This window comes from Pseudomonas spartinae (assembly GCF_965197125.1).
GTDB classification, from domain to species: domain Bacteria; phylum Pseudomonadota; class Gammaproteobacteria; order Pseudomonadales; family Pseudomonadaceae; genus Aquipseudomonas; species Aquipseudomonas composti_A.
Map to the genome: position 1 here is coordinate 1 of NZ_CBDAMB010000014.1, position 57388 is coordinate 57388.

Consider the following 57388-nt stretch of genomic DNA (forward strand, 5'->3'; position numbering starts at 1 on the left):
TTGGGGTAAGAGCTTCGTTGGCGCATGGGAATCCCGGCGATAAGGGCTATCGCGTCCGCTTAAAAATACGCGGACACCATCGCCCTTAATGCTGGAGTTCGGAAGGTGACTTGGCTGGACGCTTACGCCCGGTAGCCCACCGATACTGGAGAGCCTAAATTCCTTACCGGCTCTCTGCATCAGGGTTGACCGTTGCACCTTTTCACCTGTGGGGGGGGAAACTATGGGATTGCCTGAAACTCGCCTGTGGCAAACCAGTTACTCTCCTTGATTCTAGCTAGTGCCGCCGCAGGGTCGGACGACCAGAGCACAAGGGCAAGTGACTCCTGGGCGCGGCTGCAGGTTACGTAAAGCAGCCGCAAGGTGCGGTCGATAGTCGTCTCTTTGCCCTGCTCTACGTTCTCTTTGTCCCGCTTGCTAAGCTCCACACCACCAAAAATCTTGTCGTAGGAAATAAGAAAACCACCAGCAAGGGCGTCATCCATCACAACCATGACGTGCATAAACTCGGAACCCTTGACCACCTGATGCGTTGCGAGAACTGAATTCCCAGCGAGGTAAGTTCGGTACAGTCTGAGTTGACTCCAGGGTGCGGCGAACAGCGCACACCACCCGCGACGCACCCTGGCCTGTTTGGACTCCTCCTCCCCTCGACCCGGTGCCGGAAGAGGTGGCGACTTGTCGGCATATGCTTCCGAGAGGCGATAATCGATTTCAAATAAGTTTGCGCTCAAGACCGGTGCGAGCACTTCCGCAATAGACGACTTCGGATTGCTGCAGGCGGTGGCAAATGCTGTGATGGCATTCAGCATCTCCTCCACGCGACTCGCTCGCGCGGCACATTCCTCCGGCATGTTGTCGAGGCTTCCATACCGACGAAACACCTCTGTGACCTTTAACTCGTTTACGACACCGTTAATACCTACGCACGCTTCTAATTGAGCAAGCTCGTTTAGGAGAACCTGCACGGCAGAAGGCCCCTTGTTATCACCACTGCCAGAAGGCGCTGCAGCGTCAGGATCTAGCAGGACCATTGCCTCATATACATCGAGAAACGAGCCACGAGTGGCGACGAGCTTGTGCTCCAGTGCGAGCAATTGGTACTGACCTTGATTCCAGGCGGCGGCCCCAGTGACTTCGTGCATCCGATCTGAGCACCAACGCTCGCCGAGCACTTTGTCCTTCGGAGAACGCGAAGTATCCCCCACAAAGATCCGAACCACGCCTCCGGCCTTTTCAGTTCTAGGATGCTGCTCCACACCGTTTGTAGGCTGCGTCCGACCGTCAAGCTCAGCCTCCCAAACTTTGTTAATGAGCGTGACGATTCGGCGCTGGCTGCGATGGTTCATCTGCAGCTCTGGCGTTGCCCAGTTCTGCGGGACAAGACTTGGAAGATCGGCGTGTCCGTGAGCATAAATGCGTTGTCGATGGTCACCGAGCAGTCCAAGAGTCAAGTCGCCCCCCTCCTGCTCAGCAAGCCCCATCAAGGCCTCTAGCACGCCTTTCATTGTGTCCTGCGACTCATCAATAAGAACTATGGGGTGACGATCTTTGAGAATGGTTTGGAGCGTAGGTTTATTTCGGAGTAGCCACGCTGTAGCGTCGAGGACATAGCTGTGCGCAAGCGCGCCGGGGCCGTACGTGTTGCGATCGGGATGGTAGATGAACACATCGGTCGCTCTAAAGGCCTCGATATCATCCTTGATTTCGTCAAGATCTCTCTGTTTAGCTGGCGTAATGCCTTTCGGCTTCGCTTGCGCCTCGGCAGTCTCTTTCGCGAGTTGAGCCTCTTTGACGGCAATAAGGGCTTCTCGAATATCATCGTTGAACCCGCTGATGAGCTCCCAACAAAACGAGTGGATCGTCGATACGCAGACTAAGTCGTTGTCACCGAGGCGTGCGTTGATGACCGAGACGGCATTCTTGGTGTATGTCACTACCCTAATCGAGCGCCCGTACATTCGCAGACGTCGTGCCAGCTGCTCGCCTTTATCGTGTTCGATGACGCCGGTAAGCCGCCGAAGAACTTCAACCAGAGTACGCGTTTTACCGGAACCGGCACCCGCAAAAAGGAAATAACTGCGCGGTGGCTCTTCAGTGAGGTAGCCGCAGATTTCCTCAACTACGCCGGCATCGCGGTCGTTGTCGCCAAGGGTCGGAACCACGGTCATGACATCAATTCCGAGTTGGGGTCCAGCTGTGTTTGAAGCCATTCCAAGGCATCCGCAATGTACTTAGGGCATGCAATTGGTTCGGCCGTCGCGACCATCTCAAAGATGCTTGCGGCGAAGTCTCCTTTATTGAATGAGCCATGCATGAGTTTGTGCAGAGCTGCGACCAAGTCTGAAATATTTTCATGGTCGGCAACCCGTCGAGCTACGGAGCCAAGCGCGCCTTTTGGCGGCTTAATTTTATTGCCATCGCCGTCGACCTTCTCATCCATAAGGCCTTTGAACCAAGGAATGTTCTTGAGAATAAGAGAGTCTTCAAAGGTGCTAGGCCAATGGTCGCCCGCTTCAGCCACGGGCAGTTGCCAGGCGAAACGCACTAAGCATTCAGCGACTTCGTTCCAAACAAGTTGTACCTCTGCTGGGCTCTTGAAATCTTCGAGCTGCTGCAGTTTAGGGTGCCATCCGCGCAGTGTCGGGTTCCCGCATTGCAGCCCGGCTTGGCCAGTATTAGCCACTGCAACTAGAGTCGTGGTCGGCTCACCATCCTTAGTTGGCTTGCCAGCTCTCTCTTCAACGGGGTCGACGTCGGTGATGATGACCGTAGGAATACGAAGCTTTTCCACAAGCGGCTTAAGCCGATGGGCGTGACTACCACCAATGTCCAGGAAGGACAGATAGCGGCTGTTGAGCACTTTGAAATCTCGTTCGATGAAAAGCGGTACCAGCATACGCTCAGCAACGCCTTCAACGAAAATTGCAGCGTTGGCAAACAAAAGATCAGTATGCTGAACGCGGAAATATCGCTCTGCGAATTGACGAGTCTTTTTGTCATCACCGAAAACTTGCCCAAGATTAACTACCTCGGTGGTCGGCATGAGATTTTCTGCGCTTTTCGCTATGCGGCGGACGTATCGTAATCGGTCAAAACACTCCGCATGCGCGAGATGGCTGGAGTGAGTACTGATAATTAACTGGCTTTTAAGTCCTGAAGCATCTTTCTCGTTCGGGCTGATCAGCTTGTGGGCCTTATCTGGAAAGATGCGCTGCACTTGAACATGGAGATGCGCCTCAGGCTCCTCAACCAATACCAGATGAACGGGTACCGGAGCGCCCTTTTCAGGCTTGAGTCGGGCAGTTTTGAAAGAAACCAGTTGATAGCTGAGCGATTGGAGATTTTGGTATCCGAGTCCTATGGAGTATTCGGGAAGAAGCTCTTCCAGTGAGTCCTTCTGCATGCTGTATTGAACAGCGGTCCCATGGTCGAGCAAATCAGCTGTCTGTATGCGCGTGCGGAAGCGAATCTCTTGGGGATCGTGCAACCCTGGATACCCGAGCTCTTTAACCTCCTCCACCGACGGAGCAATCGCCTCCTGAATCTTCTTGTCCAGCTCCTGCTGCGCCTCAGCGACCGCCTTAAGAAGATCTGCGCGATGTCCATGACCTGTTGTAGCAACATTAAGGTGTTGTCGAGCAAACTTGAGAAGTTGATTGGAGAACATGCCAACACGGTGAGGACCAGAAGCAGACCGAGAATCAGCTTCCTCACTGCCAAGACCCCGCTGCGCTGCTACGAAGTCAACATGTATCAGTTTCTGTAGATTTTTGCGCTCAATTGGACTGGCGTCTGCTGGCAGAGTCTGAGTCGCATAGGTTTCTAGCCCTTCCAGGGGGTTGTTGTCGGCATCTAGTTTGTATGCTCGGACTTGACCCAACTTGTGTGGCTCGCGTAACCAAAAGTCGAGGAGGTCAATGGGCCAGGCAAGCGAATCCGCCCCCATATCCTTCACTGGCAGTCGCGCCGTGTGGTATGCCCAAGCCAGCTGTTTCAACTCGTCAACGCTTGCAGCGGGCTCCAGACGCAACCGTACCCCAACGGCTCCGCCTTTCCAGCTGAATTTGGAGAGAAACGGGGCGACGTAGTGGAACATGCCAGCCTCCGCATCGAACCAGAGGTCCAACGTCGGCATGGCCGAGTGGATGATTCCGAGCTGCTCGATCCATTGCTCTTCGGACCCGGTCACTGTCGACGGATCTTCCTCTAGCACCTCCCAAGCTGTACCAAGCGCTCGCAACTTCGGCCACTGCGAGAGACTGATATCAAAAGCACCAAAGGGAGAGCCATCTGAAAGGAAGTGGCGTAGCGCTGCAAGAACCGATGTTTTGCCGCTATTGTTGGCGCCGACAAGAATAGTAGTCTTCTTGTCGACATCGAGCTGGACCTTACCAAGTCGCCGGAACTGACAAAGTTCTAGGAATCGAAGTGTGATGTTTCCGGCTACCGGCGTGGTGACAACTGCTTCTGGCATTGTGGTTCCTCTCAATCCATGGGGGGGCGCCAACTCAAAACAATATATCTGGCCGTCAGCTCCTGGCCGTTCTCTGCCGGTTGTGACCGACAGAGATTGTTCTTAGCAGACGTTCAACGCGTCACGGACGCTGAAGACTAATCGTTGTGTACTGCGCGAACGCCGATTACTCCTAACTACAAGACCATTCTCTTCTGTGCATTTGCTACAAGCTGAATAGCTTTCTGGGCCGAAAACTCTAACTCCGTGCAATCTTTGTCATCAAATTGCACAACAAATCCTATGGTAGTCCCTCCGACGGCACCTTGCCCTCGACGTATGTAGCGCGAGAAAAAGGCTATTGGCTTGCCGGGAATTTTCCAGTTGTCATACTCACAATATTTAGTGTAAAGCTCTTTGAGGAACTCAAAATCCTCAGGATCTGTAATGCCTTCTTCCTTGTGGGCATACTTGTCGCGCAAAGAATATACATATTCTTTCGCTTCTGCTTGCGAGGAGAATGCATGAGATCTGATAGCTATTGAATTTGGCATATTTGACCTCCAAGAAAATTTAAAAGCTAGGGAGCGTAATAATGCCTTAACTTAACTAATTAAAATTCTCATAGCGGGACTCTGCCTGATGAAAAGAAGGAGATATCGCCTCCATCAGGAGGTTTACCTAGAGAAGAATTCCTCTCCACTGAGAGGCGACCAGACAGCGGAACGGGCAGGTCTGGCTGGGCGTGCTTGCCGTGCGCTGCGAGCTGGTCTCGCGTGTCGTGCGCCCCGCGCAGGGCGAGCATGTCTTGCTGGTTTAGCGGGCCCGCCTGATGCATCTGGTGTGAAGAGCGCACCGCGACCATGTGAATCACGAATCCAGCCGTCTATGAACCAGCCCAGGTGCGCCCCAGAAAAGGCGTAGATGGATTCGTCCGAGATCCATGCGATTGGCCTGCCGTCATAGAGATAGATGGTGGGCTGGTCATTTTCATTATCGAACCAAGCAACTGCCCTTCCAGTCCGATCATAGAACGTCACATAGTCCATCGTGTCTGGCCTCCAGCCAATCGGAACTCAGATCATATCAGGTAGCCACCAGCATGGTTAGCGAAGATCCGTTTCTGGCCGACTTCTGCCGTATGCGAGGTGATTCCAGCATTTGTTACAGGCAGCATAGCGACTATTTGCGGGCGTTCCAGCAGCGTTAATATCGTGGCACTCGATTGTTAGTTCATCCTGATGTTGAAGCGCAGGCAGTAGCAATAGTCGTATCGACTGTAATCGACCCCACTAACGCAGCACTAGGTAAGGCGCGCCGTGCAAGGCGCCCAGCTAGTTCGCTGGAGCGTGTCGGCCAGGTATTCACATGCAGAGTCATAGGTAGATGCGGAATGGGGGTGGGATTCCAGATACCCCGCCGGTACACCAAGCGACCATCGACAAACCACCTGATTTCAGATGGATCCCACTCGATTGCATAGGTGTGAAGTGCGTCTGCTGCATCGAAGCCGAGGGGAATAAGGCTTGGCGTTCCTCGGTATCCGTAATCGAACTTTGCCCCGTCTCCGCCGGGATTGTAGAAAACGTTCACCAGCAGATGATCCGAACGATTCCCCACGATCTCGATATCAATCTCCTGTCGGGGCGTGTCACGGTGCAGAAAGAACCCTGTAACCAGGCCAGGAACTCTGGTTGCCTGCATCGAAACCTCAAACCTACCGAAAAGATACTTCTGGCAGCTCGAAATAGCTGCGGCGCTGAAGTCCCGGACGCCGAGTGCCTCCTCCTTAACAGTTAGGGTTATGCCTGAACCTGGTCGCACTGCGATGTTCTCGGGACGAAACAGGGCAAGGTTACCCGGAAACGTGTCGTCTCGGAGTAGCCAGCGCTCGGTATCAATGCATTCCAGTGAATCGTTAAACACAGCTCGATCTTTATCGCTACCAGCATGAGAAGCCGTTTTCCTAGAACGGATTCCCGGCCAACTTGGACGAGACTCCACCACCCAGGGCAAGGCGTCGTGCTTGAGATTCTTCCAGACGCTCAAGGTCGGGATATCTGGATCCTGATCCAAAAGTTCTTGCTGTCCAAAATCTTGAATTACGGGGTACGAGCAAACGGGTGGTGCACACATCAGATGCTCGCAAACGACACGCCATTTGCGCTTTTCATCCGAATGCAGCACCACCACGTCTGCGCCTTCAAGGCTGTCGAGCAAAGAGCGTACATATGCTTCATTGCATGCAAGTTCATTCGTGGTCACGATGAACTTGGCGTGAGTGTATTTAGTCCGCAGGGTGCTGATATGTTGAGCTAGGCAGCCAACATTGACGTATGCGTTGAATGTTCGGTTTACGGAGCCAGCCAACAAGCTTTCAAGTTCATAAATTGGTAACTTATCAAGGTCGCTGCAGCAGCGATATCCAAGCATCGACAGTGCCATGGCCAGAGAGGACGCTCCTGAACCTGCTGAGCCAAATGCAAAAACTGGCTGGGCTTTGGGGCGCTCGTGAAAGAGGGCTGCTCCCTCACTGTCGATGACCCCAATTTTGGTAAGGGACGGGAGAATAGAGTAGGAATTCGAGGAGTTGAGATCGCGCCGTTGGCCAATAATAGATTTGCGAACAGCCCTGACATCGAGCTTATTGAATTGATGATTAATCCATAAATCGATGGGGCCGCGACAGGGCAGCAACTCAAGCAGCTTGCGTGCCCCTTTTTTTGAGAGCACGTAACCAGAGAAGTACCAGAGTCCGCGCTCAGGTCTAAAAACGTTGCTAGATAGGAACTCCTTTCTGGCGCCGTTCTTCACTTCCTTATAGGACAAATAAAGAATATCGAACTGCGGTTCCTTTTGATCTGCGCCCGACATTTCCTTCCACGCTGTGTCGAGCAGCGAGCCAAAGCCGCGCTCAAAGTAAACATCGTCCTCAAGAACTAAGGCATACGCATGGGGGCCTTCGGCAATGAGTTGGCAAACCCGTATATGTGATTGAGCAACAGCAATCTCTGGGGGGCTCATTCGAATTGGGCGGTCAAGTTCAAACTCGTCCGGCAGAGCATTGGGCTGGGGCTCTACATACAACTGGTCGGCCAGGGTATAGAAGGGGTGTACATATTCATTGTCAATACTCCCCTCTGGCATTTCTCTAGCATCGATAGCTGAGAAACGCGTTGATTGCTCCGTAAGTTTTACGCCAGAGTCATCTACGATATGGTTTAATTCGCACATAACGTCAGACCATCTTACTGTCTCTCGGTCCAAGTTTATGACGTAGACCTGTCCGATACGCGCTTCAGTTCGGAAGGAAGAGGTGAATGTGCGAGAGCGCTGTGGTGGCAGGAGAAAGCGACTGCGCAGGAGCACAGAGTAAAACAGGCTTGCTACCGTCCGAAGAGGTCTGGCTAAGTTCATTTCTATCCTTTCCTTTCATCCTTGATTTTGCTTCTGATTTGACAGTCGCCAATTTCTTGAGTCATTCCTGTAGCTCAGATGCCACTTCGTAGATGCAGTTCTCTCCCAGTTGGAGAGTACGTAAAGACTTGATTCGATTTCGATATTTTCGGTATCTAATTCGAAAATCGATTTCGAAAGATTTCCAGGGCCAGTTGTCGACTGAATCTCCGGAAACTCGCCAACTGAATGCTCCAGAAGATGGGTTGATTGGGCTAGGGCTCTATCAATCACCGCGTGGCGGGGAGGTGCAATTAATGGGTTATTATTGAAATAGAAAATCCAGCTTGGGGAGTATGCCCCTTCGCTGGTGAATACCGCGGACTCCACCATCAATCCTGTCGTTACGTCATAGCACAGGGGCTGAATTTTCAATCGACCATCAATGAATAGTCTATCGATTGGAGATCCAATATACACGTCATCTGCATCCACATAGAAACCGCCTTCTACCGATATATAGCACAGGCGAAAGTAGTCCGACTGCATGGCGGGGTGATAGCACTTTTCGAACGCACTAACATGGCGCTCACCGAGCCGCTCACGTATGAATTGCTTCGCGTCTTCTTGATCGAAAAAAAGATAATTAAACCCTTGCGCTTCTAGCGCTTTCCAAGACTTCATGCAGTCGCATACATCGCTGGGTAACTGAGCCCGTTTGTGCCAGAACTGGACGATAGTTTTTGGAACGCCGCGGGAGTATTCGGGAGGCAATGGCTTGTCTCGGAAGGGGCTTTGGACCAGTTTTTTTATAAAGTCAGAGCGTCGGCGATGATCTTCTGGAGTGCCTGCCTTCTGGTCCATCGATGACTAAGTCCTTATTGTCGTGATGTTGAGATTTGAGTTTCTTAGCTATTTGGATAACTCAAAAGCGACTACGAAGTCTACTGCTCACATCGTCTGCAGGTGTAAGGCTAGATCATAAATGCATGCCAGCAACTCCTCCGAGGGCACAAACGGCTTTCAGCCTCGCTTGCAAATAGCCGGGCTCGCCAGTAGCACATAGAGAGGCGTTGGCTGGGCGTCTGCTCTTGGCCCAGGCTGTGTAAAAACGCAGTCGCTGCTCTGAGGTCTGCGTTGCTACGTGAAATCTGCAAACACTTGGTTAGTCAGCAGACCCAGATTTTGCAGGGGAGCGCCTATTTCCTTCCGTTGAAGGCCGCAAACTCGGTCCAGAAGCGTTTTTACACAGCCTCGGCCGCGTCCGGCCAGTTGCCAACTGACGAAACACGTTGCTGTCACCACCCGTGGTGACGCTCTCCCCTTCCCAAAGCAGGGGTTCTTGCCCCCTCAAAATCAAGAAAAATAGACGGTTTCCACCCGGCCGCTGCGCTGGGTGGAGCCTCCGCGATTTTTCCTGATTTTTTCACGACCGCCTTAGTCGCCCTAGTCGGCAGGGGTTCATGCGCAGCGCAAGCGCAGAACCCTGAAGACGAAGGAGCGAAAGCCATGAGCGAAGAAATCAGGATCTACGTTGCCGACCTGGCCGCCTACAACGCCGGTCATCTGCATGGCGTCTGGATCGACGCCACCCAGGAGCTGGACGATATCCAGGAACAGGTCGACGCCATGCTGGCGGCCTCGCCGGTCGAGGGGGCGGAGGAATACGCCATTCACGACTTCGAGGGCTTCGACGCCTACCGCCTCGGTGAGTACGAGGGCCTCGAAAGCGCCCACCAGATTGCGTGTTTCATCGAGGAGTACCCCGCGTTCGGCAGCGCCCTGCTCGCTCACTTCAACGACCTGGAGCAAGCGCGCAAGGCGGCTGAGGAAGATTACTGCGGCTGCTACAGCTCGCTGGCCGACTACGCCCAGGAGCTGACCGAGGAAACCAGCAGTATTCCGCCGCACCTGGTCATGTACATCGACTACCGCGCCATGGCCCGCGATATGGAATACAGCGGCGACGTGTTCACCCTGGAGACCGGCTTCAAGCAGGTGCATGTGTTCTGGAGTCGATAGACCAGCGAAAGGCACCGGGGAGACCCGGTGTCTTGTTTTTTGCGCCCCTGTCCTGCCGGCCACCCGCGCGCCCCACCCGCAAGGCTGATGCACCGGCAGGTGCCCCCGGCGATCAGCCTAAAGCAACCTCGTTGTACCGCCTGCCGATCGAGACCGTTACAGTCTTACCCAAATCCAGCGATCCGTATCCACGGTTTTACGGATTGGTGGGGAAGCGGGTCTGTACTTTTACGGATTTACGGAAAACCACCGATGCGGTTGTCCGGTTTTGCAGAAAGCCGTAGAACCGCACCTTCGGAGATTGCAGCCACACACGCCAAATGCCGCCCGTTGGGCGAGACTGCAAGACGCGAGCTCGCACACGAACAGGCCAGGGCCTACCAGTTAGGCCCACCTGTTTACCCTTGAGCCACGCTCAACGACAGCGGCCAGAAACGCCTCCAGAGCCCCTTATAACGCTCCAGCCGCGTTACCCCATCTTCCGCACCTCCCCAAGTCATCTGAAGCGTTTCAACGCGCTCCTGGACCGTTTCCGGCAAACGCACACTGGCCCCGAGGGTGATCATCGGCTCTAACTCCAGCACGAGGACGATGCGCCGCAGATTGTGACGCCTCTCCTGAGCGCAGTTATCTCGAACCTGCACTTACCCAGCTCCGGGATCGGCGCCTACCCTGGCCCAGGAAGCCGCTGAAACATCGCGGCGCTTGTACCCCAGACGACCTTGTCTCCGTCGCGTGCCGTCAACGGCACGGGGATATCTTCTGGAAAAGCTGTGAATTCAGTCGTGCTATCAGGCGCACGCCGGCACGTGCTATCAGGCGCATCACCCTCGTGCTATCAGGCGCACGAACTCCTCTGCAGGCCACGACTGGCCTGGCCTGTAGCCTCCCTTAACTTAACTAACTTAAAAGCTCTAACTTGTTATTGGGGCAGCACCCGTTTGTGGACAGCTGCTGATTTGGGCGGTTTGGCCGGGGAAATCCGGCCATGATCGTCGCCCTGCTCAACCAGAAAGGCGGGTGAGCAAGACCACCCTGGCCACCCATATCGCTGGCGAACTGGCCCTGAGCGGACAGAACGTCATCCTGCTCGATGCCGACCCGCAGGGCTCGGCACTAGACTGGACGCAACTGCGCAGCCAGCAGGGCTTATCCAGGCTGTTCAGCGCCGTCGGCCTGACGCGTGAGACGCTGCACCAGGAAGCCCCGGAGCTGGCTCGTCGATGATCACGTGATCATCGACGAGCCACCGCGCATCGCCGCCCTCGCCCGCTCAGCGTTGCTGGCGGCAGATCGCGTGTTGATGCCGGTGCAGCCAAGCCCCTACCACCTGTGGGCCAGCGCGGAGATGGTCAACCTGATCCGCGAGGCGCAGGTCTTCAGGCCCACGCTGCGCGCGGCGTTCGCCATCAACCGCCGCGTCAGCACCACAGCGATCGGCCGCGAAGTGCGCGGTGCCTTGGCCGACCAACCACTACCAGCGCTGCAGGCCGAGGTACGCCAGCGCATCGTATTCGCAGACAGCGTGGCATTCGGTCGCCTGGCATGTGAACTGGCAGCGGACAGCACCGCCGCGCGTGGGGTCATCAGTCTGGTAGACGAGCTACTGAGGTGGTTGCCATGAGCGCAAGCGCATCGGTATCGGTGAACGCCCATTGGCCGATCCGCAGGCCGAAGCCTGGATACGCCGGGGCGCCGCCGTCGACAGCGGCAAGGCCGAGCGCTACAGCGCCCGGCTGACGCTGGACGTGACGCCCGCACTGCGCACGCGGATCAAGCTGGCGGCCTTCGACCGTGGCGTGACGATAGCGGAAATGCTGCGCGAGGTGCTGAAGCAGCAGACCACATCATGACGCAGGGGACTCACCAGGCATGGCAACCGCTGACACTACTCGCAGGCAGTACACTCACCCTGGGTTGGGCAGCGCTCGCAACGTCGCCACCACGACTGATCTACAGCGTCCCTGCCGGCAGGTATCGCAATTCGCCGATCAACTCACTGTCGCCTGGCGATCTGATGCTGGTTCACCTAATGCAATGGCTGCGCAGCACGACTACCTGCTGGCGAACGCACCGCTGTTGAAGGCCGTGGTGACGATGGTACCGCAGCACATGTGCATGCAAGAGAGTCAGGTACGGTGCGCATCAATGGCGTCCTTGCTGGCAGGCTCTTGCGCAGAGATCGACAGGGTCGCGCGCTGCCAGCATGACACACCTACCGGCGCGCCTGGCTGCCGATGAACTGCTCCTGCTCAGCAGCACCAACCCGAAGTCATTCGACAGTCGCCACATCGGTCCGCTGTCTGTCAGCACGATGATCGTTCGGGTGCAGCTCTTGTGATCGAACTCATGTCGATGAGCTGTCGATTATCGCGTCGATCTAGATGTCGATAGCGCGTGCTCAGCCTGCGCATTCAAGCACTGCGGACCTGCGGATACCTCTGCCCTCGGCTACCGCCCAGCGACTGCGAAATCCTTAGTATCCCTTAGCCTGATTACCCTGCTCTGGCGCACAAAGGCACGGAAAAAGCGGAGGGCAAGATAAAAGGGGGCGGCACTTCGTTGGCCCGAAAAGCAGTCTGCACGAGGGTTGGAGACGGCACTCAATGCATGCAAAGGCGTGCCGTGCACAGCGCAAACGCCCGCCAGTGCTGGCTTTGGCGCGTGCCTAGCACTCCTCATTGCGATCAGCTTAGAACATACACACCCGACAACTTGGCTCTGGCGAGAGCCAAGTTGTCTGTCCCGGGCCACTGAGTGGCTCAATGCCATAGTCAAACTTTGCTCATGTTGGTTAAGCTGGCTTTGCTTACGCGCTACAAAGCCAAATATGGCTTACTCAGTGGACAGCGCTCACTGGTTGGAAAGGTCCGTGGAGTGACACGAAAGACATCAATTTCGCATATGTGAGAAGGCTGCCTGTTGCATTGCCGTCATATGACGAACAAACCGAAATAGTCCTCTGCGCCGATCAACTGAAAGCCAAGGTCGCCTCGACCAAAAACCGTATCGACCAACTGGGCCAAAGCATCCTGGCCAAGGACTTCCGAGATGAACTGCTTCCGCAAGATCCGGAATGACGAGCCAGCCAGCGTTTTGTTGGATCGAATCAAAGCCCAACGCGATGCAGCCCCCAAGACCAAGCGCGGGCAAAGGCGTCGGCCTGAGCGAAGGAGTAGCCATGCTCAATGCAGTTTTTTCAGGGAAGAAACGCGGTACCGGCCTACAGAATCAACAGACTGCACTGGAGCTGGCGGAGGGTGCAGAGGATGTGCTTACCGCCAGCGTCTTTGAGCGCCTGGCCTATCTGCCTGATGAGCTGTCGGCGGCGGTGCTGTCGGAGCTGCTCGGAACCCCCTTCGGTCCGCTACAGGCTATCGAGTACTGGCCGTCGTGGTATCTGCAGAATGGCACCCGCGTCGAGCCCGATGTGCTACTGCAGGACGCCCAGCACTGCGTGCTGATTGAGGCCAAGCGGCACGACTATGTGCGCCAGCAGAATGCCAGGCAACTGGCCAATCAGTTGCTAGCAGGTTGGCACGGGAATTACCTGGGCGATAGCTGCATTCTCATGACGTTGGGCGGCCTGGAGGATACGGGCGTAGCTGGCCGCCAGCGACTGCTTAGCGAGGTGCTGAACTTTCTGCCATCAGGCTGCCCAACTCGCTTCTCGCTGGTATGCCGCAGTTGGCAACAGCTGTATCAGGCGCTGGAAAGTCAGGTCGATCCGGACTCGCCAGCGGGCCTCCATCGCCTACTTGATGACATCGCCAAATGCTATGCCTGGCATGGTTTGAGAACTCATCCGATGCGCGAGTTGGTTGACCTACGCCCGCCAAGGCTCGACGTTCACCCTGGAGTATTCGCAGCATGGAGCCGCAAATGAGCACGAACCTGCAAGACGCCCTACTGGATGTACGCAAAGCCTATCGCCTGCTCGCCGACTACCAGCAACGCATGTTCGAGTTGCTGGGTTTTATCCGTGAGCGGCTGGGGGCAGAGGACTATTACCACAAGTACCTTTATCCACTGCCGCAAGGGCTGGCAGGGCTGGATAAACGTGACAACAGCGGCCTGCGCTACCTGCCCTTCTATGATCTGTCGGCGATCTGGCTGAAGAACCAGGGCCAGGACGCCCCCTGGGACAACCACATGCCAGGCGACTTGATGTTCGGTGCCTGGGTCCGTAGCGACACTGACTTCAACAAGTACTCGGGCAAGTTCAGGGGTTTACCTGCCGAGCAGAGCCGCAGTGTTCTGGTGTTGTCAGTCGTAGTCTGCGAAAAGCCCATGGCCAAGCCATGCAACTGGTACGGAAAAATCTGGGACTACATGGGCTACCCAGAGGACGACGAAGTTAATGACACCGATGTCTATGGCTACCGCTGCTACGCCAAATCGATTGATCTAGAACAACTATCAGATCGCGACGCAATTGAAACAGCCATCGCTGACTGGTGCACCCGCGCCAGCCAGAAGCTGAATACGCCTATTGCCTCCTGAACAATTGGAGGAGTGAACCGACGCCGCTCTTTACTGTATCCAAGAGGCGAAAAATACAATGCCGACCAGAAAAATTGAGTGCGATAACGAACTGTTTCTCAGCTTGCGCAAGGCCTCCCCGGAGGAAGTTGACATGCTGGTGGACGTCATTACCGATTTCGCTAGAGGCCGCGCCGGCCTGAGTGCGGAGCACAAGAAAACACTCGTGAAGGCCAAGCACGCATCCAGACCCAATGGATACTCCGAAGACCAGCTCATTTTGCTGGGACATGAATTGCAGCAGTTCGGCGGCCATTCGGCATTCAACCTTGCACGCCGCCTGCTCCAAAAACCTGCAATTGAATACACGGAAGTAGTCAACGACGTTTACCGGAAGCTAAACGGAGATCAGGCGAATCACAAGACGTTGGCGGACAAGGAGCGTGAGATAGCCCTGGCTCTGTTCGGGGAAAATTGGCGCGAACTGCCTCCAAGAGAGCGGTTCGAAAGAAGTACCAGCGTCAAGGTGCTTTCAGGCTTATTCAAGTTGAAAGACGCTCTGCCTCTCGGCGGGGCGGGTGTGCTAGTCGGTCTCTCGGCTGCAAACAGTGCAGCCTTGTTCAAAGTGGCCTCCACAGGAATGAGACTGAACCCTGTCGGTCTGGCGGCCACAGCGGGCATTGGCCTCAACAGTGCGGCCACGGAGGCCTACCGCGTAACCATTCCTTTCGTTGCCCAGATGGGGTGGATACGGCTCCAACGAGAAGCAAACTCATCTAATCAGGCCGCGCCCCACACAACAACGCCACAGGCCGATGAGGACGTGTATAGGTCGGACATTGTACTGCGCGATGAGAACGACGGTACGCTGATGAAAATTCGCATCATCGAGCGATCCTCAGACCAAACGGGCCTGCCGATGTCGCCAGAGCAGGTCAGCGCACTAAACCCTCTGCTATCCAATGTGCCGGGGCTTGCAGCCCTGGCCGAGCTACGCCACGGAAACTATGTGGTGTGCAGTCTACCCTTCGATATGCTCACCAAAAGCACTAGCAACGATGGGAGTGTGAGAGCCTTCGTCACCAAAGGTGGGCGAATCACCGAGCACGCCCATCTATCGATGCCGGACAGCTTGCAGAACGTAATGATCAGCGGTGCGGTATGGAACGCACTTTCCTCGGCAGTAGGCCAGAAACACCTGCACGATATCAACGAAAAACTAACCGCTATAAAACGCCAGTTGGATGCCGTCCAGAAAGAACTAGAACACCAACGCTGGGAAAAACTGGCGGGACTACTGGATTACGTGCAAAGCCTGCTGGATCACTACCCGCAGGAAGGCGTCACCGATTTGGCCCTGACCGTCCTGGAAATGCGACAAGCAGAAATGATCGAACTGGCACAGTTCTTCGAGCGGAAGATGAAGGAAGAATTGGAACTCGCCGAGGGTGTGGAAGCCGACAAGGTCTTTGGCGTCAAAGCATCCCGAATGGCATTACAGGAAAGCCTTACCAGAATGAACAATTGGGTCAGTGGCTACCTCCAGGTCACTCAACTACAAGTCGTCAGTGCTGCTTTACGTTACATGTCACAGCCACGCGGGATCTACCGAAGCGCTGCAGCCAAGGTACTTGAAAACCTAGGTCAACTCAGCGCCACGGCTAACGAAAGCCGCAAGGTCTATGGTTCCCAGATGGAACTGACAAGCTCACGAGTATTCAGACTTGAGGAGTCAAAGAGCGAGCAGTTCACCATGAGCCTAGATTCGCTGACCAGCACATTAGCCACTGGCCCCCTGGAAACGCGCCGGCTCCACCGAATGCTGTTCGAGCAAGGGGAGCACCAAGTGTTGCTGCAGATTGAAAACGGACAATTCACAAAGGGAAGGTTGCTAGATCCGCACATTTGAGTAAGAGGCCGGGGATGTCTAACGGAGCGGGGGTAGTCCAGTAAAGTAGCTTGGCATCGACATTCGTCTCGGATAGACGTTTCACGGGCTGCCCCCGCGATCAATCATGTCAGAAGTATCGCATGGAGTTGGGCGCGCTTTTACACAGCATGGGACCGGAAGCAGCCCGTGCACCAGACTACGCTACAGCAAGGTGCATCACCTGGTATTGAAATCCACTCTCTTTCCCCATGGAGCTACATCATGGAGATAGCGATGGATACTTCTGCGCGAACAGCTGAGATTATAGATACCGCCTCTGACCATTCCCTCCCCTTACCGGGCACGGAAGCCTACGAGTCGCTTCCGCAGTTCCCGAAGGGCAGCCCCCTTCCCTTCCGGCGCACAATCCGCAAGCATGAGCTGAGGCAGATAGTCCCCCTGGCTGAATCAACGATCTACGAGATGGAGCGTCGTGGCGAGTTCCCCAGGCGCTTCAACCTGACACCACGTTGCGTGGTCTGGGATCTGGCCGAGGTGGAGGCCTGGATCGAGGAGCGCAAGCAGGCGCCTCGGGTCAATATCAGCAAGCCGGACGTTTACCTGAGGAAAACCCGCCCTGTCCGGGCGGGCTCAAACCAAGCATGAAGTCGGCGCCGTCCTCATCCGACAAGGGCCTGGAGTTCCTTGGAGGCAGGACGCGTTAGCCGTCGTTCTTCCTTGGCTAGGTTGACCTGCAGGGCCACCTGAGCCACATCCAAGACACCGCCAGGCAGCAAATAGCTGCCTTTGGCTTGCAGCCAGGTCAGCACGTCTGCCAGGTGCCAGATCGATGCACTGCCCTCATGTACCGGCGCAGGGAAGCTGCTCGGATAAGCCAACATCAGTTTGCGCATGTTCTGGCGCGACACGCCGACGATCTCCGCCACATCGGTGAGACCGACCAGATCCGGTGCCACCTCGATCAGCCTGGCCGACGGTACCGCACTGCGTACGTCGGCCAGGGCACTGCGCACAGCCGCCTCAGCGTTATCCGCCTCACGGGTGAACTCCAGCGCCAGCCGGCCTGGCTGGCCAATGCCGATCAAGGCATCGTCGCAGCCGGCCTCGCCGAGGCGCTCGACCAACGCTTCCGGGTCACGGTCATCGTCGGCCAGTTGGTATTTCAGTGTGAAGATGTATTCCATAGCGCTACTCCTCTGCACCCTCTGCGGTCTGCCGCTGTTTACGGTGCGTGGTGCAGTTGTCGACAACGCGCCGAAGGGCACGCGCATGGTTGCCTGGGTTCTTCGGTGTGCTCCACACACTGGCGATGCAGAATTCGCCACAGCGACACTCTTCATCGTTGTAGGGACAGTAGATTCGTCCCCAAGCGTGGCTACCACCTAGCTCTATGCGCCAGCCCTGCTCTTCGGCATGCCTGAGTGCTTCTTCGACCTCTTTCTTCGAGTGAGAAGGACGGGTCATCAGTGATCTCCAGTATTCGCATGATCGGCAAGGTTGTCAACTGACAACCTTGCGCTTTCCTTAAACCGTGGCACTTAATACCGGCACCACAACGCTGTCCGGCAGCAGTTGGGGAACATGAGTGCGGCCGTCGATCCAGGCGTCGATCATGTCCGCCCACTCTTGAAGCATGTGCCGGCGCTGCTCCGCGTACTCGGCCTTGTTGTAGACCGAGCGCGAGGAGCGGCCATCTTCGTGAGCCAGGCATTTCTCGATCCAGTCGCCGTTGAAGCCCACCTCGTTGAGCAGCGTGGAGCCAGTCCTGCGAAGGTCGTGGACGGTGAACGGCTCCAACGGCAGGCCTGCTTCCTTCGCACGGGAGGCAATGAGCTGGGTGATGCGGTTCAGGGTGGCGTGCGACATGCAACGGTAGATGTCATAGCGCGAGGGCAACACATAGCGGGAACCGGCCGCACAGGTGTGCAGGGCCACGAAGATGTCCAAGGCCTGGCGCGACAGGTAGACAACATGCGGGTTACGCCCCTTCATCCGCTCCTTGGAGATCGTCCAGGTAGCGCTCTCGAAGTCCACCTCGTCCCAGGTTGCCTCGATCAGCTCGCTCTTGCGTACTAAGGTCAGCAGCACCAGCCGCAAGGCCAGCTTGATCGTGGGATACGCGGCGATTGTCTCCAGTTGATGGAAGGCCAGCCGAATTTCGGTCGGGCTCAGCGCCCGGTCCTTCGGCGCGAAAATAGCGATGGAAGACGCCTTAACGTCGTCAGCCGGATTCTCGACCTTCTCGCCATGCAAGATCGCGAACGCGTAGACCTGTTTCACGATGTCGCGAATATGGACCGCAGTTGCCGGGGCCCCGCGAGCCTTCACCTTGGCACACAGGGCTCGCAGATCGTCAGGGGTGATTTCGGTCAGCAGCCGACTTTCGAAGACCGGCAGGATGTCGCGGTCGATGATGCTTTTGCGCATCGCACGCGTGCTATCGGCCATGCGCGCACCGGCCAACCACTTCGTCAGCGTTTCACCGAAATTCTTGGCTGCGTTGAGGCGCCGCTTAGCGCGCTGCTTCTCAAGAGAGGGAGACTTGCCCAGGGCGACCATGCGCTTGGCATCGAGCAGCTTCTCGCGAGCCATGGCCAGGGAAATGCCAGTTGGCCCATAGCGCCCAATGGTCAGCGTTTCTCGGCGTCCATTGAGACGGTAGTCGTAGCGAAAGGTGACGGTACCGGTAGGCGATACCGTCACGTACATACCATCGCGGTCGAAGGCCTTGTACAGCTTGGACTTGGGCTTGAGATTGCGCAGTTTGGTATCAGTAAGCATCGAGGTTTTTACTCCTGTTCATGACGGCTTTTACCGTCAAGGGTCAGGAGACCTGTTGATGCCGGGAAAGCCGCACGGGGCAAGCTTTCCCAAGGAGCGATTTACCGTCAAAGACCGGTTTTGACCGGATAGTAAACAGAACGGTCTCAATCCGACCGCTGTTTACTACCGTCACCGCTACCGCCAATCCGTTCTGCTAATCGGCGATAGGCCTCGATAACCATTGCAACGAATTTCCTTTTAAATCAACACGTTGCAATTGGCTATCGATACATCTCAATGAGCCCAGAAGGACCCTACATCATTCCCACTCAATCGTCGCTGGCGGCTTGCTCGATACGTCGTAAGTGACGCGGGAGATGCCTTCGATTTCGTTGATGATGCGGCCGCTAACGGTCTCCAGCAGCTCGTAGGGCAGGTGCGCCCAGCGTGCAGTCATGAAGTCCACGGTTTCCACCGCGCGCAGGGCCACGACCCAGGCGTAGCGGCGGCCGTCACCGACAACACCGACGGATTTCACCGGCTGGAACACCACGAAAGCCTGGCTGGTCTTGTGGTACCAGTCAGCCTTGCGCAGCTCTTCGATGAAGATGTGGTCGGCACGACGCAGGATGTCGGCGTATTCCTTCTTCACTTCGCCGAGGATGCGCACGCCCAGACCCGGGCCCGGGAACGGGTGACGGTAGACCATGTCGTACGGCAGGCCCAATTCCAGACCGATCTTGCGTACTTCGTCCTTGAACAGCTCACGCAGCGGCTCGACCAGCTTGAGGTTCATTTCCTCCGGCAGGCCGCCGACGTTGTGGTGGCTCTTGATCACGTGGGCCTTGCCGCTCTTGGCGCCAGCCGACTCGATCACGTCCGGGTAGATGGTGCCCTGAGCGAGGAAGCGGATGTTGTCCAGCTTGCTGGCCTCGGCATCGAACACGTCGATGAAGGTGCGACCGATGATCTTGCGCTTCTTCTCCGGGTCGGCTTCGCCGGCCAGGTTGCCGAGGAACTGCTCTTCGGCGTTGGCGCGGATGACCTTGACGCCCATGTTCTCGGCGAACATGGCCATGACCTGGTCGCCTTCGTGCAGGCGCAGCAGGCCGTTGTCGACGAACACGCAGGTCAGCTGATCACCGATGGCCTTGTGCAGCAGCGCCGCGACCACCGAGGAGTCCACGCCGCCGGACAGGCCGAGCAGCACGTTGGCATCGCCGACCTGGGCGCGCACCGCAGCAACTGCGTCTTCAACGATGTTGGCCGGGGTCCACAGGGCTTCGCAGCCGCTGATTTCCAGCACGAAGCGCGAGAGGATACGACCGCCCTGCTTGGTGTGGGTCACTTCCGGGTGGAACTGCACGCCGTAGTAGTGGCGAGTGTCGTCGCACATGGCGGCGATCGGACAGCTCGGGGTGCTGGCGAGAATGTGGAAACCTTCCGGCAAGCGGGTGACCTTGTCGCCGTGGCTCATCCACACGTCCAGACCGAATACGCCATCGGCGTCGACGTGATCTTCGATACCGGCCAGCAGTTGGCTCTTGCCGACCACGTCGACCCGGGCATAACCGAACTCACGCAGCTCGGAGCCTTCCACCTTGCCGCCGAGCTGCTCGGCCATGGTCTGCATGCCGTAGCAGATGCCCAGTACCGGCACCTGCAGGTCGAACACCGCCTGCGGCGCACGCGGGCTATTGGCTTCGTGCACCGACTCCGGGCCACCGGCGAGGATAATGCCGCGCGGGGCGAAGGCGCGAATGTCCTCGTCGCTCATGTCCCAGGGGTGCAGTTCGCAATAGACGCCAATCTCGCGCACGCGACGGGCGATCAGTTGGGTGTACTGGGAACCGAAGTCCAGAATGAGGATGCGGTGGGCGTGAATGTCGTGGGCCATGGCCGTCTCTCGTAGGTATTCACAAATGACACGGGGCTGATCGAACAGCCCCGTTATTCATACATTGCGGCGAATCAACCAACTCTGTAGTTGGGTGCCTCTTTGGTGATCTGCACATCATGGACGTGCGATTCGGCCATGCCGGCACCAGTGATACGCACGAACTCTGGCTTGGTGCGCATTTCCTCGACGGTGGCGCAGCCGGTGTAGCCCATGGAAGCGCGCAGGCCACCCATCAGCTGGTGGACGATGGCAGCCATGGCGCCCTTGTAAGGTACGCGGCCTTCGATGCCTTCCGGTACCAGCTTCTCGGCACCGGCCGAGGAGTCCTGGAAATAGCGGTCGCTCGAGCCTTGCGCCTGGGCCATGGCACCCAGCGAACCCATGCCACGGTATGCCTTGTAGGAACGGCCCTGGAACAGCTCGACTTCGCCCGGAGCCTCTTCGGTACCGGCCAGCATGGAACCGATCATCACGGCGGAAGCACCGGCAACGATGGCCTTGGACAGGTCACCGGAGAAGCGGATGCCACCGTCGGCGATCAGCGGTACACCAGTGCCGGCCAGGGCGGCGGCGACATTGGCCACTGCGCTGATCTGCGGTACGCCGACACCGGCGACGATACGGGTGGTGCAGATCGAACCTGGGCCGATGCCAACCTTGACGCCATCGGCGCCGGCTTCGACCAGTGCCTTGGCCGCTGCGCCAGTGGCGATGTTGCCACCGATCACCTGGACCTCCGGGAAGGTCTCCTTGACCCAGCGCACGCGGTCGATCACGCCCTTGGAGTGGCCGTGAGCGGTGTCGACGATGATCACGTCGACGCCGGCATTGACCAGAGCAGCGACGCGGTCAGCGGTGTCGGCACCGGTACCAACGGCAGCACCAACGCGCAGGCGACCCTGGTCGTCCTTGCTCGCCAGCGGATAGGCCTTGGCTTTCTCGATGTCCTTGACGGTCATCATGCCCTTGAGGGCGAAAGCGTCATCGACGATCAGCACTTTCTCGATGCGGTGCTTGTGCAGCAGCTCGCGTACGACTTCCTTGGAAGCGCCTTCCTTGACGGTGACCAGGCGTTCTTTCGGGGTCATCACGTCACGCACCAGGGCGTCCAGACGATTCTCGAAGCGTACGTCGCGGGAGGTGACGATACCGACCAGATCACCATTGGAAAGCACCGGTACGCCGGAAATGTTGTTCTGACGGGTCAGCTCGAACAGGTCACGCACGGTGGCGTCGGCTTCGATGGTGATCGGGTCCTTGACCACGCCGGCCTCGAATTTCTTGACCTTGCGCACTTCGGCAGCCTGCTGCTCGACGGTCATGTTCTTGTGGATGATACCGATGCCGCCTTCCTGGGCCATGGCGATGGCCAGACGTGCTTCGGTGACGGTGTCCATGGCAGCGGACAGCAGGGGGATGTTCAGTTCGATGCCGCGGGTCAGGCGGGTCTTCAGGCTGACGTCCTTGGGCAGAACCTCGGAGTAACCCGGGATAAGCAGGACGTCGTCGAAAGTGAGTGCTTCTTGGCTGATGCGCAGCATGGAGGGCTCCCGAGCGGGAAAATAAGAAGCGCGGCATTATACCCAGCCACCTCATTTCACTCAATGCAAAGTGTGTGTCTAGGCAGTCATACCTAGAAACGCATAACATAATGATTCTCAAAAACCCCTGCACCTGAGTGCCAAATGAAATTCAACCGCTGTTCCTTGAGTGGCCACGGCGCTGCTCTGCTCACCCTTTGCCTGCTTCCAGCCGGCAACCTGCTGGCCCAGGAGCTGGAGCTGCCCAGCCAGGACATCGTCGCCTCCCCCATCGCCGATGTAGACGGTTACCAGGCCAAGCGCGCCAGCACGGCAAGCAAATCCTCAGTCGCACTCAAGGATGAGGCTCAGTCGGTACAGGTGGTGACCCCGCAGACCATCGAGGACTTTCAGCCCAACACGCTGGACGATGCGCTGAAGTTCGTCAGCGGCATCAGTCAGGGCAATACCCTGGGCAACACCCGTGACGCCCTGATCAAGCGCGGCTTCGGCAACAACTCCGACGGTTCGGTGCTGCGCGATGGCGTGCGCTCCAACCTGTCGCGCAGCTTCGGCGCCACCACCGAGCGAGTGGAGGTGCTCAAGGGCCCGGCTTCACTGCTGTATGGCGCACTGGAGCCCGGCGGCCTGATCAATGTGATCAGCAAGCAGCCGCAGTACGTGCAACGTACCAAGATCGGTGGCACGGCCTTCGGCGAAGGCGGCGGCAGCCTGAGCCTGGACACAACCGGGCCACTGGGCGACAGCGGCCTGGCCTATCGCCTGGTCGCCGAACGGCAGAGCCGCGATTACTGGCGCAACTACGGCGTCGACCAGCACACCCTGGTTGCGCCCTCGCTGAGTTGGGTCGGCGAGCGCGCCAGCCTGACCCTGGCTTACGAATACAACGACTACAGCACCCCGTTCGACCGCGGCACGGTGTTCGTCGACGGCCACCCGGCCGATATCGACTACGACAAGCGCCTGGGCGAGAAATGGGAAGGCAATGAAGGCATTGGCGAAAGCGCCAGTGCGCGTTTCGAGTACGAGCTCAGCGACGCCTGGAAGACCCGCCTGACCTACGCCTGGAACAACGATCGCTATGATCTGGCCATCGCCCAGCCGGTCTCGCTGAGCGGCAACCAGCTGCTGCGCACCGCCAACGGCGGCCAGTACGACTACGAAACGCGTTACGCCAGCCTCGATTTCATCGGCCAGCAGCGCCTGTTCGGCCAGACCCACGAACTGCTGCTGGGCATCGACAATGAGGTCAACGACAACTTTCGCGGCACCACCTACCGCAACCCCAACGGCACCCGGCGCAACATCGACATTCACAACCCCCACTACGGCGACCTGGGCGAGCCCAGCGTGGTCGACGCCAACCGCAGCAACACGCGCAACGAGCTGACCTCCACCTCGCTGTACTTCAAGGACAACTGGCACCTGAACCAGCAATGGATCCTGGTGCTCGGTGGCCGTTATCAGCACTACGACCAGTACAGCGTGCAGGGCCTCGCCGCCGACCGCGAACCGAGCCTGGACAGCAACGACCAGACCTTCATCCCCTTCGCCGGGCTGGTCTACAAGCTCGACGACGCGCTATCGCTGTACGGCAACTACAGCCGCTCCTTCGTGCCAAACACCACCGTCGACGACCAGAACAACGTGTTCGACCCGGAGGAAGGTCGCAGCTATGAAGTGGGCGCCAAGTACGACCTCAATCCGAACCTGAGCCTGAACCTGGCGCTGTTCGATATCGTCAAGAAAAACGTAGTCACCAACACCAACGTCGGCGGTCTGAGCATCAGCGAGGCAGCCGGCAAGGTCGGCTCACGCGGCGTGGAAGTGGATCTGACCGGGCGCCTGGCCGAGCGCTGGCAGATGATCGCCACCTACACCTACACCCACACGGAAATCCTCGACGACCCGAAAAACGAGGGCAACCGACTGACCCAGGCGCCGCGCCAGAGCGCCAGCCTCTACCTCACTCACCACCTGCGTACACCCGAGAGCTTCGGCCAGTGGCACCTGGGCGCCGGCACCCGTTACGTCGGCGCGCGCGCCGGCGACAACGAAAACAGCTACTACATGAGCAGCTACACGGTGAGCGACGCGTTCCTGCGCTGGGACCTGCCGACACGCGACTATGGGACACGCCTGCAGCTCAACGTCGACAACCTGTTCGACAAGCACTACTACCCGTCGAGTACCGGCAGCCCGCTGCAGGTCAATGTCGGTCAGCCGCGCTCGCTACGCCTGTCGGCCAGCGTCGAGTTCTGAGCCTACTGAGCGCCTGTGGAAGGCGCTTCAGCGGCGACTGAAGACCCAATTAAGTTGCCGCTAAACCTCCCACAAGCGACTGAAAAGCCGCTCAAACCGGATCCTCGACCCGCACCTGACGCACCGCAAAACCCAGGCGTTCGCCGAATTCCTCGAGGAACGCCGGGCGCAGTCCGGCATCGGCCCAGCCGTTGAAGATGAAACCCAGGTTGGAAAAGCCGCAGGGTTGCAGGAACAGGAAGCCGTTGATGTCGTCTTCATGCCCGCACTCCGGGCAGGTGAAGTTGTCGGTCTCCCCCGGCCACCACACTTCCAGGCTGTCGAACAACGGCACGCCCACTTCGCGGCGGCATTCGGCGCAGCCCGCCTCTTCGAGAAAGCCGCGCGTCGGCACATAGATGCAGCGCTTGGTGATGATCTCCAGACCATTGTGCGGCTGCCCGTAAGGCAGCAACTCGGGATGCTGGGCGATACGCCGAGCGCCCGCCCCGATGGCGTAGGCCATGCCGTTGCCGCCCTGGCCGCAGGTGGTCGGCAGCGCCTCGACGATCTCCCGCTTGACCAGCCAGCGCAGCATGGCCTGGGCCTTGTGCTCGTGGGCGGGAAGCGTGGATATCTGTGGGACGAGGATCAGTTGCGCGGTCATGGTGTTCGGGCGGCTGGCAAGAAAAGCCGGCAGCTTAGGCGCTGCCGCCAGCAAATCAAGTCCCGCGGCAGATCGCGGCGGCCGCCTGCACCTCACGGCGCGCCAGCCAGCGCGCGCGCAACACGTCATAGCTCCAGTTGAACACCAGAGTGTAAGGCAGGAAAAACAGGATCAGCACGATATCCAGCAGCAACGCCTCGAGCAGACCAATCGACAACCACCAGGCCGCCAGCGGCACCAGGGTGACGACCAGACCGCACTCGAACAGCAGTGCATGGCTGACTCGCACCCACAGGCCGCGCTCGAAGCCCAGGCGCCCCTGTGCGCGGTCGAACAGGTAGTTGAACAGCATGTTCCACAGCATCGCGACGGTAGAAAACATCAGGGTCAGCAGCCCCAGGTGCAGCAGCGGCTTATCCATGAACCAGGCCATGGCCGGCGCACAAATGAGCACGGCGATTCCCTCGAAGGCCAGGGCGTGACCGATGCGCTCACGCAGGGAGCGCGGCAGGGGCTGAGTCATGAAGCGAACCTCGTGATGGCTGACGATGAGCGCTATGATCATCGGCATACCAGGCAACTCAAAGGCAGCAGCCATCGGCTTAACCGATATGAACATATCTCCCGAATCCCTCCAGACCTTCGCCCATGCCGCCAACAGTGGCTCGTTCAGCGCGGCGGCAAGGCGTATGGGCAAGAGTCAGTCGACCATCAGCGAAGCGGTCGCACGCCTGGAAATCGACCTGGGTGTGGCGCTGTTCGAACGCGGCCCGCGCCAGCTGCAGTTGACTGAAGCCGGCGCCAGCTTGCTGGCCCATGCCGAGGAAGTGCTCTGTGCCAGCGATCGCCTGGCGCGACACGCCGCAGGGTTGGCCAAGGGTCAGGAGGCACGCCTGACCCTGGCGCTGTCCGATGCCTACCAGCCCAAACAATACGAGATGCGCCTGCAGGAGCTGGACCAACGCTTTCCCGACCTGCAGTTCGAGAGCCTGATCGCCGAACAGGCCGACGTGCTCGACCTGGTCACTCAGGGCCGGGCACAGCTGGGCCTGATCGCGGCACTGCCGGCCTACCCACCACATATCGCCCACACCCGCCTGGAAATGAGCAGCGAGTTCGGCCTGTTCGTGGCCAAGGACCATCCGCTGAGCAAACTGCCACAGGTGCGTCATCACGACCTGTCGCGCTGGCGCCTGCTGCGCCTGAGCAGCGTCGCCCATGACGATGCGAACAGCGACGACCTGCCCGGCAGCGGCGGACGCTGCTGGGCTGCGCCGGACTACCTGATGCTGCTGGAAATGGCGCGCCTGGGCTTCGGCTGGGCCGAACTGCCCCGGCAACTGGTCGATGCCTACGGTTTTGGCGGCCTGCATGAACTGCCCTGCAACGGCTGGCCGCGCCGGGTCACGGTGGACGCCATCTGGTCGCGCCAGCGTGAGCTCGGGCCGGTGGCAGCCTGGCTACTCGAGCGTCTGCTCGAAGACAGTTGAGCGCCTCTGCGCTTATCATGCCGCCCCATGATCAATGATCCCTTTGCCCGCCTGAACCTCGACCGCGAGGTGCTCAGCGTCAGCCAGCTCAACAACCGCGCTCGCCTACTGCTGGAGGACGTGTTCTCCGGCATCTGGGTCGAGGGGGAAATCTCCAACCTCGCCCGTCCGGCATCCGGCCACATCTATTTCACCCTCAAGGACAGCCAGGCCCAGGTGCGCTGTGCGCTGTTTCGGCAGAACGCCGCGCGCGTGCGCCAGGCGTTGCGCGATGGCCTGGCGGTCAAGGTACGCGGCAAGGTCTCATTGTTCGAGGGCCGTGGCGACTACCAGTTGATCCTCGACGCGGTCGAGCCGGCCGGTGACGGCGCCCTGCGCCTGGCTTTCGAGGCGCTGAAAGAAAAGCTCGGCGCCGAGGGCCTGTTCTCGACCGAGCGCAAGATTGCCCTGCCCGCTCATCCCAAGCGCATCGGCATCGTCAGCTCACCGACCGGCGCGGTGATCCGTGACATCATAAGTGTGTTCGGCCGCCGTGCGCCGCAGGTGGAGCTGAACCTGATCCCCACCGCCGTGCAGGGTCGTGAAGCCACCGCGCAGATCGTGCGCGCCCTGCAACGCGCCGACGCGCAGGGTTTCGATGCGCTGATCCTGGCCCGTGGCGGCGGCTCGCTGGAAGACCTGTGGTGCTTCAACGAGGAGGCTGTGGCCCGCGCCGTGGCCGCCTGCGTGACCCCCATCGTCAGCGCCGTGGGTCATGAGACGGACGTATCCATCGCCGATTTCGTCGCCGACGTGCGCGCGCCGACGCCATCGGCCGCCGCCGAATTGCTGGCCCCCGACAGCAGCGAACTGGTGCAGCGCCTCAACAATCTGCAACGTCGCCTGCTGCTGCAGATGCAGGGTCGCCTGGCCCGCGAGCGCCTGCGCCTGGAGGGTGTGAGCAAACGCCTGCGTCACCCCGGCGAGCGCCTGCGCCAGCAGGCCCAGCGCCTGGACGACCTGGACATGCGTCTGCGCCGCGCCTTCAACCAGCAGCTCGGCAACCAACGCGAACGCCTGGCGCGCCTCGATGCTCGCCTGGCTGCGCAGCATCCGGGGCGCAACCTGGCCCTGCTGCGCCAGCGCCTGGATGGCCTGGCCACGCGCCTGCCACGCGCGATGCAAGCTCAGCTACGCAGCCAGCGCCAGCAACTGGGCGCACTGGCCGCGCAACTGCAGATCGTCAGCCCTCTGGCCACTCTTGGCCGTGGCTACAGCATCCTCCTCGATGAGCGCGGCCAGGCCGTGCGCAGTGCCGCGCAGACCCGGCCAGGGCAACGCCTCAAGGCGCGCCTGAGCGAAGGCGAGCTGGACGTGCGCGTCGAAGACAACCACATACAACCGGCGACCCTGTCGCTACTGGATTGAAAGCCGATGTACAGCGCAACCCGCACACAAATGTTCGCCGGCCTGCTGGCCCTGTTGCTCGCTCTGCCTACCCATGCCGAAGGTTTCATCACCCGCCTGCTGAACAAGCCGGTGCCCGGCGGTGTAGCGGTGATCGACCTGGGCAATCCGGCGCAGGCGCCGAAGGTGCGTTATCAGGGCAAACCGGTGCTGACCGTGTACGAGGACGGCCAGCGCTGGATCGCCATAGTCGGCGTCCCGCTCAGCACCAAGCCAGGCAGCCAGCAGGTCGAGGTCGAAGGCGGCCAGAAGCTGAGCTTCCAGGTCGGCGCCAAGCACTACGCCGAGCAGCGCATCACCATCAAGAACCAGCAGCAGGTCACCCCCAACGCCAAGAACCTCGCACGCATCGAGCGCGAACTGGCCGAGCAGACCCGCGCCTACCGGCAGTTCAGCGCGCGCCAGCCGAGCAACCTGTTGTTCGACAAACCAGTCAATGGCCCGCTGTCGAGCCCCTTCGGCCTGCGCCGATTCTTCAATGGTGAGGAGCGCAACCCACACTCGGGCCTGGACTTCGCGGCCAACCGTGGCACCTCGATCAAGGCCCCGGCAGCCGGCAAGGTCATCCTCATCGGCGACTACTTCTTCAACGGCAAGACGGTGTTCCTCGACCATGGTCAGGGGCTGATCAGCATGTTCTGCCACCTCTCGGCCATCGACGTGAAGCTGGGTGACGAGATCCCGCGCGGCGGCCATATCGGCAAGGTCGGTGCTACCGGGCGCGCCACCGGCCCGCACCTGCACTGGAACGTCAGCCTCAACGACGCCCGCGTCGACCCGGCCATCTTCATCGGCGCGTTCAAGCCCTGAGCCGACGCAGTCTGCAACACCTGCCGTTTGGGTTAAGGGCGTGTTTTTGCTAGGGTACGGCGGCTCAAATGGCCGGCCCTTAAGTCGGCCTTGCTCCTGCCCGCTTCGGAGTCGGAAATGCCGAATGAGCTGAAAATCTGGATGGACTGGCTGAATACGCAGCCAGAACTGCTCACCCTCACTGCCACTTTCGCCCTGATCCTCGCCGCCTGGCTGTCGAACTGGATCGTCAAACGCATTCTGGTACGCGCCATCTACCGCGTGGTCGGCGTAACGGCCCTGGGCCGTCACGGCCAGATCAAGGAAAGCGGCATCATCAAGCGCCTGTCCAACGTCGTCCCGGCGCTGGTGCTCTCCTCCGGCGTGGCCTTGGTGCCTGGCATGCCCGAAGCCGTGGTGACGGTGACGCAGAACGTCTGCGGCGCTTTCGTCGTGCTGACCATCGCCCTGGCCATCGGCGCGCTGCTGGACATCCTCAACACCCTCTACCAGCGTCGTCCCAACGCGCACCTGAAGCCGATCAAGGGTTACCTGCAGGTATTCAAGATCGCCATCTTCGCCATCGCCGCGATCCTGATGGTGGCCACCCTGATCGACCGCTCGCCACTGATCCTGCTGTCCGGCCTCGGCGCCATGGCCGCCGTGCTGATGTTGATCTTCCAGGACACCCTGCTGTCACTGGTGGCCAGCGTGCAGATTTCCTCCAGCGACATCATTCGCGTCGGTGACTGGGTGGAGATGCCCAACCTGAACGCCGACGGCGACGTGATCGACATCGCCCTGCACACGGTCAAGGTGCAGAACTGGGACAAGACCATCACCACCATCCCGACCCGACGTTTCATCACCGACCCGTTCAAGAACTGGCGCGGCATGCAGGAGTCCGGCGGGCGTCGAATCAAGCGCGCTCTTTATCTGGACCAGACCAGCGTGCATTTTCTCAGCGAAGAGGACATCGCACGGCTGCGCCGCTTCATGCTTCTGGATGAGTACCTCGACCACAAGGACCAGGAACTGCAGGACTGGAACACCAAGCTGGCCGAACACGGCAAGGAGGCGGTCAATACCCGGCGCATCACCAACATCGGCAGTTTCCGCGCTTACGTCGAGCACTACCTGCGACACAACCCGAACATCCACCAGAACATGACCCTGATGGTGCGTCAGCTCAGCCCGACTGCCGATGGCCTGCCACTGGAAATCTACTGTTTCACCAACACCATCGCCTGGAGTGCCTACGAAGGTATCCAGTCGGACATCTTCGACCACCTGCTGGCCATCCTCCCCGAGTTCGGCCTGCGCGTGTTCCAGCACCCGAGTGGTGCGGACATGCGTGAATTGCGCCCGAACCTGGTGGCTCAGCAGACAAACTGAGGCACGACGAAGAGGCCGGCCCCGCCCGGCCTCGACCCTCTTCGCGCGCTGCGCAATGTTTCTTCAATCAATCGCCACGCAGCGCCATAAAACGTCTCCACAGCGCAGAATAAGATCGTTTCTACCAATTTTTACGCAATGCTTGCCAGCCTTCCCCAAGATCACTAGGGTTGGCTGCATGAACACTGCACACACCCTCATTCTGCTACGGCAACATCGCTGCCTACGCCTGGTCAGCCCGCGACTGCGGGGCTGAATCTCTGCGGCCATCCGGCCACCGTCGACCGCCCTATTCGTTTTCCCAGACAAGGCGTCTGGACCCAAGGATTCTCACCATGACCATGCTCAAAGACCCGTCGAAGAAGTACCGCCCCTTCACCCAGATCCAGATTCCGGACCGCACCTGGCCGGACCAGGTCATCGACAAGGCGCCGATCTGGCTGTCCACCGACTTGCGCGACGGCAACCAGTCGTTGATCGAGCCGATGGATGCCGAGAAGAAGATGCGCTTCTTCAAATGCCTGGTGGCCGTGGGCCTCAAGGAAATCGAAGTAGGCTTCCCGTCCGCCTCGCAGACTGACTTCGACTTCGTGCGTGAGCTGATCGAGGGTGGCCACATCCCCGACGACGTCACCATCCAGGTGCTGACCCAGGCCCGTGACGACCTCATCGAGCGCACTTTCGAGTCGCTCAAGGGCGCCAAGAAAGCCATCGTCCACTACTACAACGCCTGCGCGCCGAGCTTCCGCAAGATCGTCTTCAACCAGGACAAGGCTGGCGTCAAAGCCATTGCCGTGGCCGCCGGCACCACCATCAAGCGCCTGGCCGATGCCGCACCGGAAACCCAGTGGGGCTTCGAGTATTCGCCGGAAGTGTTCAGCAGCACCGAGATCGACTTCGCCGTCGAGGTGTGCAACGCGGTAATCGGCGTGTTCCAGCCGACCCCGGCGAACAAGCTGATCCTCAACCTGCCGGCCACCATCGAATGCGCCACGCCGAACAACTACGCCGACCAGATCGAGTGGTTCGGCCGTCACGTCGACCGCCGCGACAGCGTGCTGATCAGCGTGCACACGCACAATGACCGTGGCACTGGCGTCGCCGCTTCGGAACTGGCCGTGATGGCCGGTGCTGATCGCGTCGAAGGCTGCCTGTTCGGCAACGGCGAGCGCACCGGCAACGTGTGCCTGGTGACCCTGGCGCTGAACCTCTACACCCAGGGCGTCGACCCCGAGCTGGACTTCTCCGACATCGACGCCGTGCGCAAGGTGGTCGAGGACTGCAACCAGATTCCGGTGCACCCGCGTCACCCCTACGCGGGCGACCTGGTACACACCGCCTTCTCTGGCTCGCACCAGGACGCCATCCGCAAGGGCTTCGCCCAGCAGAAGGAAGACGCACTGTGGGAAGTGCCGTACCTGCCGATCGATCCGGCCGACATCGGCCGTGACTACGAGGCCGTGATCCGCGTGAACAGCCAATCCGGCAAAGGCGGCATCACCTTCCTGCTCGAACAGGAATACGGCATCAGCCTGCCGCGCCGCATGCAGATCGAATTCAGCCAGGTGGTGCAGCGCGAAACCGACCGCCTTGGCCTGGAAATGACTGCCGCTCAAATTTACAAGCTGCTGGAAACCGAGTACCTGCAAGCGACCCAGCCCTATGCTCTGGAAGGCCACCGCCTGCAGGAAGAGAACGGCGAAAGCAGCGTCGAGGTGAAGGTTCAGGTCGACGGCCAGCAACAACGCTGGAACGGCACCGGCAAAGGCGCGCTGGAAGCGCTGGCATCGAGCCTGCCGGTCGCCGTCGAAGTCATGGACTACCATGAGCACGCTATCGGTGGTGGCGCCAATGCCAAGGCCGCTTGCTACATAGAGATTCGTCTGGAGGGTCAGCGCCCACTGCATGGCATCGGTGTCGACGAAAACATCACCACCGCCAGCTTCCGCGCCCTGTTCAGTGCGCTGAACCGCGCCGTCAAGCAGGCCGAGCTGAAAACCGAAGCGGCCTGAACACGACCAGGCTGAAAAAAAGAACCCCGCCAACTGGCGGGGTTCTTCGTTTCTGCTGAGGCTCAGTAGCTGACCACCGGCGAAACCCGCTGGTAGCGGCCGTCCGGAATTTATTGGCGAATTGCCTATGTCCGGTAGCGCATTCGCTGCCACCAGTTCCACCGGCACTGGAGAGGCTGCGTGCTTGAATCAGCTGGAGCCTGCTTTCCGAAGAAGGCCCAAGATAAGGTTTGCTCAGATATCGAAAATCATCAGCACGGCGAACATCAGCGCGGCCAGGCCGATGGTGAACATCAGGCCGATACCGGCCGCCCGCCAGTTGGAAAGCACTGCACCGCCCGCTTCGGCATGCTGCTTGAGATCTACCTCGACCAGATTCTTGGCCAGCATGATCATCGCCATCAGTTGCGCGATGGCGAATGGCATGGCCGGCACCGATTCCGGCAGCACGAAGGCCAATACCAGCGTGACCAGCAGCAATACGACAGAAAGGCCCCACACCAGCGCAACCCGATCGGCCTTGCCGAGCAACTGCAGGTTGTGCGCCAGCAGCCATGCGCCGGCCAACGGCGTGCCGATGAACGTCGCCACACCGATGCCAGCAATGCTGTAGAGCGGCGACCGCGTGGTGGTGGCCGGTTGCAAGTCAGCCTGCGGCGTCTGGAAGGGATTGCTCTGTTGTACGTCCATGTCATGTAGCTCCTGATCAGTTCAAGGTGAAAACATCCGCATCCAGGTGTGCAGGGAAGCGCTCGCGATAGGCACTCAGCGCCTCGCTCGATAGCCGGGTGCGGAATACACCATCGCCATCGCCAGCCGCCAGCAGCGCCTCGCCCTGGAAGTCCAGCACCAGGGAATCGCCAGTATAACCGTGGCCCTTTCCGTCCTCGCCGACGCGGTTCACAGCCGCGACATAGCACAGGTTCTCGATGGCCCGCGCCGGCAGCAGACGGTTCCAGTGCTGACGACGTGCACCCGGCCAGTTGGCGGTGTACAGCAGCAGGTCAGTGCCTGCTGCGTCACGACTCCACACCGGGAAGCGCAGGTCGTAGCAGATCAGCGCTCGCACGCGCCAACCCTTGAGATCGAACACCGCCTGCTGCTCGCCAGCACGGTAGTGCTTGTGCTCACCAGCCATGCGGAACAGGTGGCGTTTGTCGTAATGCGCCACAGAGCCGTCCGGGCGAGCCCAGAGCAGGCGGTTGCGGTAGCTGCCATCGGCGGCCTGGATGATCAGGCTGGCGCAGATCACTGCGTCAATTCGCTGTGCCTGCTCGCGCAGCCAGGCGCTGCTGGGGCCATCTTCCGGTTCGGCCAGCGCCGCCGACTCCATGGAGAAACCGGTGGTGAACATTTCCGGCAGGATCACCAGATCGGCGCCGCGCGCCTGTTCCAGCAGCGCCTGGAAGTGCTCGCGGTTGGCGGCAGGATCGTGCCAGGCCAGGGTGGTCTGGATCAGCGCCAGCTCGATGTCAGGTTTGTTGCTCATTTCGATGCCTCGGAGAATCGGTAGGCGCTCATACAGCGCAAAGTTTCTCGGCAGCCTCGCGCAGGGTGTCCTCACGCTTGGCGAAGCAGAAGCGCACCAGGCGCATATCCTGGGGCGCCGACTGATAGAACACCGATACCGGAATCGCCGCCACGCCATGCTCGCGGGTCAGCCACTCGACCATGGCCACGTCGTCCAGATCCGGGCGAATGGCAGAGTAATCCGCCAGCTGGAAATAGGTGCCCGGTGCGCGGCTGAAGGTGAAACACGAGTCAGCCAGCAGGCCACAGAACAGGTCGCGCTTGGCCTGGTAGAAGGCTGGCAACTCCTCGACATGCTCAGGGTGCGCGGCCATGAATTCGGCCAGACCGAACTGCAGCGGCGTCACGCCGCAAAAATTGACGTACTGGTGAATCTTGCGCAGCTCGGCCGTCAGCGCCGGCGGCGCCACCACGTAGCCGGTCTTCCAGCCGGTCACGTGATAGGTCTTGCCGAAGGAGCTGACCACGAACGCCCGCTGATACAGCTCATCGTGGGCCAGTACGCTGGCATGACGCTGGCCGTCATAGATCAGATGTTCGTAAACCTCGTCACTGATCACATGAATATCGCGCCCACGAATCAGCTCGGCCAGTTTGTCCAGATCGGCGCGGCTCAGCAGCGCACCGCTCGGGTTGTGCGGGGAGTTGAGGAAGATCAGCCGCGTGCGCGGGCCGATGGCATCGGCCAGGCGCTGCCAATCGACAGCGAAATCCGGCAGTGCCAGCGGCACATGCACGCAGCGTCCGCCAGCCAGTTCCACCGAGGGCTCGTAACTGTCGTAGCAAGGGTCGAGCACGATGGCTTCATCACCCGCACGAATCAGTGCCTGCACCGCGCAGAAGATCGCTTCGGTAGCGCCCGGGGTGATGGTGATCTCGCTGTCGGCATCGCGCTGCACGCCATAGCTGCGCGCGATCTTCGCCGCCACCTGCTGACGCAGATTAGGCAAACCGGTCATTGGGCAGTACTGATTGCGCCCTTCCATGACATGACGCGCCACGGCCTCACGCAACGCCTGCGGCCCGTCGAAGTCGGGGAAGCCCTGGGACAGGTTGATCGCGCCGGTCTCCAGCGCAAGCTGGGACATCCGCGTAAAGATAGTGGTGCCGACGTTGGGCAGTTTGCTGACGAGCATCGCGACTTCCTACGAAGAACTAGGCAAGCCGCGAGGATAGCCGAAGGGCGCCACAGGCGGCACCCGCAGCGCTTATGAAAAAGCGTTGGAAGCTTATGCCGTGCGCGCCGGACGATCAGCGGCGCACACCCTGGCGCAAAGATTACTAGCGCTTGTCCTTGCGCTTCTTCTCGGCCTTCTTGTGGTGGCTCATCAACCGGCGCTTCTTGTTCACCTGGCGATCCGTGAGCTTGTTCTTGTTGCCCTCGTAGGGGTTTTCGCCGCCCTTGTACTCGATGCGGATCGGCGTACCTACCAGCTTGAGCACGCGGCGGAAGGTGTTTTCCAGATAACGGCTGTAGGCACGCGGTACAGCGTCGACCTGGTTACCGTGAATCACGATCAGCGGTGGGTTGGCGCCACCCAGGTGGGCATAGCGCAGCTTGATGCGGCGACCGTTGACCAGAGGCGGTGCATGGTCGCTGACGGCATCTTCGAGAATCTGCGTCAGGCGGCTGGTCGGCCAGCGGGTGATGGCCGACTTGAACGACGCCTGCACCGACTTGTACAGATGGCCGACGCCGGTACCGTGCAGGGCGGAAATGAAGTGGATGTCGGCGAAGTCGACGAAGAACAGCCGGCGCTCCAGCTCGGTCTTCACGTAATCCTTCTGCCCCTGATCCATGCCGTCCCACTTGTTCAGGGCGATGACCAGGGCACGACCGCTTTCCAGCACGAAGCCGAGCAGGTTGAGGTCGTGGTCGACCACCCCTTCGCGGGCGTCCATGACGAACACCACGACGTTGGAGTCCTGAATGGCCTGCAGCGTCTTGACCACGGAAAACTTCTCCACGGCCTCGAAGATCTTGCCGCGACGGCGCACGCCGGCGGTGTCGATCAGGGTGTACTTCTCTTCGTCGCGCTCGAAGGGAATGTAGATGCTGTCACGCGTGGTGCCGGCCTGGTCATAGACGATGACCCGCTCCTCGCCAAGCATGCGGTTGACCAGAGTGGACTTGCCGACGTTCGGCCGACCGATGATGGCCAGCTTGATGCCGTCCTTCTCGCTCGGCCCGGGAATGCGCTTGGCCTCCTGGCCTTCGAGCACTTCCTCCTCTTCTTCGGCACCCTCTTCCAGCTCGCCAGCGTCCTTGGGGAAGGCGCCGAGCACCACTTCCAGCATCTGGGTGATGCCACGGCCATGCGCACCGGCAATCGCCAGCGGCTCGCCCAGGCCCATGGGGCTGAACTCGGCGCGCGCCAGGTCGACGTCGAGGTTGTCGACCTTGTTCACCACCAGGAAGCTCTGCTTGTTACGACGCCGCAGGTGCTCGCCGATCATCTGGTCGGAGGCGGTCATGCCGGCGCGCGCGTCCACCAGGAACAGCACGGCATCGGCCTCTTCGATGGCCTGCAGCGACTGCTCGGCCATCTTCGCGTCGATGCCTTCCTCGTCACCAGAGATACCACCGGTGTCGATCACGATATAGGTGCGCCCCTGCCACTTCGCCTCGCCATACTGGCGGTCGCGGGTCAGACCGGACAGGTCGCCGACGATGGCGTCGCGGCTGCGGGTCAGGCGGTTGAAGAGCGTGGACTTGCCGACATTCGGCCGGCCCACCAGGGCAATTACGGGAACCATCAGGCTCTCCACTCGGTTAATTCAGAAAATGCAAAGGCCGCTGCATGGGCAGCGGCCAGGATGTTTCGTGCTGTCGGGGGTACCGCCAGCATAGCGCGTTACTTGATGGTCAGTGCCACCAACTTGCCGCTGTTGCCATAGACGTACAGCCAGTCACCCACCACCAGCGGCTGGGCACGCAGGCCGTCGCTGTCGATACGGGTACGGCCGACAAAGCGTCCATCGACCTGGCTCAGCAGGTGCAGATAGCCCTCGAAGTCACCCACGGCGACATAACTGGAGAATACCGCCGGCCCGGACAGCTGGCGGCGCGCCATCGAATCGTTGCTCCACAGGGCCGAAGCGCTGCGCTCGTCGATACCTTCGACGGTACCGCTGGCCATGCTGACATAGAGATTGCCGAAGCCTTGAGCCACACCCACCGAGCTGGACGCCTCGCGCTGCCAGAGCACGCGACCGGACTCCAGATCCATGGCCGCGACACGGCCCTGGTAGCTCACCGCGTAGACGGTACCGCCGGACAGCAGCAGACCGCCATCGATGTCGACCACGCGCTCCAGCTCGGAGCGACCTTGCGGAATGGCGACGCGCTGTTCCCAGACCGGAAGGCCGCGCTGGGCATCGACCGCAATCACCTTGCCGCTGGACAGGCCGGCGACCACCAGACGGTTGGTCACCAGTGGAGCGCCAGTACCGCGCAAGGTCAATACGGCCGGGGTATTCTCGACGATCCAGCGCTGGCTACCGGTGCTGGCATCGAAAGCGATCAGACGATCGTCCTGGGTTTGCACCACGACGATATCGCCATTGGTGGCCGGAGCCGCCAGCACTTCGCTGGTCACGCGCGAACGCCACTGTTCTTCACCGTCGCTGGAGTCCAGGGCAATCACTTCGCCCTTGAGGGTGCCCAGCAACACCTGACCGTAGCCAACGCCGATAGCGCCGGAGACCGGGATTTCAAGCTTCTTGCGCCAGATGACCTTGCCGCTGGTGCGATCCATGGCCATGACCAGGCCTTCGACATCGGCGGCATAAATAACGTCGCCATCGATGGCAGGCACCAGCATGTTGAAGGTTTCGCCCTGGCCATCACCGATGGAGCGACTCCATTCGGTGCGCAGCTCGACTTCTTCATCGAACTTGGTCAGTTCGGCGGGCGGCAGTTCCTTCTTGCTATTGCTGCTGCAACCCACGGCCAGAAGGGCCAGAGCCAGCAGTGCGGCATTCTTCCAACGCATCACGTCACGCATCCCCTTTTGCCAGGTCGTCCAGCTTCATCTGCAAACCACCAACGGCGGCGTCTTCGGCCAGCGCGTCCTTGGCCTTCTGGTAGGCGGCGTGAGCATCATCGCTGCGGCCCAACTGCACCAGCAGGTCGCCCTTGAGCTCTTCGCGGCTGGCGAGGAAAGCATCATCGACCTTGGCATCGAGCAGTTTCAACGCCTCATCGGTCTTGTCCTGAGCGGCCAAAACGCGGGCCAGACGCTGACGCGCCAGCTCATCCAGGGTCGCGTCAGCGGGCTTGTCCAGCACGCCCTGCAACGCAGCGGCAGCATCGTCGAGGCGGTTCGCCTCAACAGCGACCTTGGCCACGAACAGGTTGCCGTACTGGGCGTAATGAGTACCACCAAACTCGCTGTCGAGCTTGCCGGCTAGCTCCGCCACCTTACCGGCATCGGGCTTGCCAGCCGGATCCAGTGCGGTTTCCAGCAGTTGCTGATAAAGCGCCGAGGCCCCCTGAGCTTGATTGGTCTGGTACTTCTGCCAGCCCTGCCAGCCGAGCACGGCGACAAGCGCGAGCACACCGCCAGCCAGCAAAGGCTTGCCGTTGCGATCCCACCAGTCCTTGATTTGCGCGATCTGTTCGTCTTCGGTCTGCATGTCTAACCCCGTACTCCTAATCGAGAGCCTGCTCAGGCCTGTTGCTGACAGGCGGCCAGATGCTCGGCCAGAGCATCCCAGGCAACGCTTTTTTGTTCGCTATCGTCGCGCAGCGGTTTGCAACCTACCACGCGTGCTGCCAATTCGTCGTCCCCCAGAATCAGTGCATAGCGTGCACCGCTCTTGTCGGCCTTCTTGAACTGGCTTTTGAAACTGCCGCCACCGCTGTTGAGCAGCAGATTCAGGCCCGGCAACTGGTCGCGCAGGCGCTCGACCAAAGTCAATGCAGCCAGCTCGGCCGCCTCGCCAAAGGCGCAGACGTAAACATCGGCCGCACGATTGAGGTCGGCCGGCAACAATTCCAGGGTTTCCAGCAACAGAACCAGGCGCTCGACACCCATGGCGAAGCCGACGCCAGGTGTGGCCTTGCCGCCCAGCTGAGTGACCAGACCATCGTAGCGGCCACCGGCACAGACAGTACCCTGTGCGCCCAGCTTGGTGGTGACCCACTCGAACACCGTGCGGTTGTAGTAATCCAGCCCGCGCACCAGCTTGTGGTTGATCTCGTAGCGAATGCCGACTGCGTCCAGACGCGCCTTGACACCCTCGAAGTGCAGACGCGACTCCTCGTCGAGGTAATCGCCCAGGGTCGGCGCGCCGACCAGAACGGCTTGAGTCGCCGCGTTCTTGCTGTCGAGGATGCGCAACGGGTTGGTGGTCAGACGACGCTGGCTGTCTTCATCGAGCTGCTCGAAGCGCTCCTGCAGATAGGCCACCAGGGCGTCACGATAGGCTGCGCGTGCCTCGCTGGAGCCCAGGCTGTTGAGCTGCAGGGTAACGGCGTCGGCCAGACCGAGCTTTTTCCACAGGCGCCAGGTGAGCACGATCAACTCGGCATCGACATCCGGGCCGGGCAGATTGAACGCCTCCACACCAACCTGATGGAACTGCCGGTAACGACCTTTCTGCGGTTTCTCGTAGCGGAACATCGGCCCCGCGTACCACAGTTTCTGCACCTGACCGCCGCCAGCCAGACCATGCTCGAGCACAGCACGCACACAACCGGCAGTGCCTTCCGGACGCAGGGTCAGGGACTCTTCGTTGCGGTCGCGGAAGGTGTACATCTCCTTGTCGACCACGTCGGTGCCCTCACCGATACCACGCGCGAAAAGCTCGGTGTACTCGACGATGGGCAGACGGATTTCCTTGTAGCCGTAGCCATCGAGCAGGCTGACCAGGGTACTTTCCAGGTAACGCCAGGCAGGCGTCTGCTCCGGCAGGATGTCGTTCATGCCACGGATGGCTTGTAGGGACTTGCTCACTAAGAATCCTTAAAGCGCAGCGATCAGCCGCGCACGATCACGGCAGCATCGGCGGCGACCTTCTCGGCCGCCTTGTCGCGGATGAGTTTTTCCAGCTCATCCACCAGGTTTTCGTTGGTCAGTTTCGAGGCCGGTTTGCCGTCGATATAGACCAGGTTGTTCGGGCTACCGCCGGTGAGGCCGATATGTGCCTCCTTGGCTTCACCAGGACCGTTGACCACACAACCGATCACGGCCACGTCGAGCGGCACCAGCAGATCCTCGACTCGGCTCTCCAGCTCGTTCATGGTCTTGACCACATCGAAGTTCTGCCGCGAGCAGCTCGGGCAGGCGATGAAGTTGATGCCACGCGAGCGCAGGCGCAGGGACTTGAGGATGTCGAAACCGACCTTGATCTCCTCCACCGGATCGGCAGCCAGAGAAATGCGGATGGTATCGCCAATGCCCTCGGCCAGCAGCATGCCCAGGCCGACAGCGGATTTCACCGTCCCCGAGCGCAGGCCACCGGCTTCGGTAATGCCCAGGTGCAACGGCTGCTCGATCTGCTTGGCCAGCAGACGATAGGCTTCTACTGCCATGAACACGTCGGAGGCCTTCACGCTGACCTTGAAGTCGGGGAAATTCAGACGGTCGAGATGCTCGACATGGCGCAACGCGGACTCGACCAGCGCTTCCGGCGTTGGCTCGCCGTACTTCTTCTGCAGGTCCTTTTCCAGGGAGCCGGCGTTGACGCCGATGCGAATCGGGATGCCCTTGTCACGCGCGGCCTCGACCACTGCCCTGACACGATCCTCACGGCCGATGTTGCCCGGGTTGATACGCAGGCAGTCGACGCCCAGCTCAGCCACGCGCAGGGCGATCTGGTAGTCGAAGTGAATGTCGGCCACCAGCGGCACGCGCACCTGCTGCTTGATCAGGCCGAACGCTTCGGCTGCATCCATGTCCGGCACGGAAACACGCACGATATCGGCGCCGGCATCTTCCAGGCGACGAATCTGCGCCACGGTGGCGGCCACATCGTTGGTGTCGGTGTTGGTCATGCTCTGTACGGCGATCGGCGCATCGCCGCCCACCGGGACCGAGCCAACCCAGATCTTGCGCGACAGTCGGCGCTTGATCGGCGATTCGCAATGCATGCTTTACAACCCCAGTTTCAGGCGCGCGGTTTCGCCGGTCATGTGCGGCGCAACGTCCACGCTTTGGCCGTTGTAGGTCACCTGGGCGCCTCGGGCGAAACCCAGGCGCAGCTCCAGCGGTGCTTTGCCGGTCAGGTCGATACGCTCGCCACTGCGCTTGAGCGCACTGAGCAGCACCTTGCCATCGGCATCGGTCACCTGTGTCCAGCAATCGGCGGTGAACTGCACGTTGAGCGCACCTTGTCCGGCAGTCGCGACCACCGGGGCGGCAGGCGCAGCAGCAGACTCCGGCACGCTGGCAGCGGCAGCTGGCTCGGTCGATACGGGAGCAGCCGGCGCTTCTGGCGCGCTTTGTTCAGGCGCCGTACTCTGGGTGGCAGGCTGTTCTACGGCAGTGGAATCTTCCGGCGCTTCGCCCGGCTCGACCGGCAACAGCAAGGGAGTGCCCTGGTCGCTACCCTGAGCATCTGCCACTGCCTGGTCTTCCGGTTCGGCGAGCGAGTGCACCTGGGTGGTGCCATCGGCCCCCTCCACTTCTACATGCTCCAGCCCCAGATCAGCCAAGTTGGCACCTGGACGGCCCTGATCCTGCCACCAGAGAAAACCGGCGCCGATCAGCGCCAGCAGCAGCAGGAAACTCACCAGGCGCAGGATGCTCTGCGAATAACGCACGGGCTCTTCGATACGACCAAGTGCATGCACGTTGCTGCCAGTGGCATCAGTGCCCGTGAACTGGTCGAACTCCAGCACCAGTCGGTTCTGATCCATCTCCAGAAGCTTGGCATAGGCACGAATGTAGCCACGGGCAAAGGTGGTACCCGGGAGTTTGTCGAAAGCACCCGCCTCGATCTGGGCAAGCCGTTGCGGAGTCAGGTTGAGCTGAGCAGCCACCTCGGCAACGCCCAAGCCCTTGATCTCTCGGGCCTGGCGCAGAGTTTCGCCTGGATTGGTCGGCATCGACTGAGATGTCACTTCACTATGTGCCGCGTTCATCGTTGCCCCGAAACAAATTGCTGATATTCCTGAGAAGCCGGATACAGACGTCGTAGCTGCAGGCCCAGGCTGGCTGCCCGGTCGCGGTCCTCGAACACTTCTGCCAGGCGCGCACCGAGCAGCAGGCTACGAGCATTCTGCGGTGCTATTTCGCTGTAGCTGTCGTAGTAACGACGAGCCGGTACATATTCTTTGTCCTCGTAGGACAGCACAGCCATCTCCAGCAAGGCGCGCGGTTGCCGGCTACTCAGGCGCAAGGCGCGCTGGAAGTATTCCTTGGCCTGCTCGCGCTGACCAAGCTGCAGTGCTGTCAGCCCCAAGTTCTCGAAAACCCGGGAGCGCTCCGGATACAGATTGTCCTCAGCAGCCTTGAGGTAAGTACTCAGGGCTTCCTGGTAGCGCTTCTGCTCGAACAGAAAACCGCCGTAGTTGTTCAGCAGGCGAGCATCCTTCGGGCGCTGGGACAGGGCTTTACGGAAATGCTCGTCGGCCAGCTTCGGCTCCATCTCCAGCTGGAATGCGATGGCCAGCGCGGCATGCGCATCAGCGTTGGAGGAGTCCAGGTCCAGCGCGTTCTTCAGCGGCACCTTGGCGCGCTGGGTATCGCCTTGCTGGATATAGGCCAGGCCCAGCTGAACATAGGCATCACGTGCCTCATCACGCCCTTTCGCCGTACGCATGGGGTCGACATCGCCAGTGGTCACACAACCACCGAGCAGACTGACAACTAGCAACAACAGCGCAGGGCGCAAGGTCATGGGCATCCTCTCTTCAATTTCGATTGGTGGCAGCATGAGGCTCTTGCGCCTCGCTGCCCAGTTGGCGCACGGCAATATAACGCTCACTGCGCCGAGTACGGTCCATGACCTGGCCAACCAACTGGCCACAGGCGGCATCGATATCGTCACCACGCGTCGTACGTACCGTGACGTTATGACCAGCCTTGTGCAACAGGTCCTGGAAGCGGCGAATGGCGTTATTGCTCGGCCGCTCGTACCCCGAGAAGGGGAAGGGATTAAACGGAATCAGGTTGATCTTGCAAGGTACATCGGCCAGAAGTGCGATCATCTGCTCAGCATGCTCAGGCTGATCGTTGACGCCCTTGAGCAGGGTGTACTCGATGGTCAGCACACGCTTCTCGCCCAGTTTGGAGATGTAGCGTTTGCACGCGGCCAACAGCATTTCCAGCGGATACTTCTTGTTGATCGGCACCAGCTGATTGCGCAACTCATCGTTAGGCGCATGCAGCGACAGAGCCAGGGACACGTCGATCACTTCGGCCAGCTTGTCGATCATCGGCACCACGCCGGAGGTGGACAGGGTCACCTTGCGCTTGGAAATGCCGTAGCCGAGGTCGTCCATCATGATCTGCATGGCGGAGACGACGTTGTCGAAATTCAGCAGCGGCTCGCCCATGCCCATCATCACCACGTTGGTGATGGCGCGGTCGATCTTCGCCGGCACGGAGCCGAAGGATTTGCTGGCGATCCATACCTGGCCAATGATCTCGGCACTGGTCAGGTCGCTGTTGAAGCCTTGCTTGCCGGTGGAACAGAAACTGCAATCCAGGGCACACCCGGCCTGCGACGACACGCACAGCGTGCCGCGGCCATTCTGCGGGATGTACACGGTTTCCACGCAGCTGCCAGACGCCACACGCACGACCCACTTGCGCGTGCCATCGGCGGAAATATTTTCGCTGACCACTTCCGGGCCACGAATCTCGGCAGAGGCCTCGAGCTTCTCGCGCAAGGCCTTGCCGACATTGGTCATGGCGGCGAAATCATCGACGCCAAAATGGTGAATCCACTTCATCACCTGGCCGGCACGGAAGCGCTTCTCGCCGATGGACTCGAAGAACTGTTCCATTTCCGGCTGGGTCAGGCCCAGCAGGTTGATCTTGCCGGTGGTATTGGTCATGGCTTCACCCTCGCTTCATTCGCCAATCAGCGAATGCGCGCGCACAGCTCGGTAGCGGAGAAGAAGTAAGCGATTTCGCGAGCAGCGGACGCTTCGGAATCCGAACCGTGAACGGCGTTTTCGTCGATGGAAACGGCGAAGTCAGCACGGATGGTGCCGGCAGCAGCTTCTTTCGGGTTGGTAGCGCCCATCAGTTCACGGTTTTTCAGGACGGCGTCTTCGCCTTCCAGAACCTGAACGATGACCGGGCCGGAAGTCATGAAGGCAACCAGGTCCTTGAAGAAGCCACGCTCGCTGTGCTCAGCGTAGAAGCCAGCAGCTTCGCGATCGGACAGTTGCACCATCTTCGAAGCGACAACGCGCAGGCCGGCTTTTTCGAAACGGGTGGTGATCTCACCGATGACGTTCTTGGCAACGGCGTCAGGCTTGATGATGGAGAAAGTACGTTGAACAGCCATGTGAAGCTCCAGAAACTTTAGGGTTAAAGCGAAAAATTAAACCCGCGAATTATACGCGGGTTCCGGTTAAAAGCGTAGGGCAGGCGCCGTAAGCGCCTGTTTCAATCGAGTTCTTCGATCCAGGCGGCCTGTATCGCCTCCAGCACTTTCTCCCCCCCGCGCTGCGGGTCATCGGAGAACTCTGGCAAGGACACGACCCAACGGTGCAGATCGACGAAGTTCACGTAGCGCGGATCGACATCCGGCTTCTGCTCGCTCAGCTCGATGGCGATGTCCAGTACATCGGCCCATTTCAGACTCATGATGATGCTTCCTGGATTAATGCGGCGCTTCAGCCGCGTGATTAAGCGAATACTTGGGAATCTCGACGGTCAGGTCTTGCTCACCGACGATGGCCTGACACGCCAGGCGCGACTGCGCTTCGAGCCCCCAGGCCTTGTCCAGGTAATCTTCCTCCAGCTCATCCGCTTCGTTCAGCGAATCGAAGCCTTCGCGCACGATACAGTGACAGGTGGTGCAGGCACATACACCACCGCAGGCGCTCTCCATCTCAATGTGGTGCTCATGCGCCAGCTCGAGGATGGAAACGCCAGGCTCGGCCTCTACCACCAGACCATCCGGGCAGAATCGCTCGTGGGGCAGAAAAATTACCTGCGGCATCAATTATTCCTCGATCTCATTCAGATTACGCCCTGCCAACGCGGCTTTTACCGTCGAATCCAGGCGGCGGGCAGCAAACGCATCGGTCACCTGCGACAGACGCTTGGTCTGCCGCTCGATCACCGCGCCATCGCTACCCGTAAGCAGATCACGCAACTCCTGCACCTGCAGTTCGATGACCTCGCGCTCCTCGGCATCCAGCAAACGCTCACCATCGGCCTCCAGCGCAGCTTCGACCGCCTCGATCAGGCGCTGGGCATCGACCTGCTGCTCACGCAGTACACGGGCCGCCTTGTCATCTCCAGCGTTCTGGAAGGAGTCCTGCAGCATGCGGGCGATTTCGCCATCGGTCAGACCGTAAGACGGTTTGACCTGAATGCTCGCCTCGATACCCGAACTCAGCTCGCGAGCCGCGACACTGAGCAGGCCGTCGGCATCGACCTGGAAGGTCACGCGAATCTTCGCCGCCCCTGCCACCATCGGCGGGATGCCGCGCAATTCGAAGCGCGCCAGGGAGCGACAATCGGCGATCAGCTCGCGCTCACCCTGCAGCACGTGAATCATCATGGCCGTCTGGCCATCCTTGTAAGTCGTGAACTCCTGCGCACGCGCCACCGGAATGGTGGTATTGCGCGGAATCACCTTCTCCATCAACCCGCCCATGGTTTCCAGGCCGAGCGACAGCGGAATCACGTCCAGCAACAGCAACTCTTCGCCATCGCTACGCTGATTGCCGGCCAGGGCATCGGCCTGGATCGCGGCGCCAATGGCCACCACCTGATCCGGATCGATATTGGTCAGCGGCGCACGACCGAACAGCTCGCCAACCGCCTCGCGCACACGCGGCACACGGGTCGAACCGCCCACCATGACCACTGCACTGACCTCTTCCAGCTCGACGCCCGAATCGCGCACCACGCGGCGGCAAGCCTTGAGGCTGCGCGCCACCATGGGCTCGATCAGTGCCTCGAACTGCTCACGCGACAACGAACCACGCCAGTCGCCGTGGCTCAGCTCGACACAGGCTGCCTCAGTCAGTCCTTCCTTGGCCGCACAGGCGGCCTGCAACAGGCTGCGCTGGGTCGCCGGGTCGAGATCGTTGGAAATGCCAGCCTGCTGGATGATCCAGTCGGCAATGGCATGATCAAAGTCATCGCCACCCAGCGCACTGTCGCCGCCGGTGGCCAGCACTTCGAACACACCGCCAGTCAGGCGCAGGATGGAAATATCGAAGGTACCGCCACCGAGGTCATAGATGGCGACCACGCCCTCGGCCTTCTGATCCAGGCCATAAGCGACCGCAGCAGCAGTCGGCTCATTGAGCAGACGCAGAACGGTGAGACCCGCTAGGCGCGCAGCGTCCTTGGTGGCCTGACGCTGAGCATCGTCGAAATAAGCCGGAACGGTAATCACCGCACCAACCAGCTCCCCGTCCAGGGTCTGCTCGGCGCGCAGGCGCAGGGTCTTGAGAATTTCTGCCGACACTTCTACCGGGCTCTTCGCCCCTTGCACCGTCTCGATGAAGGGCATATGCGACTCGCCCGCGGAGAAGCGATACGGCATCTGCTCACCAAGCTGATGAACATCGGCAATGCCACGCCCCATCAGGCGCTTGACCGACAGCACGGTATTGAAAGGATCAGAGGCGGCGGCCAACTTGGCCGACCCACCAACCTCGACGCTTGCTGCGTGGTAGCGCACGGCGGAAGGCAGGATGACCTCGCCATCAGCGTCAGCCAGAGGCTCGGCCAGACCGCTGCGTACAGCGGCAACCAGCGAGTTGGTAGTACCCAGGTCGATGCCCACTGCCAGCCGACGCTGGTGCGGTTGCGGACTCTGTCCTGGCTCGGCGATCTGCAATAAGGCCATGGTCTTCTTGAAATCATCAGGCAGGCCGCCTAGGCGACCTACAGGTTAATCGTCGAGGCGCTCTTCTAACTGGCGCACTTCATGAGAGAGCTTGTCGAGGAACTGCATCCGGCGCATCAGGCGCTCAGCCTCTTCGCGGCGAGCCTCATCGTCCCAGCACGCCGCGAAGCTGTCATTGAGCAGCTCCTGCGCCGACTTCAGGCGACGCTTGAAGGCGGCAACGCCAGCAAGATCGGCGTCGTCCTGCAATTCCTCCAGCTCTTCGCGCAACTGCATCTGCTGCAGCAGAAAATCCGGATCCTGCACCGTCACTTCCAACGGCAGCTCGGGGCCGCGCATCGCCAGCAGGTAGCGCGCACGCTGCGAAGGTGTTTTCAGGACCTGATAAGCCTCGTTGAGGCTGGCCGAACGCTCCAGCGCCAGGCGCTGCTCGCGCTCGCCCGCATCAGCGAATCGGTCGGGATGCACCTGGCGCGCCAGTTCACGATAACGGACGGCCAGCTGATCCAGATCGAGGCGAAAACTCGGCTGCAGATCGAACAAAGCGAAATGGCACGGATTACCCACGACAGAGCCTCAAACGTTGAAGCTCTCGCCGCAGCCGCATTCGCCACGCACGTTGGGATTATTGAACTTGAAGCCCTCGTTGAGGCCTTCCTTGACGAAGTCCAATTCGGTGCCATCGAGATACACCAGGCTCTTGGGATCGATGATCACCTTGACGCCATGGCTCTCGAAAACCTGATCTTCCGCTGCCGGTTCATCGACGAACTCGAGCACGTAGGCCAGGCCGGAGCAACCGGTAGTACGCACACCGAGGCGAATGCCCTCGCCCTTGCCGCGCCCCTCGAGGGAACGCTGCACATGACGAGCTGCTGCTTCAGACATGGTGATGGCCATTACAAACCTCGTATCAGAGCAAGCCTTTCTTCTGCTTGTAGTCGCGCACGGCAGCCTTGATGGCGTCCTCGGCGAGTACGGAGCAGTGAATCTTCACCGGCGGCAGCGCCAGTTCTTCGGCGAGCTGGGTGTTCTTGATGCTCTCGGCTTCATCCAGAGTCTTGCCCTTCATCCACTCGGTGGCGAGGGAGCTGGAGGCGATAGCCGAACCGCAGCCATAGGTCTTGAACTTGGCATCTTCGATGACGCCGCTCTCACTGACCTTGATCTGCAGGCGCATGACGTCACCACAGGCCGGCGCACCGACCATGCCGGTACCGACGTCCGGATCCTCGGCGTTGAGCTTGCCGACGTTGCGCGGGTTTTCGTAGTGGTCGATGACCTTGTCACTGTATGCCATGTTGTACTTCCTCTCTCATCAGGTGCCGCTCTCCGGCGGAGCGCTCAGCGAACGATCCGCCTCGGCAGCTTTTAGTGTGCTGCCCATTCCACGGAGGAAAGGTCGACACCTTCTTTGAACATATCCCACAGGGGTGACAGTTCGCGCAGCTTGTCCACGGCCTCACGGACCTTGGCAGCGGCATAGTCGACTTCTTCCTCGGTGGTGAAACGACCGAAGGTGAAGCGAATCGAGCTGTGCGCCAGTTCGTCGTTGCGGCCCAGGGCGCGCAGCACGTAAGACGGCTCCAGGGAAGCCGAGGTACAGGCCGAACCGGACGATACGGCGAGGTCCTTGAGCGCCATGATCAGCGACTCGCCCTCGACGTAGTTGAAACTCAGGTTGAGGTTGTGCGGCACACGGGCCGTCAGGCTGCCGTTGACGTACAGCTCTTCCATGTCTTCCAGCTGGCGATAAAAGCGATCACGCAGAGCCGTGATGCGCTGGTTCTCGGCAGCCATTTCTTCCTTGGCGATGCGGAAGGCTTCACCCATGCCAACGCACTGGTGAGTGGCCAGGGTGCCCGAACGCATGCCGCGCTCATGGCCACCGCCGTGAGTCTGTGCTTCCAGACGCACGCGCGGCTTGCGACGCACATAGAGGGCGCCAACGCCTTTGGGGCCGTAAGTCTTGTGCGCGGAGAAGGACATCAGGTCGACCTTCAGCTTCTCCAGGTCGATTTCGACCTTGCCTGTGGACTGCGCAGCGTCGACATGCAGCAGCACACCGCGGGAGCGGGTCAGCTCACCGATGGCAGCAATATCGTTGATGGTGCCGATTTCGTTATTGACGTGCATCAGCGAGACCAGCGTGGTGTCCTCGCGCAGCACTGCCTCGACCATGGCGGGCGTGATCAGCCCGTCTTCGCCCGGCTCAAGGTAAGTCACTTCGAAACCTTCACGCTCGAGCTGACGAGTGGTGTCCAGCACCGCCTTGTGCTCGATCTTCGAGGTGATGATGTGCTTACCCTTGCTGCTGTAGAAGTGCGCAACACCCTTGATGGCAAGGTTGTCGGATTCGGTAGCGCCGCTGGTCCAGACGATTTCACGCGGGTCAGCGCCCACAAGCTCGGCAACCTGACGACGGGCGTTTTCGACAGCTTCTTCTGCCTTCCAGCCAAATACGTGAGAGCGCGAAGCCGGGTTACCGAAGTTACCGTCGACCAGCAGGCACTCACTCATCTTCTGCGCAACACGCGGGTCTACCGGCGTGGTGGCGGAATAATCGAGGTAGATCGGCAATTTCATTGGTTTTCTCCTATCAGGCAAACGCCCTGCTCACTCGATGGCAGACGCTTCAATCTTATCCAAAAGCGGTGCAGTGCCCCTGCCGGAGCAGCGACGCTGATCCTGACGCAACGCGACTTCCTGCACCTCATGGCGCGCGACCAGATCAGCCAGGCTGATGCCGCTGAGAAATTCGTGAATTTGCTGACTGAGGTCGCACCACAGGTGATGGGTCAGACAGGTGTCACCAGAGTGACAATCGCCCTGCCCCTGGCAGCGCGTGGCATCCACGGACTCATTGACCGCATCGATCACCTGAGCTACCTGAATGCCGCGCATGTCACGCGACAGCTGATACCCGCCACCCGGTCCACGCACACTGGAAACCAGACTGCCGCGGCGCAGCTTGGCGAACAGCTGCTCGAGATAGGACAGAGAGATGCCCTGCCGCTCGGAAATATCGGCCAGGGAAACGGGACCGTGTTGCGCATGCAGCGCCAGGTCAAGCATGGCGGTAACGGCGTAACGGCCTTTGGTGGTCAGTCGCATGGCTCTACCACGAATCACTGAATTGCGGCGAAGTATGCGATTCCCGAGTATTTAAGTCAACTATAAGACCTATTAATTTACTCAGGATTGACCGCAAAAACGAGGCGGCACTATAGCAAATGCCGCCTCGCTACGCATTACGCCGCAGGCTTGTCGCTCTGCTGCTGGTCCTTGCACACGTCCGCGAAATCTTCGTCGCGCAGAGTCGGCAAATCCTTGGCGCAGTAGTCACTGCCCAGCCCCGTCAGCGCCTTGCACATACCCTCCAGACGACCATCGACCGCATGCAGATGATCGAGCAACTGGCCGATGGCGCGCGCCACCGGGTCCGGCATGTCCTGACCGACGCCGTAGGCATCGAAGCCGATCTTCTCGGCCATGGCCTGACGCTTGGCCTCCTGCTCGTCGTCGGACTTGACGATGATCTTGCCGGGAATACCGACAGCAGTCGCACCCGCCGGCACCGCCTTGGTCACAACCGCATTGGAGCCGATCTTGGCGCCCGCACCGACGGTGAAAGGCCCAAGCACCTTGGCACCGGCACCCACCACCACACCGTCCTCCAGCGTCGGGTGACGCTTGCCCTTGTTCCAGCTGGTACCGCCCAGGGTTACACCCTGATACAGCGTGACGTCATTGCCGATCTCGGCAGTCTCGCCGATCACGATGCCCATGCCATGGTCGATGAAGAAGCGTCGCCCGATCTTCGCCCCCGGATGAATCTCGATACCGGTCATCCAGCGCCCGAAATTGGACACCACGCGCGCCAGCCATTTCCAACCCGAGCGCCACAGAGCATGCGCCACACGGTGCAACCACACGGCATGCAGCCCCGGATAGCAGGTCACCACCTCGAAGGCGTTACGCGCCGCTGGATCTCGGTGAAAAACGCTTTGGATATCTTCTCGAATGCGCTCAAACATCAGACTTCCCCTGCTTGTGAGGCTCTCCACGCACGGCCTTCTCCGTTTCGGTAAGGATGCCGCGCAGGATATTCATCTCCAACCTGCTCACCGCACTGCGCCCGTAAAGACGACGCAGGCGAGTCATCAGGTGCCTAGGCTTCTGCGGATCGAGAAACCCGATCATCACCAGCACACGACGCAAATGACCGTAAAAAGACTCGAGCTCATCTGCCGTCGCCGCCTGAGAATTGAGCATCGCCGTGGATTCCAGCTTCTCCACCTTGCTTGGCAGATTCTGCGCTGTCAGCCAGGCCATGCGCACTTCATAGGCCAGCACCTGCACCGCCGCTGCCAGGTTCAGCGAACTGAACTCGGGATTCGACGGAATATGCACGTGGTATTGACATCGCTGCAGCTCTTCATTGGTCAGACCGGCATATTCACGGCCAAACACCAACGCCACTTCACCACCAGCAGCCGCCTGCTCACAACTGGTCACGCCACACTCACGCGGATCCAGCAGCGGCCAGGGAATGCGCCGATCACGCGCACTGGTGCCAATTACCAGCGTGCAGCCGACCAGAGCCTCCTCCAGCGTCTCGACCACTCGCGCAGCATCCAGCACATCGGTGGCGCCGGAGGCGCGCGCGACGGCATCCCCACTGGGGAAATCCTCGGGAGCGACCAGCACCAGACGCGACAGGCCCATGTTTTTCATCGCCCGCGCGGCACCGCCGATATTGCCCGGATGACTGGTACCCACCAGAACGACGCGAATATTGTCCAGCAACGCAGACACTCTCAGAAACGTTTAGGGGCAACGATCTTACCCAAGCCCCTGCGCGATTACCATGCGAGGTACAGACGGCACTTCATCAACATTGGTTTTCTGCTAACATGGCCGGCTTTCTTTAACGCCCCAGGTGAAACTCCCATGCAGCCCATGCTGAATATCGCCCTGCGCGCCGCTCGCAGCGCCGGTGAAATGATCTTTCGCTCCATCGAGCGCCTGGATGTCATCTCGGTCGACGAGAAGGATGCCAAGGATTACGTCACCGAGGTCGACAAGGCCGCCGAGCTGATGATCGTCCAGGCCATCCGCAAGGCCTACCCGACCCACAGCTTCCTGGGGGAAGAAGGCGGCGTACTGGAAGGCAGCGGCGAAGGCGCCGACTACCAGTGGATCATCGACCCACTGGACGGCACCACCAACTTCGTCCGCGGCGTACCGCACTTCGCCATCAGCATCGCCTGCAAGTACCGCGGCCGCCTCGAGCACGCCATCGTGCTGGATCCGGTTCGCCAGGAAGAGTTCACTGCCAGCCGCGGCCGTGGCGCGGCCCTCAACGGCCGCCGCCTGCGCGTCAGCAACCGCAAGAGCCTGGAAGGCGCGCTGCTCGGCACCGGCTTCCCGTTCCGCGATGGCCAGCTCGACCATCTGGACAATTACCTGAACATGTTCCGCAGCCTGACCGGCCAGACCGCCGGCATCCGCCGCGCAGGCGCTGCCAGCCTCGACCTGGCCTACGTCGCCGCCGGCCGCTTCGATGCCTTCTGGGAGTTCGGCCTGTCCGAGTGGGACATGGCGGCCGGCGCCCTGCTGATTCAGGAAGCAGGCGGCCTGGTCAGCGACTTCAGCGGCAGCCACGAATTCCTCGAGAAAGGCCAGATCGTCGCCGGTAACACCAAGTGCTTCAAAGCCGTGCTGACCGCGATCCAGCCGCACCTGGCACCCTCGATGAAGCGCTGAGCTTCCGCCAGGCCATAAAAAATCGCCCGGAGCGATTTTTGACGTCGCGCAGCGACGGCCCGATGGGAGGCCGCCATGGATGGCAGGCCACAAAAAAACGCCCCGAGGGGCGTTTTTTTATTGCTCGAGATCCTTACTGGGCCTGCTGCACCAGCACCAGCTCACCCTGCTTGTTGACCGGAATACGGCTGCCTGGATCACGATCCATGCGCACGGTACCGACCTTCTCGTCCAACTGATATTTCACGTCGTAACCCACCAGCTTCTGGCTGGTATCGGTCACGGTGCTGCAGCGGGTTTCGGTGGTGGTGTAGGTGTCACGCTGCTGCATGCCCTCCTGAATCTTGTTGCCGGCATAGCCGCCGCCAACAGCACCGGCCACGGTGGCGATCTTCTTGCCATTGCCGCCACCAACCTGATTACCCAGCAGACCGCCAGCGATGGCACCGATAGCGGTACCGGCAATCTGATGCTGGTCCTGCACCGGACGCTGACGAGTCACGGCCACGTCCTTGCACACCTCCCGCGGAGTTTTCACGGTTTCGTTGATCGGCGTTACAGCCAGCACCTCGGCATAGTCCGGGCCACGATCAACCAGACTGTAGGTAGCGACAGCACCACCTGCGGTCACACCAACAGCACCCAGTACGGCACCTACCAATAGTGATTTATTCATTTTTTGTGTCTCCTAGGCTCGGCGACTCGCGCTCTTCTCCCTGCCTAGGACAGCAAAAAGCCGCGGCAAGTTCGACTTGCCACGGCTTTCACTGTCTTTCTTGAAGCCCGTCACACCATCAGGGGCGACCGTCGTCGACCTCGGCCTCGGCCACCGGAGGAATCAGATCCTCGACGCTGAGCTTCAGCCACACCAGCACCGAGGCGCCGATGTAGACCGACGAGTAGGTACCCACCACCACACCGACCAGCAAGGTCAGGGCGAACGCGGCCAGCACGTCGCCGCCGAAGAACAGCAGGGCCAGCAGCGCCAGCGCGGTGGACAACGAAGTGGCGATGGTACGCAGCAAGGTCTGGGTGATCGAGATATCGACGTTATCGATCAACGAGGTCTTGCGCAGCACACGGAAGTTCTCACGAATCCGGTCATAGATGATGATGGTGTCGTTGAGCGAGTAACCGATCATCGCCAGTACCGCAGCCAGAACCGTCAGGTCGAACTGGATCTGGAAGAATGCCAGCACGCCCAGAGTGATCACCACGTCATGCACCAGCGAGGCGATGGCGCCGACGCCGAACTTCCACTGGAAGCGGAAAGCCAGGTACAGCAGGATACCGCCGAGCGCCAGGAGCATGGCGATACCGCCCTGGTCGCGCAGCTCTTCACCCACTTGCGGGCCTACGAACTCGACACGCTTGACCTCGAACTGCGCAGCGGCATCCACCTTGCGCAGCGCCGCAGCGACCTGGTTACCCAGATCGGCGTCGTCACCCGCCAGGCGCACCAGCACATCGGTGCTGGCACCGAAGCTCTGTACCACTGCGTCGGTATAGCCAGCCTGCCCCAGCTCGTTCTTGATCAGATCAAGATTCGCCGACTGCTCGTACTGCAGCTCGATCAGCGTGCCGCCCGTGAAGTCCAGGCCAAAGTTGAGCCCTTTGGTGAACAGTGCACCCAGGCCAATCAGCGTCAGCACGACCGTGATGGAGAAGGCGATATTGCGGATCGCCATGAAACGAATGATTGATTTGTTCATGACTGCACCTCAGATCCACAGCTTCTTGACGTTGCGACCACCGAAGATCAGGTTGACCAGACCTCGGGTGAACATGATGGCTGTGAACATCGAAGTCACGATCCCCAGTGACATGGTCACGGCAAAGCCCTTGACCGGACCGGTGCCCATGGCAAACAGGATGCCCCCGACCAACAGGGTGGTCAGGTTACTGTCTAGAATCGCCGAGAAGGCACGATCGAAACCTTCGTGGATCGCTCGCTGCACCGGCAAGCCGTTGGCCAATTCCTCGCGTATCCGCGAGAAAATCAGCACGTTGGCGTCAACCGCCATACCCAGGGTCAGCACGATACCGGCGATACCCGGAAGGGTGAGCGTCGCCCCGATAGCAGACATCAGACCGACCAGCAGCACCAGGTTGAACGCCAGGGCCACGGTCGCCAGCACACCGAAGAAGCGATAAATGGCGATGATGAAGATCGCCACGAAGAGCATCGCCCACTCGGTGGAAGCGACACCTTTGGCAATGTTCTCGGCGCCCAGGCTTGGGCCGATGGTGCGCTCTTCGGCGAAGTACATCGGCGCCGCCAGGCCACCGGCACGCAGCAGCAGCGCAAGCTCGGAGGACTCGCCCTGGCCGTTCAGACCGGTGATGCGGAACTGGCTGCCGAGTGCCGACTGGATGGTCGCCAGGCTGATGATCTTCTTCTCTTCGACGAAGGAGGAAACAGCGACTTCCTGCTCGACACCATCGACGTTCTGGCGCACGTAGCGGGTGACCGGCTTCTGCTCGATGAAGATCACCGCCATGCTGCGGCCTACGTTGTTACGCGTGGCGCGATTCATCAGATCGCCGCCGTGACCGTCGAGGCGAATATTCACCTGCGGGCGACCGTTCTCGTCGAAACTGGCCTGGGCATCGGTCACCTGATCACCGGTGATGATCAGCTCGCGCTCCAACTGTACCGGCGGACGACCGGCCTCACGGAAGCCGAAGTCCTCGGTCGCACCACGCGGCGCGTCCAGCTCAGCCTGCAAACGGAACTCCAGGTTGGCGGTCTTGCCGAGAATACGCTTGGCCTCGGCAGTGTCCTGCACGCCCGGCAGCTCGACCACGATGCGGTTGGCACCCTGGCGCTGCACCAGCGGCTCGGCCACGCCCAGCTCGTTGACCCGGTTACGCACGGTGGTGAGGTTCTGCTTGATCGAGTACTCGCGAATTTCGGCGATCTTGGCCTGGGTCAGCCCCAGTTGCAGAACCTGCTGACCACCACGCTCGACGGTGGTCAGTTCGAAGTCCTTGTAATCCTTGCGGATCAGGCTCTCGGCCTTGTCCAGCGTCTCGCTGTCGGCGAAACCGAGCTGAATACGGCCATTGCTTTCCGGCATGCTGCGGTAGCGCACACGCTCCTTGCGCAGCAGGCTCTTGACTTCGCCTTCATAGACCTTGCGGCGCACATCCAGCGCCTTTTCCATGTCGACTTCCAGCAGGAAGTGCACACCACCGGACAGGTCCAGACCCAGCTTCATCGGGCTCGCGCCCAGATTGCGCAGCCAGTCGGGGGTGGTTTGCGCCAGGTTCAGCGCCACGACGTAATCGTCGCCCAATGCACGGCGAACGATGTCCTTGGCCGGCAGTTGATCATCTTGTCGGGTCAGGCGAATCAGGCCACCACGACCACGCTCGTCGATGCTGGCCGCCTTGACGGAGATACCGGCGTCCTGCAGCGCCTTACTGGCGCGATCGATATCCGTCTGCTCGATGCTGAGCGCCGAGCTGGCGCCGCTGATCTGCACGGCAGGATCGTCAGGGTAAAGATTGGGAATGGAGTAAACCAGACCGATCGCCAGTACGGACAGAATCAGCAGGTACTTCCACAGAGGGTATTTATTGAGCATGAACGAGCCGCCCGCTTTATGACGCGGGGCGCTAAAGTGCACCTCTAAAAACTACCTGCGTTGCCATCGCTGCGTTAAAAATAGGCTCAAAATGCTCGAAAATCGCTCGTAAAGTCGGTCGCGACCCCGGCCGTTTCTCGCCTGTTTTTGCCTTGCGCTGGCTGCCTCGCCTACGTTTTTAGAAGTGCCCTAAAGCGCCCCGTCGAATGGAGACTAAGAACCGAATCAGATGGCTTTCAGCGTGCCCTTGGGCAGGGTGGCGGCGATGGCCTGTTTCTGGAATTTCAGCTCGACGGTGTCAGACACCTCGATGACCACGAAATCTTCAGCAACCTTGGACACCTTGCCAGCGATGCCGCCGCTGGTGACCACTTCGTCGCCCTTCTGCAGGTTGCCGAGCAGATTCTTGTGTTCCTTGGCACGCTTGGCCTGCGGACGCCAGATCATCAGATAGAAGATGACCAAAAAACCAATCAAGAATACCCACTCGAAACCGCTGCCGGCAGGGCCAGCAGCCGCGGTGTCAGCGTAGGCGGCGGGGATGAAAAAGCTCATGTAACACTCCTAATGGAAAGGATCTTGAATCGTTCAGGAATCAGTCAAGCGGCGGCACAGGCAGGCCACGCTTGGCATAGAAGGTTTCGACGAAGGCGGCCAATGTACCCTGTTGGATAGCCTCGCGCAAACCAGCCATAACCCGCTGATAATGCCGCAAGTTGTGGATGGTATTGAGCATGCTACCGAGCATTTCGCCGCACTTGTCCAGATGGTGCAGATAAGCGCGCGAGAAATGTTTGCAGGTGTAACAGTCGCAGTTCGGGTCCAGCGGTGAATCATCGTGCTTGTGCACGGCATTGCGGATCTTCACCACGCCGGTGTCGACGAACAGATGACCGTTGCGCGCATTTCGCGTCGGCATCACGCAATCGAACATGTCCACGCCACGGCGCACGCCCTCGACCAGGTCTTCCGGCTTGCCCACGCCCATCAGGTAACGCGGTTTGTCGGCCGG

General features: G+C 60.1%; 54 protein-coding genes and 1 pseudogene (1 of these 55 cut by a window edge). 15 read left to right on the forward strand and 40 right to left on the reverse strand.

What is annotated here, in order from left to right:
* Positions 1-221 precede the first annotated feature (221 nt).
* From ACN8M7_RS22705 to ACN8M7_RS22730, 6 genes are all read right to left on the reverse strand, one after another.
* On the reverse strand, positions 222-2171 hold the full coding sequence (locus ACN8M7_RS22705) for a UvrD-helicase domain-containing protein (protein ID WP_490262241.1): 1950 nt from the start codon (positions 2169-2171) through the stop codon (positions 222-224).
* A complete protein-coding gene (locus tag ACN8M7_RS22710) occupies positions 2168-4477 on the reverse strand; it encodes an AAA family ATPase (RefSeq protein ID WP_490262242.1) in 2310 nt (769 codons plus the stop codon). The genes ACN8M7_RS22705 and ACN8M7_RS22710 overlap by 4 nt, the downstream gene beginning before the upstream one ends.
* A gap of 176 nt (positions 4478-4653) precedes the next feature.
* Complete coding sequence (locus ACN8M7_RS22715; protein WP_490262243.1) at positions 4654-5010, reverse strand: hypothetical protein; 357 nt, start codon at positions 5008-5010, stop codon at positions 4654-4656.
* A gap of 123 nt (positions 5011-5133) precedes the next feature.
* Positions 5134-5505, reverse strand: a complete 372-nt coding sequence (locus tag ACN8M7_RS22720) for a 4-fold beta flower protein (RefSeq protein WP_490262244.1) — start codon at positions 5503-5505, stop codon at positions 5134-5136.
* A gap of 184 nt (positions 5506-5689) precedes the next feature.
* Positions 5690-7873, reverse strand: a complete 2184-nt coding sequence (locus ACN8M7_RS22725; RefSeq protein ID WP_490262245.1) for a family 16 glycosylhydrolase — start codon at positions 7871-7873, stop codon at positions 5690-5692.
* A 15-nt stretch (positions 7874-7888) separates the two neighbouring features.
* The gene (locus ACN8M7_RS22730; protein ID WP_490262246.1) at positions 7889-8716 is read right to left on the reverse strand and encodes a glycosyltransferase family 32 protein; all 828 of its coding nucleotides are present in this window, start codon (positions 8714-8716) and stop codon (positions 7889-7891) included.
* A 645-nt stretch (positions 8717-9361) separates the two neighbouring features.
* On the opposite strand from ACN8M7_RS22730, the gene ACN8M7_RS22735 reads away from it, so the two are divergent.
* The 8 genes and pseudogenes from ACN8M7_RS22735 (at position 9362) to ACN8M7_RS22770 (ending at position 16892) form a co-directional block, all read left to right on the forward strand.
* Positions 9362-9874, forward strand: coding sequence for an antirestriction protein ArdA (locus ACN8M7_RS22735; protein ID WP_490262247.1), 513 nt, complete (start codon positions 9362-9364; stop codon positions 9872-9874).
* Positions 9875-10862: 988 nt separating this feature from the next.
* Positions 10863-11498: pseudogene (gene parA, locus ACN8M7_RS22740) on the forward strand (ParA family partition ATPase).
* 31 nt (positions 11499-11529) lie between these two features.
* Positions 11530-11727: a hypothetical protein gene (locus ACN8M7_RS22745; RefSeq protein WP_280090300.1), complete on the forward strand. Its 198-nt coding sequence runs from the start codon at positions 11530-11532 to the stop codon at positions 11725-11727.
* A gap of 353 nt (positions 11728-12080) precedes the next feature.
* The gene (locus tag ACN8M7_RS22750) at positions 12081-12215 is read left to right on the forward strand and encodes a S26 family signal peptidase (RefSeq protein ID WP_280090301.1); all 135 of its coding nucleotides are present in this window, start codon (positions 12081-12083) and stop codon (positions 12213-12215) included.
* Between the two features lie 840 nt (positions 12216-13055).
* Positions 13056-13760 carry an F-box domain-containing protein gene (locus ACN8M7_RS22755; protein WP_490262248.1) on the forward strand — a complete coding sequence of 235 codons (705 nt, stop codon included), beginning with the start codon at positions 13056-13058 and terminating at the stop codon, positions 13758-13760.
* Complete coding sequence (locus ACN8M7_RS22760; protein ID WP_490262249.1) at positions 13757-14377, forward strand: hypothetical protein; 621 nt, start codon at positions 13757-13759, stop codon at positions 14375-14377. Before ACN8M7_RS22755 ends, ACN8M7_RS22760 begins: the two co-directional genes overlap by 4 nt.
* Positions 14378-14510: 133 nt before the next feature.
* Entirely contained in the window at positions 14511-16265 is a 1755-nt protein-coding gene (locus ACN8M7_RS22765; RefSeq protein WP_490262250.1) for a hypothetical protein, read from the forward strand.
* Positions 16266-16508: 243 nt separating this feature from the next.
* The gene (locus ACN8M7_RS22770; protein WP_490262251.1) at positions 16509-16892 is read left to right on the forward strand and encodes a helix-turn-helix transcriptional regulator; all 384 of its coding nucleotides are present in this window, start codon (positions 16509-16511) and stop codon (positions 16890-16892) included.
* 14 nt (positions 16893-16906) lie between these two features.
* Here the strand turns inward: ACN8M7_RS22770 and ACN8M7_RS22775 are convergent, their stop codons facing one another.
* From ACN8M7_RS22775 to guaB, 5 genes are all read right to left on the reverse strand, one after another.
* Positions 16907-17431 carry a helix-turn-helix transcriptional regulator gene (locus tag ACN8M7_RS22775; protein WP_490262252.1) on the reverse strand — a complete coding sequence of 175 codons (525 nt, stop codon included), beginning with the start codon at positions 17429-17431 and terminating at the stop codon, positions 16907-16909.
* 4 nt (positions 17432-17435) lie between these two features.
* The gene (locus tag ACN8M7_RS22780) at positions 17436-17711 is read right to left on the reverse strand and encodes a hypothetical protein (protein ID WP_490262253.1); all 276 of its coding nucleotides are present in this window, start codon (positions 17709-17711) and stop codon (positions 17436-17438) included.
* 60 nt (positions 17712-17771) lie between these two features.
* Positions 17772-19028 (reverse strand): tyrosine-type recombinase/integrase, encoded by a 1257-nt coding sequence (locus ACN8M7_RS22785; protein ID WP_490262254.1) that lies wholly within the window; start codon positions 19026-19028, stop codon positions 17772-17774.
* A 301-nt stretch (positions 19029-19329) separates the two neighbouring features.
* Positions 19330-20907 (reverse strand): glutamine-hydrolyzing GMP synthase, encoded by a 1578-nt coding sequence (guaA, locus tag ACN8M7_RS22790; protein WP_490262255.1) that lies wholly within the window; start codon positions 20905-20907, stop codon positions 19330-19332.
* A 74-nt stretch (positions 20908-20981) separates the two neighbouring features.
* The gene (gene guaB, locus ACN8M7_RS22795) at positions 20982-22451 is read right to left on the reverse strand and encodes an IMP dehydrogenase (RefSeq protein ID WP_061241155.1); all 1470 of its coding nucleotides are present in this window, start codon (positions 22449-22451) and stop codon (positions 20982-20984) included.
* A 144-nt stretch (positions 22452-22595) separates the two neighbouring features.
* Between guaB and ACN8M7_RS22800 the strand changes: the two genes are divergently transcribed.
* Positions 22596-24713 (forward strand): TonB-dependent siderophore receptor, encoded by a 2118-nt coding sequence (locus ACN8M7_RS22800; protein WP_490262256.1) that lies wholly within the window; start codon positions 22596-22598, stop codon positions 24711-24713.
* Positions 24714-24804: 91 nt separating this feature from the next.
* Here ACN8M7_RS22800 and ACN8M7_RS22805 read toward each other — a convergent pair whose 3' ends face one another.
* Together ACN8M7_RS22805 and ACN8M7_RS22810 are read right to left on the reverse strand one after the other, a co-directional pair.
* The gene (locus ACN8M7_RS22805) at positions 24805-25359 is read right to left on the reverse strand and encodes a sugar ABC transporter ATPase (RefSeq protein ID WP_490262257.1); all 555 of its coding nucleotides are present in this window, start codon (positions 25357-25359) and stop codon (positions 24805-24807) included.
* A 55-nt stretch (positions 25360-25414) separates the two neighbouring features.
* A complete protein-coding gene (locus ACN8M7_RS22810; RefSeq protein WP_490262258.1) occupies positions 25415-25882 on the reverse strand; it encodes a multidrug/biocide efflux PACE transporter in 468 nt (155 codons plus the stop codon).
* Between the two features lie 88 nt (positions 25883-25970).
* Here ACN8M7_RS22810 and ACN8M7_RS22815 point away from each other — a divergent pair, with 88 nt between their 5' ends.
* The 5 genes from ACN8M7_RS22815 to leuA all read left to right on the forward strand — a co-directional run bounded on the left by ACN8M7_RS22815 (position 25971) and on the right by leuA (position 32491).
* On the forward strand, positions 25971-26849 hold the full coding sequence (locus ACN8M7_RS22815; RefSeq protein ID WP_490262259.1) for a LysR family transcriptional regulator: 879 nt from the start codon (positions 25971-25973) through the stop codon (positions 26847-26849).
* Between the two features lie 27 nt (positions 26850-26876).
* Entirely contained in the window at positions 26877-28256 is a 1380-nt protein-coding gene (gene xseA / locus ACN8M7_RS22820) for an exodeoxyribonuclease VII large subunit (RefSeq protein WP_490262260.1), read from the forward strand.
* A gap of 30 nt (positions 28257-28286) precedes the next feature.
* Complete coding sequence (locus ACN8M7_RS22825) at positions 28287-29105, forward strand: peptidoglycan DD-metalloendopeptidase family protein (RefSeq protein ID WP_490262309.1); 819 nt, start codon at positions 28287-28289, stop codon at positions 29103-29105.
* 117 nt (positions 29106-29222) lie between these two features.
* Positions 29223-30479 (forward strand): mechanosensitive ion channel family protein, encoded by a 1257-nt coding sequence (locus tag ACN8M7_RS22830; protein WP_061241150.1) that lies wholly within the window; start codon positions 29223-29225, stop codon positions 30477-30479.
* Between the two features lie 335 nt (positions 30480-30814).
* Positions 30815-32491 carry a 2-isopropylmalate synthase gene (gene leuA, locus ACN8M7_RS22835; protein WP_061241149.1) on the forward strand — a complete coding sequence of 559 codons (1677 nt, stop codon included), beginning with the start codon at positions 30815-30817 and terminating at the stop codon, positions 32489-32491.
* A 234-nt stretch (positions 32492-32725) separates the two neighbouring features.
* Here leuA and ACN8M7_RS22840 read toward each other — a convergent pair whose 3' ends face one another.
* The 22 genes from ACN8M7_RS22840 to trmJ form a co-directional block, all read right to left on the reverse strand.
* Positions 32726-33181 carry a hypothetical protein gene (locus ACN8M7_RS22840; RefSeq protein WP_490262261.1) on the reverse strand — a complete coding sequence of 152 codons (456 nt, stop codon included), beginning with the start codon at positions 33179-33181 and terminating at the stop codon, positions 32726-32728.
* A 16-nt stretch (positions 33182-33197) separates the two neighbouring features.
* Positions 33198-33980 (reverse strand): amidohydrolase, encoded by a 783-nt coding sequence (locus ACN8M7_RS22845; protein WP_490262262.1) that lies wholly within the window; start codon positions 33978-33980, stop codon positions 33198-33200.
* 28 nt (positions 33981-34008) lie between these two features.
* Positions 34009-35157: a pyridoxal phosphate-dependent aminotransferase gene (locus ACN8M7_RS22850; RefSeq protein ID WP_490262263.1), complete on the reverse strand. Its 1149-nt coding sequence runs from the start codon at positions 35155-35157 to the stop codon at positions 34009-34011.
* 145 nt (positions 35158-35302) lie between these two features.
* Positions 35303-36778: a ribosome biogenesis GTPase Der gene (der, locus tag ACN8M7_RS22855; protein ID WP_490262264.1), complete on the reverse strand. Its 1476-nt coding sequence runs from the start codon at positions 36776-36778 to the stop codon at positions 35303-35305.
* Positions 36779-36876: 98 nt separating this feature from the next.
* Positions 36877-38028: an outer membrane protein assembly factor BamB gene (gene bamB, locus ACN8M7_RS22860; protein ID WP_061241144.1), complete on the reverse strand. Its 1152-nt coding sequence runs from the start codon at positions 38026-38028 to the stop codon at positions 36877-36879.
* Positions 38021-38659, reverse strand: a complete 639-nt coding sequence (locus ACN8M7_RS22865; protein WP_061241143.1) for a tetratricopeptide repeat protein — start codon at positions 38657-38659, stop codon at positions 38021-38023. The genes bamB and ACN8M7_RS22865 overlap by 8 nt, the downstream gene beginning before the upstream one ends.
* 32 nt (positions 38660-38691) lie before the next feature.
* The gene (hisS, locus tag ACN8M7_RS22870) at positions 38692-39981 is read right to left on the reverse strand and encodes a histidine--tRNA ligase (protein WP_061241142.1); all 1290 of its coding nucleotides are present in this window, start codon (positions 39979-39981) and stop codon (positions 38692-38694) included.
* Between the two features lie 23 nt (positions 39982-40004).
* Positions 40005-41117: a flavodoxin-dependent (E)-4-hydroxy-3-methylbut-2-enyl-diphosphate synthase gene (gene ispG, locus ACN8M7_RS22875; protein ID WP_061241141.1), complete on the reverse strand. Its 1113-nt coding sequence runs from the start codon at positions 41115-41117 to the stop codon at positions 40005-40007.
* Positions 41118-41120: 3 nt separating this feature from the next.
* Positions 41121-42110: a RodZ domain-containing protein gene (locus tag ACN8M7_RS22880; protein WP_061241140.1), complete on the reverse strand. Its 990-nt coding sequence runs from the start codon at positions 42108-42110 to the stop codon at positions 41121-41123.
* Entirely contained in the window at positions 42107-42868 is a 762-nt protein-coding gene (gene pilW / locus ACN8M7_RS22885; RefSeq protein WP_061241627.1) for a type IV pilus biogenesis/stability protein PilW, read from the reverse strand. Before pilW ends, ACN8M7_RS22880 begins: the two co-directional genes overlap by 4 nt.
* Positions 42869-42881: 13 nt before the next feature.
* Entirely contained in the window at positions 42882-44030 is a 1149-nt protein-coding gene (rlmN, locus tag ACN8M7_RS22890) for a dual-specificity RNA methyltransferase RlmN (protein ID WP_061241139.1), read from the reverse strand.
* A gap of 26 nt (positions 44031-44056) precedes the next feature.
* Entirely contained in the window at positions 44057-44488 is a 432-nt protein-coding gene (gene ndk / locus ACN8M7_RS22895; protein ID WP_061241138.1) for a nucleoside-diphosphate kinase, read from the reverse strand.
* Between the two features lie 101 nt (positions 44489-44589).
* Positions 44590-44790, reverse strand: coding sequence for a Fe-S cluster assembly protein IscX (iscX, locus tag ACN8M7_RS22900; protein ID WP_061241137.1), 201 nt, complete (start codon positions 44788-44790; stop codon positions 44590-44592).
* Positions 44791-44806: 16 nt separating this feature from the next.
* On the reverse strand, positions 44807-45148 hold the full coding sequence (fdx, locus tag ACN8M7_RS22905) for an ISC system 2Fe-2S type ferredoxin (RefSeq protein ID WP_061241136.1): 342 nt from the start codon (positions 45146-45148) through the stop codon (positions 44807-44809).
* Between the two features lie 3 nt (positions 45149-45151).
* Positions 45152-47017, reverse strand: a complete 1866-nt coding sequence (gene hscA / locus ACN8M7_RS22910; protein WP_490262265.1) for a Fe-S protein assembly chaperone HscA — start codon at positions 47015-47017, stop codon at positions 45152-45154.
* A gap of 45 nt (positions 47018-47062) precedes the next feature.
* Positions 47063-47584: a co-chaperone HscB gene (gene hscB, locus ACN8M7_RS22915; protein ID WP_061241134.1), complete on the reverse strand. Its 522-nt coding sequence runs from the start codon at positions 47582-47584 to the stop codon at positions 47063-47065.
* Between the two features lie 9 nt (positions 47585-47593).
* Positions 47594-47917, reverse strand: a complete 324-nt coding sequence (gene iscA, locus ACN8M7_RS22920) for an iron-sulfur cluster assembly protein IscA (protein WP_061241133.1) — start codon at positions 47915-47917, stop codon at positions 47594-47596.
* Positions 47918-47930: 13 nt separating this feature from the next.
* Positions 47931-48317: a Fe-S cluster assembly scaffold IscU gene (iscU, locus tag ACN8M7_RS22925; protein ID WP_017362576.1), complete on the reverse strand. Its 387-nt coding sequence runs from the start codon at positions 48315-48317 to the stop codon at positions 47931-47933.
* A 71-nt stretch (positions 48318-48388) separates the two neighbouring features.
* Entirely contained in the window at positions 48389-49603 is a 1215-nt protein-coding gene (locus ACN8M7_RS22930; RefSeq protein WP_061241132.1) for an IscS subfamily cysteine desulfurase, read from the reverse strand.
* 30 nt (positions 49604-49633) lie between these two features.
* Positions 49634-50131: a Fe-S cluster assembly transcriptional regulator IscR gene (gene iscR / locus ACN8M7_RS22935; RefSeq protein ID WP_061241131.1), complete on the reverse strand. Its 498-nt coding sequence runs from the start codon at positions 50129-50131 to the stop codon at positions 49634-49636.
* 137 nt (positions 50132-50268) lie between these two features.
* Positions 50269-51054 (reverse strand): serine O-acetyltransferase, encoded by a 786-nt coding sequence (cysE, locus tag ACN8M7_RS22940; RefSeq protein ID WP_061241130.1) that lies wholly within the window; start codon positions 51052-51054, stop codon positions 50269-50271.
* Complete coding sequence (gene trmJ, locus ACN8M7_RS22945) at positions 51047-51826, reverse strand: tRNA (cytosine(32)/uridine(32)-2'-O)-methyltransferase TrmJ (protein WP_061241129.1); 780 nt, start codon at positions 51824-51826, stop codon at positions 51047-51049. The genes cysE and trmJ overlap by 8 nt, the downstream gene beginning before the upstream one ends.
* Before the next feature lie 144 nt (positions 51827-51970).
* On the opposite strand from trmJ, the gene suhB reads away from it, so the two are divergent.
* The gene (gene suhB, locus ACN8M7_RS22950) at positions 51971-52786 is read left to right on the forward strand and encodes a type III secretion system regulator SuhB (RefSeq protein WP_061241128.1); all 816 of its coding nucleotides are present in this window, start codon (positions 51971-51973) and stop codon (positions 52784-52786) included.
* A 133-nt stretch (positions 52787-52919) separates the two neighbouring features.
* Here the strand turns inward: suhB and ACN8M7_RS22955 are convergent, their stop codons facing one another.
* The 5 genes from ACN8M7_RS22955 to tgt all read right to left on the reverse strand — a co-directional run.
* Positions 52920-53462: a glycine zipper 2TM domain-containing protein gene (locus tag ACN8M7_RS22955; protein ID WP_490262266.1), complete on the reverse strand. Its 543-nt coding sequence runs from the start codon at positions 53460-53462 to the stop codon at positions 52920-52922.
* A gap of 118 nt (positions 53463-53580) precedes the next feature.
* A complete protein-coding gene (gene secF, locus ACN8M7_RS22960) occupies positions 53581-54498 on the reverse strand; it encodes a protein translocase subunit SecF (protein ID WP_061241126.1) in 918 nt (305 codons plus the stop codon).
* Positions 54499-54507: 9 nt separating this feature from the next.
* Entirely contained in the window at positions 54508-56376 is a 1869-nt protein-coding gene (secD, locus tag ACN8M7_RS22965) for a protein translocase subunit SecD (RefSeq protein ID WP_490262267.1), read from the reverse strand.
* A 225-nt stretch (positions 56377-56601) separates the two neighbouring features.
* Entirely contained in the window at positions 56602-56931 is a 330-nt protein-coding gene (yajC, locus tag ACN8M7_RS22970; RefSeq protein ID WP_061241124.1) for a preprotein translocase subunit YajC, read from the reverse strand.
* Between the two features lie 40 nt (positions 56932-56971).
* Positions 56972-57388, reverse strand: partial view of a tRNA guanosine(34) transglycosylase Tgt gene (gene tgt, locus ACN8M7_RS22975; protein ID WP_490262310.1) — the 3' end only. 699 nt of this gene lie beyond the right edge of the window; only the last 417 of its 1116 coding nucleotides appear in the window; the start codon falls outside the window, past its right edge; its stop codon occupies positions 56972-56974.

What these genes read in the sequence shown, in the direction of transcription:
- ACN8M7_RS22830 (WP_061241150.1), top strand. Translation starts at nt 29,223, where the DNA reads ATGCCGAATGAGCTGAAAATCTGGATGGACTGGCTGAATACGCAGCCA.
- ndk (WP_061241138.1), bottom strand. Translation starts at nt 44,488, where the DNA reads ATGGCTGTTCAACGTACTTTCTCCATCATCAAGCCTGACGCCGTTGCC.
- ACN8M7_RS22850 (WP_490262263.1), bottom strand. Translation starts at nt 35,157, where the DNA reads ATGCTCGTCAGCAAACTGCCCAACGTCGGCACCACTATCTTTACGCGG.
- secD (WP_490262267.1), bottom strand. Translation starts at nt 56,376, where the DNA reads ATGCTCAATAAATACCCTCTGTGGAAGTACCTGCTGATTCTGTCCGTA.
- bamB (WP_061241144.1), bottom strand. Translation starts at nt 38,028, where the DNA reads ATGCGTGACGTGATGCGTTGGAAGAATGCCGCACTGCTGGCTCTGGCC.
- ACN8M7_RS22930 (WP_061241132.1), bottom strand. Translation starts at nt 49,603, where the DNA reads ATGAAATTGCCGATCTACCTCGATTATTCCGCCACCACGCCGGTAGAC.
- ACN8M7_RS22715 (WP_490262243.1), bottom strand. Translation starts at nt 5,010, where the DNA reads ATGCCAAATTCAATAGCTATCAGATCTCATGCATTCTCCTCGCAAGCA.
- ACN8M7_RS22755 (WP_490262248.1), top strand. Translation starts at nt 13,056, where the DNA reads ATGCTCAATGCAGTTTTTTCAGGGAAGAAACGCGGTACCGGCCTACAG.
- guaA (WP_490262255.1), bottom strand. Translation starts at nt 20,907, where the DNA reads ATGGCCCACGACATTCACGCCCACCGCATCCTCATTCTGGACTTCGGT.
- ACN8M7_RS22780 (WP_490262253.1), bottom strand. Translation starts at nt 17,711, where the DNA reads ATGACCCGTCCTTCTCACTCGAAGAAAGAGGTCGAAGAAGCACTCAGG.
- ACN8M7_RS22730 (WP_490262246.1), bottom strand. Translation starts at nt 8,716, where the DNA reads ATGGACCAGAAGGCAGGCACTCCAGAAGATCATCGCCGACGCTCTGAC.
- ACN8M7_RS22805 (WP_490262257.1), bottom strand. Translation starts at nt 25,359, where the DNA reads ATGACCGCGCAACTGATCCTCGTCCCACAGATATCCACGCTTCCCGCC.
- ACN8M7_RS22840 (WP_490262261.1), bottom strand. Translation starts at nt 33,181, where the DNA reads ATGGACGTACAACAGAGCAATCCCTTCCAGACGCCGCAGGCTGACTTG.
- ACN8M7_RS22760 (WP_490262249.1), top strand. Translation starts at nt 13,757, where the DNA reads ATGAGCACGAACCTGCAAGACGCCCTACTGGATGTACGCAAAGCCTAT.
- hscA (WP_490262265.1), bottom strand. Translation starts at nt 47,017, where the DNA reads ATGGCCTTATTGCAGATCGCCGAGCCAGGACAGAGTCCGCAACCGCAC.
- iscR (WP_061241131.1), bottom strand. Translation starts at nt 50,131, where the DNA reads ATGCGACTGACCACCAAAGGCCGTTACGCCGTTACCGCCATGCTTGAC.
- xseA (WP_490262260.1), top strand. Translation starts at nt 26,877, where the DNA reads ATGATCAATGATCCCTTTGCCCGCCTGAACCTCGACCGCGAGGTGCTC.
- der (WP_490262264.1), bottom strand. Translation starts at nt 36,778, where the DNA reads ATGGTTCCCGTAATTGCCCTGGTGGGCCGGCCGAATGTCGGCAAGTCC.
- rlmN (WP_061241139.1), bottom strand. Translation starts at nt 44,030, where the DNA reads ATGACCAATACCACCGGCAAGATCAACCTGCTGGGCCTGACCCAGCCG.
- iscX (WP_061241137.1), bottom strand. Translation starts at nt 44,790, where the DNA reads ATGAGTCTGAAATGGGCCGATGTACTGGACATCGCCATCGAGCTGAGC.
- ispG (WP_061241141.1), bottom strand. Translation starts at nt 41,117, where the DNA reads ATGCATTGCGAATCGCCGATCAAGCGCCGACTGTCGCGCAAGATCTGG.
- ACN8M7_RS22845 (WP_490262262.1), bottom strand. Translation starts at nt 33,980, where the DNA reads ATGAGCAACAAACCTGACATCGAGCTGGCGCTGATCCAGACCACCCTG.
- guaB (WP_061241155.1), bottom strand. Translation starts at nt 22,451, where the DNA reads ATGCTGCGCATCAGCCAAGAAGCACTCACTTTCGACGACGTCCTGCTT.
- iscA (WP_061241133.1), bottom strand. Translation starts at nt 47,917, where the DNA reads ATGGCCATCACCATGTCTGAAGCAGCAGCTCGTCATGTGCAGCGTTCC.
- leuA (WP_061241149.1), top strand. Translation starts at nt 30,815, where the DNA reads ATGACCATGCTCAAAGACCCGTCGAAGAAGTACCGCCCCTTCACCCAG.
- suhB (WP_061241128.1), top strand. Translation starts at nt 51,971, where the DNA reads ATGCAGCCCATGCTGAATATCGCCCTGCGCGCCGCTCGCAGCGCCGGT.
- ACN8M7_RS22735 (WP_490262247.1), top strand. Translation starts at nt 9,362, where the DNA reads ATGAGCGAAGAAATCAGGATCTACGTTGCCGACCTGGCCGCCTACAAC.
- ACN8M7_RS22955 (WP_490262266.1), bottom strand. Translation starts at nt 53,462, where the DNA reads ATGAATAAATCACTATTGGTAGGTGCCGTACTGGGTGCTGTTGGTGTG.
- ACN8M7_RS22705 (WP_490262241.1), bottom strand. Translation starts at nt 2,171, where the DNA reads ATGACCGTGGTTCCGACCCTTGGCGACAACGACCGCGATGCCGGCGTA.
- ACN8M7_RS22725 (WP_490262245.1), bottom strand. Translation starts at nt 7,873, where the DNA reads ATGAACTTAGCCAGACCTCTTCGGACGGTAGCAAGCCTGTTTTACTCT.
- secF (WP_061241126.1), bottom strand. Translation starts at nt 54,498, where the DNA reads ATGAACAAATCAATCATTCGTTTCATGGCGATCCGCAATATCGCCTTC.
- ACN8M7_RS22775 (WP_490262252.1), bottom strand. Translation starts at nt 17,431, where the DNA reads ATGGAATACATCTTCACACTGAAATACCAACTGGCCGACGATGACCGT.
- cysE (WP_061241130.1), bottom strand. Translation starts at nt 51,054, where the DNA reads ATGTTTGAGCGCATTCGAGAAGATATCCAAAGCGTTTTTCACCGAGAT.
- ACN8M7_RS22720 (WP_490262244.1), bottom strand. Translation starts at nt 5,505, where the DNA reads ATGGACTATGTGACGTTCTATGATCGGACTGGAAGGGCAGTTGCTTGG.
- iscU (WP_017362576.1), bottom strand. Translation starts at nt 48,317, where the DNA reads ATGGCATACAGTGACAAGGTCATCGACCACTACGAAAACCCGCGCAAC.
- ACN8M7_RS22750 (WP_280090301.1), top strand. Translation starts at nt 12,081, where the DNA reads ATGACACACCTACCGGCGCGCCTGGCTGCCGATGAACTGCTCCTGCTC.
- ACN8M7_RS22880 (WP_061241140.1), bottom strand. Translation starts at nt 42,110, where the DNA reads ATGAACGCGGCACATAGTGAAGTGACATCTCAGTCGATGCCGACCAAT.
- ACN8M7_RS22810 (WP_490262258.1), bottom strand. Translation starts at nt 25,882, where the DNA reads ATGACTCAGCCCCTGCCGCGCTCCCTGCGTGAGCGCATCGGTCACGCC.
- ACN8M7_RS22770 (WP_490262251.1), top strand. Translation starts at nt 16,509, where the DNA reads ATGGAGATAGCGATGGATACTTCTGCGCGAACAGCTGAGATTATAGAT.
- ACN8M7_RS22765 (WP_490262250.1), top strand. Translation starts at nt 14,511, where the DNA reads ATGCTGGTGGACGTCATTACCGATTTCGCTAGAGGCCGCGCCGGCCTG.
- yajC (WP_061241124.1), bottom strand. Translation starts at nt 56,931, where the DNA reads ATGAGCTTTTTCATCCCCGCCGCCTACGCTGACACCGCGGCTGCTGGC.
- ACN8M7_RS22825 (WP_490262309.1), top strand. Translation starts at nt 28,287, where the DNA reads ATGTTCGCCGGCCTGCTGGCCCTGTTGCTCGCTCTGCCTACCCATGCC.
- ACN8M7_RS22710 (WP_490262242.1), bottom strand. Translation starts at nt 4,477, where the DNA reads ATGCCAGAAGCAGTTGTCACCACGCCGGTAGCCGGAAACATCACACTT.
- ACN8M7_RS22865 (WP_061241143.1), bottom strand. Translation starts at nt 38,659, where the DNA reads ATGCAGACCGAAGACGAACAGATCGCGCAAATCAAGGACTGGTGGGAT.
- pilW (WP_061241627.1), bottom strand. Translation starts at nt 42,868, where the DNA reads ATGACCTTGCGCCCTGCGCTGTTGTTGCTAGTTGTCAGTCTGCTCGGT.
- ACN8M7_RS22815 (WP_490262259.1), top strand. Translation starts at nt 25,971, where the DNA reads ATGAACATATCTCCCGAATCCCTCCAGACCTTCGCCCATGCCGCCAAC.
- ACN8M7_RS22785 (WP_490262254.1), bottom strand. Translation starts at nt 19,028, where the DNA reads ATGCTTACTGATACCAAACTGCGCAATCTCAAGCCCAAGTCCAAGCTG.
- ACN8M7_RS22800 (WP_490262256.1), top strand. Translation starts at nt 22,596, where the DNA reads ATGAAATTCAACCGCTGTTCCTTGAGTGGCCACGGCGCTGCTCTGCTC.
- fdx (WP_061241136.1), bottom strand. Translation starts at nt 45,148, where the DNA reads ATGCCGCAGGTAATTTTTCTGCCCCACGAGCGATTCTGCCCGGATGGT.